Genomic DNA, 57,671 nt, shown 5'->3' on the forward strand with positions numbered 1-57,671 from the left:
TTCAATTTCTTTTTCCCTGCCCACAACCGGATCTAGTTTGTTCTCTTCGGCCAGTTGTGTAAGATCACGGCCAAAGTTATCAAGGACCGGGGTTTTTGATTTTTTACTTCCTTTCTGAGCAGAAGAAGCGCCAAAAGAAGCTTCTTTGCCTTCAGAAGGTTCATCAGAATCACTGGGAAAGGACTCCGAAGTAGGGGAGTCTATATAGTCGTCATCACTTGTAATCATTGATTTAAATTGCTCTTTTACCCCGTCATAATCAACCTTGAGCTTGTGCAGAAGCTTGGTTGTGGGATCATTCTCATTTCTAAGGATGCACAGTAACAGATGCGCCGTATTAATTGAGGAGCTTTGAAATAACTTCGCCTCAAGAAAAGTAGTTTTCAAGGCACGTTCGGCCTGCCTTGTAAGATGCAGGTTTTTCTTGTCTTTCTGACTGCTTCCCGGATTGGGGTTTGCCGGACTCAGGATTTCCACCTTCCGACGCAGATGATCGAGGTCCACGTCAAGGGCATCGAGGATGCTGATCGCCTTCCCGTTTCCATCCCGGAGTAATCCCAACATAAGATGCTCAGTACCAATAAAATCATGTCCGAGCCTCAGGGCCTCCTCCTTACTGTACGCGATTACGTCTTTTACTCTTGGTGAAAAATTATCGTCCATATGGTTTCTTATATTCTCCTTAAAATTACTAAAACTTACTATAAGAACGTCAAATACCGTACCTATATTAGATTAACTAGGCCTAAATGACGAAAAAATGCCCGATTTACAAAATAATTAACATGAGTTTTATCAACTAAAGTGCGGTTTTGTCATGTTAATAAATTGTTCAATAAAGTCAATGTTTCGTGCCCTTGAACCTATCATTTTGTGTATATTGCCCCGATGTTTTAACCACAGAAAAACAATAGGATTTTTATATGGCGGAAGGAGAAAAACTGATCCCGATTAATATTGAAGATGAGATGAAATCTGCCTACATTGATTACTCAATGTCGGTCATTGTGTCACGGGCCTTACCCGATGTCAGGGATGGATTAAAACCAGTGCACAGAAGAGTACTTTACGGGATGCACGAACTGGGTGTAAGATCAAACAGTTCACACAAAAAATCAGCGAGAATTGTCGGGGAAGTTCTGGGTAAATATCACCCTCATGGTGATACTTCGGTCTACGATTCTATGGTGAGGATGGCCCAGGAATGGAGTCTGCGCTATATGCTCGTAGACGGGCAGGGTAATTTTGGTTCTATTGACGGGGATAGTCCGGCAGCTATGCGTTATACGGAAGCTCGCATGCGTAAGATCGCTGATGAGATGCTTACCGACATTGATAAGGAAACGGTAGACCATCAATTAAACTTTGACGATTCATTACAGGAACCCACAGTTCTCCCTGCAAGAATACCCAACTTACTGATCAACGGAGCATCAGGAATTGCAGTTGGAATGGCGACCAATATGCCACCGCATAACCTCTCTGAGGTTGTAGATGGTACGGTAGCCTATATTGAAAACAACGACATTGAGATCGATGAACTGATGACGCACATCAAAGCACCCGATTTTCCAACCGGGGGGATAATTTATGGCTATGATGGTGTTAAAGAGGCATTCCACACGGGTAGAGGACGAATTGTCATGCGTGCGAAAACTCAATTTGAGGAAGTACAGGGAAGGGAATGTATCATAGTTTCTGAAATCCCTTATCAGGTGAATAAGGCCGATATGATCAAGAAAACGGCTGACCTTGTTAATGATAAGAAAATTGAAGGTATCAGCAATATCAGGGACGAAAGTGACCGAAACGGGATGCGCATTGTATATATCCTCAAGCGGGATGCGATACCCAATATTGTCCTGAACACACTCTTTAAATACACCGCACTACAATCTTCCTTCAGTGTAAACAATATTGCACTGGTAAAAGGACGTCCTCAATTACTGAATGTAAAGGAGATCATTACTTATTTTGTGGAACACCGCCATGAAGTAGTGGTAAGGCGAACCAAATTTGACCTGAAAAAGGCTGAAGACAGGGCACATATCCTGGAAGGACTCATCATAGCTTCTGACAATATCGATGAGGTAATAAAGATCATCAGAGCTTCTTCTAATGCAGATGAGGCGAGGGAGAATTTAATGGAGCGCTTTAAACTGACAGAAATTCAGGCGAAGGCCATTGTCGAAATGAGATTGCGTCAGCTTACCGGGCTGGAGCAGGATAAACTCAGGACGGAATACGACGAAGTTCTTAAAACCATTGAAGATCTCAAAGACATTCTCGCTAACAAGGATCGGAGAATGCAGATCATCAAAGATGAGCTACTTGAGGTAAAAGAAAAGTTTGGGGATGAAAGGCGTTCGGAGATCAATTTTGCCGGTGGTGACCTGAGCATTGAAGATATGATCCCGGATGAGCAGGTAGTGATCACTATTTCGCATGCAGGATATATTAAAAGAACACCGCTTTCTGAATATAAAACCCAAAATAGGGGTGGTGTTGGCCAAAAGGCTTCATCTACCCGAAACGAGGATTTCCTTGAACATCTATTCGTAGGGACTAACCATCAATATATGCTGTTCTTTACGCAGAACGGTAAATGTTTCTGGATGCGTGTCTATGAGATTCCTGAAGGTAGTCGTACCTCAAAAGGCAGGGCTATTCAGAATCTGATTAATATTGAATCACACGATAAGGTTAAAGCCTTTATATGTACCCAGGACCTGAAGGATGAGGACTATGTGAACAGTCACTACGTCATCATGGCGACCAAGAAAGGGGTTGTGAAGAAAACTTCTCTTGAACAATACTCAAGACCACGACAAAATGGTATTATCGCCATTAATATACGGGAAGGAGACGAATTGCTGGAGGCAAAACTCACCACAGGTACCAGTCAGATTTTCCTCGGTCTAAAATCAGGGAAAGCCATTCGCTTTGAAGAAAGTAAGACCCGTCCTATGGGAAGGAGTGCTTCAGGAGTCCGCGGGATCACACTCGCAAGTGATGATGATGAAGTCATCGGAATGGTCTCAGTACACAATTTCGACGAAGAAATCCTGGTGGTTTCTGAGAATGGTTACGGAAAACGATCGAGCATTGATGATTATCGCATAACGAATCGCGGTGGAAAGGGAGTAAAGACAATTTCCATTACAGATAAAACCGGAGGACTGGTTGCGATAAAGAACGTATGTGATTCGGATGATCTGATGATCATTAACAAATCGGGGATTGCAATACGAATGAGTGTCGACGACCTAAGGACCATGGGACGGGCAACACAGGGGGTTCGACTTATCAATCTTAAGGACAATGATTCTATTGCTGCGGTTGCCAAAGTGATGAAGGACGAAGACAATCTGGAGGAAGTAGAACTCAGAGATATCGAAGTAAAAACTGAAGATGGCACGGCTCTTGATAATCAAGAACCGGAATCGGAAGAATAATTAATAAACACAAACACAAAAGTTTAGAACAATGAAAACGAAGTTATTTATTTTAATGGCCATGTTGATCAGTATGGCAGCTTTTTCTCAAAAGAATGAGCTTAAAGCAGCAGAAAAAGCATTAAAAGGCGGTGATCCTACCGCAGCCAAAGCTAGCCTTGACGCAATTTCAGGGTCGATCAGCGGGGCAGATGAACGTCTTCAGGCCCAATACTATTTTGTGCGCGGACAAGTTTTCGCCGACCTGGCCAAGAAAGGAGATGCCACTGCATTTGATGGTGCAGTTAAAGCTTTTCAGGAAGTGCTCAAAGTAGAAGAAGCAAGTGGTAAGAAAAAATATAGCTCAGATAGTGAGCAATTGCTTGCCGGATTAACATCCGACCTTATCAATGCTGCTGTTGAGGACAACAACAACAAGAAGTTTAAGGAAGGTGCCGATAAACTTTATATGGCCTACAACTTAAGTCCGAAAGATACTATTTATCTCTACTATGCGGCAAGTAGCGCAGTGAATGGACAGCACTTTGAGGAAGCGCTGGGATATTACGAAGAGTTAAAAGCTTTGGGTTATGACGGAAGTACAATGTCTTACAAGGCCACTAACGTGGAAACCGGAGAAGTAGAAGAGATGAATGACAAGGTTCAGATGGATTTAATGGTGAAATCTGGGACCTACAAGGATCCAAAGATGGAGAGAACACCTTCAAAAAGTTCAGAGATCATCAAGAATATTGCCTTGATCTACACACAATTGGGACAGGACGAAAAAGCACTTAAAGCTTATAAGGATGCGAGGGCAGAGAATCCAAACGATGTCAATCTTGTTTTAAATGAAGCTAACCTTTATTATAAGATGGGCGATAAGGACACCTTTAAAAGCCTTATGTCAGAAGCTTCTAATATGGCGCCTGACAACCCTGATCTGCAGTACAATATTGGGGTTATTAATATGGAACAGGGAAATTTGGAGGAAGCACGTACTGCATACAAAAGGGCTATTGAAATCAATCCCGGGTATGTCAATGCACAATTAAACCTCTCCACTACCTATGTTAATGAAGGAAACAGTCTTATTGACGAAATGAACGAACTGGGGAATTCCCGTGCCGATATTGCCAGGTATGAAGAATTGAAAAAGCAAAAGGATGACTTGTTTAAAGAAGGTGCGTTGGTACTTGAAGACGCGCTGAAACAAAATCCTGATAATCAGGGTCTCTTATCCCAGCTTAAGAATATTTATGGAGCCTTGGGTGATAACGAGAATTTTATGAGAATCAAAAAACTATTAGGCGAGTAATTTTCCCTATAGCCAAAAGATAAAGCCCGGCCTTTTTAAAGGACCGGGTTTTTTTATATGATCTTTTTTATAACCCTGAGTCTGTGAGTATAAGACCCCAATTCTACATTGTAAATTCCGGTCTGGTCTAGCCTGTCAATCCGAACTTTACCATGAGCGTGGATCAGATGGTTGTTATTCATTATAATCCCTACATGGGTAATCACTCCCTCCTGGTCATCAAAAAACGCCAGGTCTCCCGGACTACTTTCTTCTACAAAACTCAATACTTCACCAATATTCGCCTGCTCTTTAGCATTCCTGGGTAGTTTGTAGCCATTGATCTTGTAAACCATTTGAGCTAAGCCCGAACAATCTATCCCAAAAGGAGTCTTTCCTCCCCATTGACAGGGTGCATTTAAGTATTGCAGTGCGGTTTCAAGCAAGTGCGATTTCTCCAGTCGGCCCCTAACTAATTCTCCTTCGTATGTATGACCAAACACCTCGGTATTTTGCACCACAGATCCAAGCAATATTGGGATCAACTCATTTTGATTGACGCTTACAAAGGAAATCAGGTCTGAGGCATGTGCGGGCTCTTTAATCCCTTTGAATTCCTTATACGTTTCCTTTGGAATAGGATGGAGCTGATTTTTAGGAATCCACCCTTCAGTATCGTCAAATGTAACCCTAATCTTATTCCAGTCTTTTCGGTGATCAGTGATTTTGTACAGGTCCCCGTAGAGTAGCTGACTCACCTGCTCCGCTGCCTGATTTGCAGAGGCCATGACAGGAATACTACTCAGGGCACAAAGCCCGTAATGGGGGGTGTTTTTTTGCAAGTAAGATTATTTACGTTCCAGGATTAGAGCTGAAGCCCCACCACCACCATTGCATATAGCGGCTGCTCCGTATTTTCCATTATTCTGCTGTAGGATACTGAGGAGGGTAATGACGATACGAGCGCCTGAGCAACCCAGCGGATGGCCCAGTGACACCGCACCTCCATTTACATTAACATTTGAATCATTAAGACCGAGTAACTTCATATTGGCGAGACCCACCACAGAAAAAGCTTCATTGAATTCAAAATAGTCGATTTCCTCTAATTTCAATTTAGCCCTTTCCAGTGCTTTGGGTAAAGCTTTTGCCGGAGCGGTTGTAAACCATTTAGGTTCCTGGGCTGCATCTGCATAGGATTTGATGCTCGCCAGGGGTTTTAAGTTTAAGGCTGCCGCTTTTTCGGCGCTCATCAGGACCATAGCTGCTGCTCCGTCATTAATAGTGGAAGCATTGGCGGCAGTCACGGTACCATCCTTGCTGAAGGCTGGTCTGAGTGAAGGAATTTTTTCCAGTTTTACATTTGTGTACTCTTCGTCCTCAGCTACTATCAGAGGCTCACCTCTTCTTTGAGGTACTTCAACAGGAACAACTTCGGAATCAAATTTACCGTTGGCCCAGGCCTTGGCTGACCTTTGATAGGATTGTATGGCAAACGCATCCTGTTCTTCCCTGCTGAACTTATGCTCTACGGCACAAAGATCAGCACAAACACCCATCGCATTCTGATCGTATGCATCGACAAGTCCGTCTTTCTGCATGCCATCTTCAAGGGTTGCCGGTCCGAATTTCTGACCGGTTCTCATGTGTACATAGTGAGGGATCAAGCTCATATTTTCCATACCTCCTGCAACTACAATAGAGGTGTCACCAAGGGCAATGGATTGTGCAGCCTGCATAATGGCTTTCATTCCGGATGCACAAACTTTGTTAACCGTTGTACATGGCACTGTATCCGGGATACCTGCGTGGATGGCCGCCTGGCGGGCAGGAGCCTGCCCGTTCCCGGCTGTAACGACATTTCCCATTAAAACTTCTTCAACTAAATCAGGAGAGAGCCCTATTTTATCAAGGGCCCCTTTTATGGCAACAGCTCCCAGTTTTGTAGCCGGTACCCCGGAAAGGGAGCCTAAAAAACTGCCGATGGGAGTCCTTGCTACAGAAACGATAACAACTTCTTTCATAATCTTTTTTCTTGTAATGCGAAATTAAGAAATTATGGAGCAATGCGTAACCATTAGCAGAGAAAAGAGGAGGGTTGCCATTATATTTTCTATTTTTGATCGAGGCGTAATATCCAATGGAAGATTCACTAGATAAATTATATAAGAACCAGTCCCTGATCTACAAATATGTTCTCTATTTTGTGACCATTGGATGTATTGTATTCTTTTTCCCCAGGGGGGGTAAATTTAAATATGAATTCCAGAAAGGAAAGCCCTGGCAATACGAAAATCTATATGCCCCTTTCGATTTCTCAATCAAGAAAACTACAGACGAAATTGCTAGTGAACAACAAGCACTGCAAGAACAGCAAGTACCATATTACACCTATGATGCGTCAGCTGTAACAGAGGTCAATCAAATATATGATGATTCATTTTCACAAGTGTTTCCTTCAGAACGCTATTCCAATACACAGCTTAGACGTTTAAAGGGAATAGGGCAGGATATATTAAATGAGCTTTATAAGAATGGGATTGTAGACAATACTGCGGCCGGCAATTCTTCGGAATATCTCTACCTAGTTAAAAATAACGAAGCCAGTCGGATTAGTAAGGATGAACTATATACGGTCAATCAGGTAGATTCTGTAGTACAGGAGAGTTTACGCAACCGAAGGGCCGGAGAATACTATTCCCTTTTTCAGGACCTGTTTTTTAACCTGATTAAGCCTAATGTGAGTTATGACGCTGAGCTGTCTAAAAAAGAACTTGAAGACGAAATGTCCCGGATCTCAACTACCCGGGGAAATGTAGACGAGGGCATCCTCATTATTGCCAGGGGAGAGGTTGTGGAGGCAGAAAACTATACTATTCTAAACTCCCTGAAGGCCGAGTTCGAATCGGAGGTATGGACGGCTAATAATCAGTATTTTATCCTCTTTGGATATACTATCCTGGTGGCGCTGGTACTAATTATGCTCTTCCTTTTCCTTAAAAAATACAGGCCTACCATCTATCGCAATAACATCAAGGTAACTTTTATTTTCTTCAATATTCTCCTGATGGTCTTCCTGACGACCCTCGTAGTGAAATATGACGGAGCCTATGTCTATGTTGTGCCCCTGTGCATACTCCCTTTGATACTGAAGACATTCTTTGATGCCCGACTAGGGTTGTTTGTCCATGTCCTTACGGTTTTGATCCTAGGGTTTGTAGTGCCTAATAGTTTTGAATATATCTTCCTACAGATCATTGCCGGTATTGTAACCATTCTCACTGTTTCTGAATTGTACAAAAGGGCCAATTTATTTATTTCTGTTGGCCAGATTACCCTTATATACATTGTTGGGTATTTTGCCTTTCATATCATACACGAGGGCAATCTGGACAATATTAACTGGTTCACTTTCGGCTTCTTCCTTTTAAATGGGATGATAACCTTATTTGCACAACCACTTATTTATATTTATGAAAAGATTTTCGGGATGGTTTCTGATGTGTCCTTGCTTGAACTATCGGATACTAATTCCCGTTTGTTGAAAGAACTATCCAATAAAGCACCGGGCACTTTTCACCATTCCCTGCAGGTAGCCAATCTCGCTGAAGCTGCGGCTAATGCCATAGGTGCTAATGCCATGCTCGTGAGGGTAGGAGCCCTTTATCATGATATTGGGAAAATGAACAATCCCACCTATTTTACCGAAAATCAAGTAACCAACGTAAATCCGCATGATGATATAGATCCAAGGGATAGCGCAAGGATCATAATTAACCACGTCATCGAAGGAATAGAATTAGCCCAGAAAAATAATTTACCCGATCGTGTGATAGATTTTATACGAACGCATCATGGAACAACCAGGGTCTATTACTTCTATAAAAAGGAAATGGAGCGTAATCCTGAGGTTGAAGAAGATGATTTTAAATATCCCGGGCCCATACCGTTTTCCAGGGAAACTGCCATTCTGATGATGGCAGATTCGGTGGAAGCAGCATCTAAAAGCCTGGTAAATCCTTCCTATCCAATTATTGAGGAATTTGTGGAGAAGATCGTCAACGGACAAATGAAGGGTAATCAATTCCTCAACGCCAATATTACCTTTAAAGAGATCGAGATGGTAAAGAAGGTGCTCAAGAAAAAGCTTACCAATATCTACCACCTGAGAGTAGAGTACCCGGAGTAGTAAAAATTATTGCCAGCTATTAAAAGTTAAGGTTGTAATAAATTTCTTTTCATTGTTGTGAATACATCATATTTTCAACATATAACAGTTGTTCTTTTAACAAATAATAGTAAGACTATTAAATAGAAATTATGTTTAGAAAAGGGAATCATCTGCTTTGTCTTTTCCTTGTAATTATGGCCGTAACGCGATTTACGGTTTCGGCCCAGGCCTCTGGTCCAAACGGAGATGAAAATTCTGAAAAGAACTATTATGTTGGTGCAATCGAGGATCAAGTAAGTGTAAGAGACTCTCTCTTTTTCTGGCAGGAAAAAATACGTTTACATACAGACAAGTCGAACTTTCTACCCGGAGAGGTTTTATTTTTCAGAGCGGATATTTTTACCGGCCCGGAACAATTGAGGGTGAGTGCCAGTGAAGTGCTGAAGGTGGAATTCCTGAACGAAAAAGGAGAATTGCTTTTAAGTCAGTTCCACAGAATAGAAAATGGAAACAGTGTCGGTTCTTTGGAAATTCCCAAAAAATTAAACGAGGGTGTTTATTATCTCAGGGCATATACTCGGTGGATGCTGAACTACGGACCTGAATTGATTGCAACAAAGCAAATAGAAATTGAAGAGAGACGATCTAAAACCAAATCCTTGGCCGAGGGCCTTTTTCTTCGCCCCGAGAGTGGCTCTTTAATAGATCAGCTACCAACGCAGGTGATGGCATATCACAAAGATATCAGCTTACACAAGGCACCTATCGTGAATAGTAAGGGGGAAATTATCACCAGAAATATAGAATTTCAAAAGGGGATAGGCAGATTTCTTTTTACACCTGTAAAAGGCGAAACGTACTATATCATTGTGGAAGAAGATTTATTAATCCCATTACCACAAGTTCAGGAGACGGGTTATACAATTCAGCTTAATAACCTTAATTCCGATAAAGCACTTATCAATATAGAAGCATCGGCCCAACTAATGGATCGACCTGTATTCTTGAAGGGAGTAAGAAACGGGATAAGTTTTTTTAAGTCTGAGGTTGTGTTTCAAGGCGGTCCCAGTGAAAAAATAGAAATCCCGAAAACCGAACTACCCGAGGGTATCCTCGAGCTCAGATTGGAGGATGACTCTGGTCGGGTTTGGGCACGACGACCCTGGAAGATCAATAAGAATGAATTGTATATTGAAGTAGAGAGACAACGGGATGCTTCAGGAGATGAGGTCTTTAAATTTCAGGTCTATGATGAAATGGGAAAGCCGGTTGAAACCGAACTCTCCGTTAGTCTGCTGGAAGAAATAAATTCAGACCTAATCCCGGGATCTGTCCGAAGGGGTACAGAGGGTGAAGCTGAACTGAGGAATCAAAGGTTTATTGAGGATTTACTTCTCCTTACAGGACAATATACCGGGGAAGAGATAAATGTTGTTCCATCCCGGGTTCCCGATGAAATATTGTATGGATTCCAGAAAGGGCTCGAATTTTATGGGCAGGCCTATGATCTCAATAACACCTTGCTGGAGAACACAGAAATACAGATGCTTATTACCGCTGGGGAGGAAGTTTTTGCCATCGAAACCAAAACCAACTCCGATGGGATGTTTAAAATAACTGGTATGCAGATTGAAGGGGAGGCCCATATTATATTCAGGACGGCCGGGGAGGAAACAGATGAAAAGCTGGTTAAAGTAGTGCCCTATGAGTATGAAATACCACCCCTGAAATTACCGGGAGAGGTATTGACTTATTCTGAAAAGGAGGTAGGATCAGATGCTGAAAGGCCTCAAAGATCTGTGAGGGAATTTGATTCAGAAATTAAATCTGAAAAGCCAATCGAATTGGAAGAAGTTACCCTGGTGGCCACCAGAGAATTGCATAAGACCAGTGTTTCTCGTTATGATCTAAGGGCCACTCGGGTGATTGAACAGGACATAGAAAGGCCCAAAACCCTGCCCCAGTTATTTTTGAATATTCCAGGGGTTCAGGTTGTTGGTTTAGGAACCTTGAGTCCTTCAATCTTTATCCCCAGAGCAGCGCGGTTGGGTCCTTTGTTATGGGTGATAGACGGATTTCCACTAAATCAGACAACTCGTTTTGTAGATGTCATTAATTTAGTCAGTTATATAGATGTGGAACGCATTGAACTCCTACTTGGTGCGGAAGCTTCAGTGTATGGAAGCCGGGCGGCCGGTGGGGTCATACAAATTTTTACTCGTTCGGGCTCAGATATTGAATATCTGGCTCGAAAGGATGCTGAAGTGCTTTACCAGGGTTTTCATGAGTCGGTAAGCTTTGAGGAGTACAGTAGTAATAGAAAGCGAAAAAGATCAGCTGAGGGGATTGCGAAGACTTTGTATTGGGAACCACAACTTGCAACCGATAGCACGGGAAAAGCTGAAATCAGGCTATCAGGGACTGCAATTGATTCACCTATGAGGGTTGTTGTTAAAGCCGTTACGGAAAATGGACTCAAGGGTGACACCATTATATTTTTTTAAGCAAAAACCATTTCAAAAAGTTGCGTTCCAAGGAATGAAGAATTACATTTGCAGCCGCTATTCGGGTAAGCTGAATAACGATGCCTTGAAATATTGAAATACAGGAGAGGTGCCGGAGTGGTAACGGAGCAGATTGCTAATCTGTCGACGCGCAAGTGTCGCCTGGGTTCGAGTCCCAGTCTCTCCGCCTTCGCCGGCCGAATTCGCTTCCAGCGAAGAAGGCTGGCCTAAGTTTAATGGCCGGCTTCGGCGGATAACATCCGCCAGGCTAAGGTCATAGCTATAGAGATATTTTTTATGTAAGGGCGAAAGATCAAGAAACGAGGTGCAAAACGATTTATTGATGACCATCTCGGGGTGTAGCGTAGCCCGGTTATCGCGCCTGCTTTGGGAGCAGGAGGTCGCAGGTTCGAATCCTGCCACCCCGACCAAGAAAATCCAATCACGAAAGTGGTTGGATTTTTCATTTGCGAAAGCCGCAAGCTCGCTTGCAGGCTGAAGCAATTGGAAAAGACATCCGGGCCAAATGGTCCGGATTGGATTTTCTTGAGCAACACCCCCACCTCAGGATCACGGCGGAGCCGTAATCCTGCTTTTTATGGAGATAATAACCATAATGAGCGAAGCGAATGGTTCACTTTACTGTCAACAACCGCATTCAGGATCACGGCATAGCCGTAATCCTGAATATCGAAACTCCAAAACCCAAAATCCAATTTTTTAACTGAAAATGCATGAAACAAATAATGACAAAGCATAGCCATATGGCTTTTGTTGACTCATACCTCCTTCTAACAACGATCGAAAATGATCATCGATCCCTTCATGCATCATAATTGCTTTTTAATGGTAAGTTTAGCATGTGTCTAAAAATTATTATTTTACAGAAAATTCTTTCATCATGCGTATGATCAATAATTATTTGTCATGCAGTCTGGTATTTCTTCTCACGATATACCAGGTTTCTGCACAGGAGCAAGAAATTGAAGTGAAGATGGAACAGGGAGATTCAACCCTTATCTTCATGGGGTTCAATAGAGCCAAGGTAACCCATGAGGTCATCCTGAGATTGACAGCCGATAATCTTATCGGGTATCAGGGACCTGTTACCAAATTGATTCCGCCGGATACCTATGTTCCCATGATAACACTTCAATATGATCCTACTGAACCCTATTCCGTCAGTTCGCAATACTCATACATAGCCAAGCCCACTCCGGATGAAGCTAAACTACAGGAATTCGAGATCAAACGTGAACTCCTGGAGTCGTTCGATGCCGAAAATATTCCTGTGATCGTATTTTATGGGGAAGGTTGTGCCCGTTCTGAATATACACGCAAGTTTTTGTCAAGAAAAAAAATACCATTTAAGTATCTCGAAACCTCAAAGAACGATTATTACAACAAAGCCATGTTTGCTTTGATCCGAATGAAGGATCCCAATATTACTCGAATTCAATATCCCGTAATCATGACCTTGGACAGGCTGGATTATGATATCGGTAACCTGAGCTGGTATCTCAAAGAACTGGCTTCAGAATTCAAATAAGGTCCACACACCTAAAGACAAATTTGAGTTCAAATGATCTCCTTTTTTTGTTTTAAAGAGCTACTCTAGATATCCTCTATCCCAAAAATGGCTGATCGTAATAACGTTTTCCCGTAGCTTTGTAAAGGGCATTGGCCACGGAAGCAAACACAGGCGGATAGGTAGGCTCCCCGAGTCCGGTGGGGTCTATTTCATTTTCCACAAAGTGCACCTCGATATTTTTGGGTGCTTCGCTCATCCTAATCATACGATAGCGGTCAAAATTGCTTTTTTGAGGTACTCCGGCTTCAAAGGTCAGTTCTCCGTAAAGGGCATTACCTATGCCGTCAATAGTACCACCTTCGCATAAATTTGTAGCTGCATCAGGATTGATAACGATTCCGCAATCTATAGCGCAATAAACGTTGTCAATAATGGGTTTGTTTCCTTCCCATCTCATATCTACCACCTGGGCAGCATAAGAATTATGACAGTAGTAGGCAGCAACCCCGCGTTTGAGGTCTGCATCTCCATTACCCCAACCCGATTTTTCCTTGACAAGATTCAGAACTCCGGCATATCGATCTGCCTCGTAATCGTTATTTTCCCCTACTGGATCTTTTTTAGCCCGATCAAGTAACTCCATCCTAAAATCGATAGGATCCTTACCTGCTGCTTCCGCAACTTCATCAAGGAAAGACTGTTCTGCACAGGCCGCGAAATTAGAACGGGGCGCCCTGTAGGAGCCTATAGTGATATTGGTATTGATCGTCCAGCTCTCAGCAAGATAATTGTCTACAGCACCCGCAGGGAATCTGTTGGCGTACAGCGGACTCTCAGGAATTCCCCCGGCATTGACATGGAAGGCGATGAGATTGTTATCAGCGTCAAGTCCGGCCCTGTACGTAGTCTGATATGTGGGTCGGTATATACCTCCTGTCATATCATCTTCCCGGGAGTATATAAGTTTAACCGGGGCCTTTATTTTTTGAGAAATAAGAGCTGCCTCTATGGCCCAGTGGGCGTAGGATCTACGGCCATAACCCCCTCCAAGTCGGGTCATTTGGATATCAATTTTTTCAACGGGTAATCCCAAACGGGCTGCGAGGGTATGCTCTGTCAATTCTGCTTTTTGCAAAGGTCCGGAGAGTTCAGCACTGTCTTCCTTTACATGGGCGAAGAAATTCATAGGTTCCATGCAATTATGCGCCATAAAAGGTCCGGTATAGGTCCTTTCGATCACTTTTACTGCCTTGCGGAATGCTGCTTCAGGATTTCCATCCTTGCGCACCACACTAGCCTTCTTTGAAGCCATCTCCTTCATTTGGGCTTTGTGATCAGCAGTATTCTCCAGGCCAGCAGGAATGGTGAGGGTGTATTGCGACCGGCCATAGGGCACTCTTTCTTCCGTGTAGGTCTCAAAGCGTTCCCAACTCGTATTTACAGCATTTTTAGCGTTCATGACCTCCCAGGTAGTATCACCCACAATTGCGACTACTTCAAGGAAGGTGCAGGTGTCAAAATGCTGTCGTACAAAGTCGTCTTCCAGCACTTTTATAGTAAAAATATCTTTGATCCCGGGCATATTCCTGGCTGCCGTATCGTCTACTGATTTTAATTTCATTCCAAAGGCCGGCGGATGAATGATCATCGCGGTTAGCATCCCGTCTTCATATGTATCAAAACCAAAAAGCGGTTTTCCGGTGATGATCTTTGAAGCGTCCACATTCTTACGGGAAGTACCTATGATCTTAAAATCTTTCAGTTCCTTGAGCTGAACTTCTTCCGGGACAGTAAGTTGGGCTGCCGCTGAAGCCACATCCCCATATCCCATAGATCGGTTACTACTGCTATGATACAACATGCCGGCATCAGTGGTGACCTCATCTACAGGCACTTCCCATTGCGTTGCAGCTGCTTCTTTAAGCATCTGACGAGCCGAGGCCCCTGCCATTCGCAGACCGGGCCAGCCATGCCTAATGGCCTGACTTCCGCCAATAAACTGACGAGTATATAATTCGGTGTTCAGTGGTGCCTGTTCCACGATCACATCTTTCCAGTCCACGTCCAGTTCGTCAGCGACGATCATGGGCATGGAGGTTTTTACATTCTGCCCGCCTTCCGGGTTGGGAGACATTATGGTAACTATGCCATTATCTCCAATTTTGAGATAGCCGTTAATCTCAAACCATTCATCCGGCATTTCAGGTCCGGCCATTTTTTTGGTCCCGCCGGGCTTACACCCATTCAAAAAACTGAATCCCAGTATAAGTCCACCCCCCGCCAGGCTTGTATTCCTGATAAAGGCGCGTCTTCCGATATGTGTTTTTGTAAGCATAATGAAATTATATTATAAACGATTAACCCACCAAAGGTGGTCGATCAGTGGCAAATGGCTGTTGGTAGTGCCTTCTGCCGGTTGCTTTGTACAATGCATTGGCCAAAGCCCCGAATACTGGAGGGAATGGCGGTTCACCAAGTCCAGTCGGATCTATGTCATTTTTCACAAAATGGACTTCAATTTCCTTAGGGGCTTCACTGTGGCGGATGATTTTATAGCGATCAAAGTTATTCTGTTCTGGTCGTCCGTCCTGGAAAGTCAATTCCCCGTACATAGCGTTACCAACAGCGTCAACGATAGCACCTTCGGCCATGTTCGTTGCCGCATCAGGATTAATGACAATTCCACAATCTACCGCACATACAACCTTATTCACTCTCGGCGTATTGCCGTCCATCACTACGTCCACCACGTGGGCGGCATAGCTGTTATGACAAAAGTAGGCTGATACTCCTCTGTGTACTCCTGATGGAACTTCATTCCAATTTGATTTTTCACGAACCAATTTAAGTACATCTGCTAATCGGTCTGGTTCATATTCATTGTTCTCCCCAACAGGATTGTTTTTTGCACGTTCCAGTAATTCCAGTCGAAAATCGATAGGATCTTTCCCAGCAGCTTCCGCCACTTCATCCAGAAATGCCTGTTCAACGCCTGCCATAAAATTTGATCGGGGGGCCCTGAATGCCCCTATGGTTATATTGGAGTTGATTTCCCATTGTTCAGCCAGGTAATTATCAACCGTACCTGCGGGAAAGCGGTTTGCGAATAGAGGAGATTCGGGTACTCCACCCGCTTTTACGTGAAATGCTATCAAATTATTGTTTTCATCAAGCGCTGCGCGATAAGTGGCATGGTATGATGGACGATATATTCCGAAGGTCATATCATCTTCACGACTATAGACCAATTTTATGGGAGCATTGGCCTGTTGAGAGATCAACGCGGCCTCAACGGCATAATGACCATAAGCGCGTCTTCCAAATCCCCCGCCCATCCGCGTGAGTTCAATATCCACTTTTTCGATGGGAATATTTAGACGGGCGGCCACGGTACCTTCCGTTAAAGCCGGTGCCTGTAGAGGTCCTGCTAATTTTGCTCCGTCTTCGGTTACATGGGCATAAAAATTCATAGGTTCCATGCAATTGTGTGCCAAAAAGGGACAGGTGTAAGATCTTTCTATAACCTTAGCTGCACCTTTAAAGGCAGCCTCGGGATTACCATCCTTTCTGGCCGTAGTAGCGGATTTAGCTGCCATTACGTTCATTTGAGCATAATGGTCGTCCGTATTTTCAAGTCCACCCGGCACCTCAACATTCATCTGAGTACCGAATCGATCCATTTTAAATGAAGTATCGGAAAAGGGTTCCCATTCTGCTTTCAATTGTTTTTTTGCGTTCATGACTTCCCAGGTGGTATTCCCAACTATGGCTACCAGATCGGTAAATGCATTGGTGTCAAAATACCCCCTGGTCATATCCTTTTGAAGCGTTTTGATTTTAAAGACATCTATTATCCCTGGCATTTTGCGTACCTGACTATCATCATAGGATTTCAGCTGCAATCCGAATGCCGGAGGGTGCTCTACCATAGCTATTAAAGCCCCTTCAGATTCGTAATCGACCCCGAATAAAGGTTTACCTGTGATGATTTTCTGATTTTCAACACTTTTTTTGGAGGTACCTATGATGGTAAAATCTTTAATATCTTTGAGTTGTACTTCTTCCGGGATTTCCAGCCCTGCTGCGATAGAAGCCATTTCACCATAGCCTGCGGAATTTTTGGAAGCTTCATGGGTCAACATCCCCTCTGAAACTTCGATTTCCTCGACAGCAACTTGCCATGTCTGTGCAGCGGCTTCCTTCAGCATTTGTTTAGCAGTAGCACCAGCGAGTCTGAGTCCTTCCCAACGGCGCCGGATTCCCTGACTTCCCCCTGTAAATTGCCAACCGTATTCATCGGCATCAAAATTAGCCTGCTCCACCAGTACATCTTTCCAGTCAACATCCAGTTCATCGGCAACAATCATGGGCATAGATGTAATAACTCCCTGACCAAATTCGGGGTTGGGGGCCATTATGGTGACCAGACCATTATCACCAATTTTAAGGTAGGCATTGATTTCAAACCATTCTTTCGGCATTTCTTTTACCGCCATTTTCTTTGTATCCCCGGGGCCGCAAGAATTGAGTATACTAAATCCAAGAACAAGTCCTCCACTGGCAAGGCTGGTGTTTTTGATAAATGCTCGTCTTCCTATCTGTGTTTTTAGAATTGTCATGGGATAAATTTTGTAATGATTATGAGTTAGCGGCTAGTTTTATAGCTTTCTTAATGCGGACATATGTTCCACAGCGACAGATATTTCCATTCATGGCCATTTCGATCTCAGAGTCGGAAGGATCAGGATTGTTTTCGAGGAAAGCAGCAGCAGTCATGATTTGTCCTGCCTGACAATAACCGCATTGAGGCACATCTACTTCCATCCAGGCTTTTTGAACAGGATGATCGCCGTTTTCCGAAAGGCCTTCTATAGTAGTCACCTCCTGATTGCCTACTGTTGATACTGTGAGCATACAAGAGCGAACCGCAATTCCCGATAAATGCACTGTGCAGGAACCGCATTGAGCTATTCCACAGCCGTATTTGGTCCCAACCAGCTTGAGATGATCCCGAAGTACCCATAGCAAGGGTGTATTGGGATCTACATCTACCGTTTGTGTTTTTCCGTTAATCTTTAAATTGAATGTTGCCATGATGGAATTTTTATGTTCTTTAATGTACTAATTTATCAGATGTAAAGGAAGTTGATATTCAACTTTAATCTGGATTATGATGTTAAATTTTAATCTTCGTTCTATTGAGAAGTTTCTATTCCAATCTTCCTCAACCAAGACCTTACTTTCATGTTTGCCTCTGTTTTTCTTTCACCTTTAATGGCCAGGTAAATCCCATCCCGTTCTACGCCTCCTTTGATCTCAAAACCTTTGAGGATGTTGCTTGTTGGACAGAGTTCTTTTACCGTTTTAAAACCACTTCCCACCCCATAACCTGCATTTGTATTAAAAGGAATTATCGTTTTTCCTTTTAAATCATATTGGTGCAAAAAGGTTTTTACAGGAGGCGGAAGTTGCATCCCCCATGTTGGGAAGCCCAGAAAAATGGTATCGTATTTATCCATATCTATTTGGGTCTTCAGAGGAGGTAAAAATCCGGTTTTGTTTTCTTCTGCAACCTGTTGCACGATGGCCTGGTAATTCTGTGGGTAGGGCTCCACTAATTCCAGAGCAACCAAATCTCCTCCAACCTCATTTTGGATGATTTCGGCAACAGTCTTAGTGTTGTTAGTTCGCGATAAATAAACAACTAAAATGTCATCCCCTGACTCCTGCACCCACTGTCTGGCATGCATTGCCAGACTCACAAATGAGAGTAACAGGAGAAAGACAGTTTTATGCATAATTTTACTATTCTATTTACACGGTTAGATACCCCGCGATTGAACTTGACTCCTTAACTTAAATGCCTTCTCAATGACATCCAATCTCGCTCTTCTTGGATCTGGTTTTCCAACTGCTTCACCATCTAATTCAATATCTAAAATGGCGCCATCCTCTTCGTTGTAAATAGGCCAGTTAGGTAATCCATCTCCATTCGGGTTTCCGGTCTTGGCGAAATTTATCCAGTACCCATTCATTAGTTCCGCCACTTTTCTGTCTTCTTGAGTTATCTCAGGATTTCCCCAACGTGCGTCAAGATTATTAAAAACATAACTAACTTCGGAACCATGGCCGGCACCGTATTTCATTCTTTCCCTCATAGGCTCCGGTACAAATCCAAAATGGTATATAAACACAGGTTCACCTTGTTCCGCTAAAGCTCTGGCGGCAAAACGACCTGGTTCTCCCCAAACCCAATCGGTATTGAACTTAGTAATCACCTCTTCAAATTCTTTGCTACCATCAGGGTCATAAGCAGTTTTCGCTTCCTCTTTAAACTCGCCAAAAAGCGAAAACAGTTCTTCTTTGGTTTTACTGTTGTTGACAAAACTCCCGCCGATTTCGGCACTGTTAGATCCAATGATCAATGGTATTTGCATTTGTCTACCAGCTTTGTAAGCACTTTCGGCAGTTTCAGTTACCAATTCGCCGTCCAAGATTGGTCCGGAATAGATACGTGGACCATCCTGCCCATCAGTTTCCTGTCCGCTATCAACAATTTTTTCCACCGTTAAGGCGCGTAACCTGGCCAGAGCTTCGGAATCTGTACCTTCTATGCCGTGCTTTTTGGCAAAGTTGATACCGATGGTCTCCGCGGAAACAGGATAAAAAGGAGATGCATTTTCTTCCTTTATAGGCCTTCCGGTAAGTACACCATCACGACCTCCACCAGATTCGCTAATGGCCTTATGGAAGAGTCCTTTTGCCTCTGGAATGGTCATTAAAGAATGTACCGAAACCCCACCTGCAGAAAAGCCGAAGATGGTCACATTATCAGGATTACCACCAAAGGCAGCAATGTTCTTTTGCACCCATTGTAGCGCTGCAATCTGGTCCATATAGGCATAGCTGCCTTTATGTTCTTCAGGATGTTCGGCACTTAAAGCAGGGAATGCAAAATGGCCCAAACGCCCCAAACGGTAATTGATGGTAATCAAAATGACACCTTTCTTGGCAAACTCATCACCGGCAATTCCAGCTCCGGAACCACTACCACCAACAAAGCCTCCGCCATGAATCCAAACCATAACGGGTAGGTTCGCACCCGTTTTTACATCAGCAGGTTTCCACACATTCAGGTATAGACAATCTTCGGATGAACCTTCACTAATGGTTCCCGGGGCCCCACCCCAACCAGACTGTGCGCAGTTAGCGCCATATTCCGTAGCATCCAATTCACCTTCCCAGGCTGATAATGGTTGAGGAGCCCTCCAACGAAACTCACCAATTGGAGGAGCCGCAAAGGGAATTCCTTTAAAACTATCTACTTTATTGTCAGTAATTCCACGAATTACACCCAATTCAGTTGTGACCCTTACGGGATTATAGACCTTTTCTTGTGCTATTAATATTGAACTGAATACTAACGCTAATCCTATTATAATTTTTTTCATCTTACATCTTTCTTAGTGCTCTATTTTATGGGTATCCCGAACACTACTAAAAGTAAGATCCAGCAATTTCCATTCTCCTCCCTCTTTCTGATAGAATTCAGTGACTGTAAATTCATTAGAAACATCGTTACCACGAACATGGGCCATAAGCGTAATTCGGTTCCAAAGCACCACTGTATTTTCATCAAATATTTCTACTACCACATCGTGTACATCGGCATTTTTATACCAAATGCTTCCGGTCTCGATAATTTCAAGTTCCCTATCTTTTTTCCAGGAGCCGCTCATATGAACAAACCTTGATTTGTCATGAAATAAACTGGCCAACTTGTCCACATCTTTATCGGCCATCCATTGCCATTTGGCTTTTGAGATTTCTTTGATTTCCTTTTCTATTGTGGATTCCTGTGCAAAAGACAGTGCTCCAATTGCTGTAAATACAAATCCAATAATAAGTGACCTCATAATGTTTTTATTTTAAGTTAGTAATTAAATTTTTTAAAAATCGCCGGCATGGTTTCGGGGTCAATCGCCTCAACATCGATTAATCGCAGGGATTTGACCATATGCAGTGTAGATTCTTTGTAAAGTTTGAAATGGGGAGTTTGGAGATGAGATTCATATGCTTTTTTATTCGCATAGATCTCAAGTAACCTGATTTGCGTTGGATTTTCTTTTTGAAACATGGGATAGATACAAATGACCCCGGGTTCTAATCTTACAGACGCTTCTGATTCCTCCCTGAGTATATCCAGGTACTCATCCAAATACACAGAATCGATATCAATTTCTGCGATCCTGATCATTGCATCTTGTGGGTCCGTATCAACATTTTTAGTCTTCGATTCGCCAATACAGGAAATAATCGGGAGGCAAAGAAACATAAGGATCAAGGATGATTTCAGAACTTTCATTGATATTGTTTATTTAATCTAAGTTTTTCTCCTTTAACCAGATTGACAAGTGGTTTGCGATCTCCAGGTTGTTCAAGTCAGAAAACGGAAAATGAGTATTTCCCTCAATGCCGATTTCAGGGAGATGAACCACTGTAACATCGCCTCCGTAATTGTTAACCACATCACGCCATTTACGCGCCATTTCAAGGCGAACGCGCCAGCCGTCCGTCCCGGGATTGGGGTCGTACTCTTCAGGAATAAAGTCCCCGTAATAAATGATTATGGGAATTTTAGTCAGGTTTAAAAAATCTGCTTTGGTAACACCAATAGCCTGCAAATCACCTGCTGAGCTTTCCAAGGGCCCCGGCACTTCTCCTTCAGGAAACGGGAAGCCGGAACCAGGTTCGTAGGACGCAATAGCCTTCACTTTGTCATTTTTTATGGCGGTTGCCCAGCCAAAGCCACCTGAATGGGAATGGGTGATCAGGATGCCTTCCCCAATCTTGTCAAAAAGCCGGGATACAGCATCTGTAATCACTTCGGTGTCAAATCCCCCGATATTGGGTGTTATCTGCCTGAAATACTGATTGAGTGTTTCCTTATCTTGGGCAAATTGAACTCCGGGGAAATAGTCCGGCCAGATCCCTATACGAAATGTATTGAACCAAAACTGCTCATCGGGGGTTGGAGTGATCGTGGCTTCAACAGTACTTCGCCCGGCTCTTCCCCGTCTTGGCTGGTCTATGATATAGGTACTGAAATCTCGTCTTAAAAAGATGTTTTGGTATCCTTCCCACCCGTCTGGGGTAGTTTCCCAGGTCTTGGCGGATTGTCCGAAACCATGCCACATCACAAGGGGATATTTTCTTGGATCAACCGGAATTTGGTAAAATACATAGGCGTGGTCACCGTGATAAGTCTGGCCTTCAGGCGTGCGTTTAATGGCATCAAAAGTCCCTGGATTTTCGATAACACTACCGCCAACTGCAAAACTTCCCTGATCCTGAATTATCATTGGTTTGTTCTGGGAAGATAGGATTACAGGTATTATAAGCAGAGCGATAAGCAAACTCCATTTCAATAAGCTTACGTCTTTAGGATTGCTTTTCATTTTCATGACAACTAGAAAATATTGGATTTGATTCATTTGGAAGAACTTATATGTTTAACCAGTACGTTAATTTAAGGTTTATAGACCGGAATCTCGGTGCAAATGTCTCTGTAAAATAATTATCGTTATAGACAAGAAACAGATCAGAAAGGGGTGCGAATCGCCATTGTAACCTGGAGTTGATCCCAAGGTTTTCCTGGCGGTTGCTGTACTGTACCAGGGTATTCCAGAACAGGCTCTTACTGAAGGTGATATCCGATCTGAAGGTAGCAAAAAAGATATTTGCATCCGCATAGGGATCGGGAAGTCGTATCCCGTTATAGTCTAGTCTCAGACTGAATTGGGCCTTAGGTTGCACTCTGAATCCAAATTGTGCTCCAAGGGCTGTAATATTGCCATTAAAAAACTGGCCTATTGTAGCATTAGCACCATAGGTAAAGACACTAGTGTTATTGGAAGTATATTCTATACTGGCCTGGTTAAAGGTGTATCCCTGATCACCCGGCAGAGGTATCGCTCCTGAGGTTCGGGAAGGATCGAATGGCGCGGTAAGAAAAATATAGTTGTTGGTAAAGGAAAATTCTGCCGTAGCCTGATCCCGAAAGGCAAACTCCCAACTCCCCGTATAACGATGGTCTGTCTTTTTATAATCAAGCGAGGGCCGCCAGTAGACTATAGTTAGCAAACGGGGTGCATGCGTATTGATGATTCCATTTTCGGGATAAAAGATATGCTGTATACCATTGCCCCACTTCAATACATCGGTTCGTGGAACAAAGCCAAGGTCTGCTGTAAAATCCTGGTCAATATAAACCAGGTCCTCAGTAATTCGCCATTTACGGGGATTATAAGTAACCGTGGCCTGGGAAGAAAAATTTCCTGTGTTGTCTCCTGGCTGAAAAGACTTGTGGAGGTAGAATTTTCCATTCCAGTTGTTGTCTTCTGAAGCCAAATTATAATCCGCCCCTATGACTCGATTGAAATTGTCTTCAGGGGTAATATATCCCTCATCGCCCATCACCTGTCTGTTGACCCAAAACACGCCAATGTTAGATCTGGCACCAACTTTCCGCTGAAGGGCCAGCATCATATTATTATTGGAAGCAATTTCATTGGCTTCGTCCTTGGCAGTCTGTATGTTAAGCACTCCCAAACGCCAGTCTTTATTAAGTTTCCCACTGAGACGGACACCGCCAATAATATCATTTTGAATGAGGTTCCCTTCGGCATTCCGTGCAAGACCAATCCTCCGAGAAAAGAAAGGTTTGGCTTCATTAAAGGTATTTCCGAAATTTTCAAAAAGATCGCTGTTATCTATAAAGAACTGACGCTTTTCAGGTAATCTCACCTCAAAACGGGTCAGGTTTGTAAAAATATCATCCACTTCCACATTGGAAAAGTCTGGATTCAGTGTAAGGTCGAGATTCATACCGTTGCCAATTGAAATTTTAGCATCTCCCCCGGTTTTAAATTGTGTGTCAGACTCATCTAAACCATAATTTTTGTCCGCAAGGATATTGATATATGGAATCAAGGCAATGGGCATTCGCGATTCACCCAGAGGTTTTTCAAAAATGAGTTCCCCCATATCAGCCAGACTGGATAGCAGTTGTTGTTGCGGAACTTTTACCCAGCTATCTTGCTGGTTCGACTGGTTATTCCAACGGCAAGGACGGAAACGCCATGTTGAGGTCCCTTCCGGAAATTTTAAGGAGGTAAACGGGATGGCCACTTCTATAACAAAATGATCATCATATCGACTCGCCTCAGCCTGCCATTTAATATCCCAGGTATTGTTAAAAGCGGCCCCACCTTCTGACACCAAGCCTTCACGCAGTACGCCATAGGGGGTAACCCCAAAGAAATAGGCCGTAGTGCCGTCGCTGAAGGTATCGAATAGGAGAGAGATATTATCATTGGTAAGGGCGCCAAAATCTCTTTTTAAGGTGGAGACTACATAATCTCCCGGAGCTTTTTCAGCGTAAATACCCACATACAGATGAGTCTCAGAATATAATACTCTTACTTCGGTTGTGTATTGTGCCTCAACCTGGTCTGAAGGAAAGAATTGCTGAAAATTACCGGCAACTTCGGCAGTCTGCCATATTGTTTCATCCATCAATCCATCCAATACAATGTTGTCTGTGATCAATTTAGCAGTAATTTGCTTACTAGTACTTTGCCCAAAGGACAAACCACATACTGTAATCAGCAATCCTGAAAAGATCATCCTGAATCTGGAATATTTCCACCGATAGATTATCCTGTTCTCTGTCATGCAACAAAATTAAAGCCTGTCTATGATCTATTAATTACCCGGATTACGGATTTATCTACCATTATTACAGAATTCGCTAAGGATGTTTGATTAGCTGGTTATCAATGTCTTATCTTTAACAAAATATTAATAACGGCATAATGAAGGTGTATGAAATTAAAGCAGTAGGAGACTACCTGAAATTGCGTAACCAGGAGGTATTACACCCATTAGTTGGGGTGGTTAATTTTCAGGATGTAGATGAAGACGGAAAGACCATTAAAGACTTCAATGCTTTACGATTTAACTGCTATGCCATTTTTTTAAAGGACGCTACCGGGTGCAAGTTGAAATACGGCGGAAAGCCCTATGATTATGATGAGGGTACTCTGGTTTTTGTTGGACCCGATCAATTGGTTGAGCTTTCATATGATGATCCAAATTATCGTCCGAAAGGCTATGCCTTGTTGTTCCATCCCGATTTATTTTTGGGCACCGAACTGGGTCGTAAAATTCATCATTATAACTATTTCTCGTATTCACTTTTTGAAGCACTACATCTTTCGGCCAAAGAACGAAAGGTGATCGTAAGCTTGTTGGATAAAATTCAGTTTGAACTGGACCAGACTATCGACAAGCACACCAAAAAACTCATTACTGCTAACATCGAACTTCTGTTGGACTACTGTGTGCGATTTTACGATCGACAATTCCTTACCCGGGAAAAAGAGAACAATAGTTTCCTTGAGAATTTCGATGTGCTCTTAAAGGAATACTTTACTTCTGACAGACCTCAAAAATACGGAACACCCTCAGTGGCGTATTTTGCAGATCAATTACATTTATCTTCTAACTATTTCGGAGACCTCATTAAAAAGGAGACAGGCCATTCTGCCCAGGAATACATACAGAATAAATTAATCGAAGAAGCAAAAGAGAGGGTATTCGACCCCACTAAGACAGTCAGTGAAATTGCCCATGAACTGGGGTTTAAATATCCGCAGCATTTCACCCGTCTCTTTAAACAGCGCGTAGGGCACTCCCCAAGTGAATTCAGATCTTTGAACTGACCAATTTTGCCGGATAACTAACTCAATTTCTCCTTAAAAAACTCAATCGTTCTTCCCCAGGCAAGTTCTGCAGCCTCTTCATCGTAACGGGGAGTACTCGTATTGTGAAAGCCGTGGTTGACATCCGGGTAGGTGTAGGCCACATACTCTTTTCCGTGTTTCTTTAAGGCTTCTTCATAGGCCGGCCATCCCGCATTGACGCGTTCGTCTAGTCCGGCAAATTGAAGCATTAAAGGTGCATTGATCTTGTCGATATCTTCCTTGGGTTGTCCGCCGTAAAAAGGCACGGAAGCTGCAAGATCAGGAACTTTTACCGCCATCATATTAGAGATCCAACCCCCAAAGCAGAAACCAACCACACCGATTTTCCCATTACAGTCTTTATGCTCCTTTAAATAGTTAAATGCGGCAATAAAGTCCTCCAGCATCTCATTCCGGTCACGTTTACGCTGCATGGTCCTTCCTTCGTCATCATTTCCCGGATATCCGCCCAGGGGCGAGAGTGCATCCGGCGCCAGGGTAATAAAACCGGCAAGTGCTGCCCTTCGCGCGGTATCTTCCACATAGGGATTAAGACCCCGGTTCTCATGAACCACCACGATTCCGCCCAGTTTAGATTTAGCGTCTTTGGGCTTTGAAAGCAGGCCTTTGATCTTACCGCCTCCCTTCGGAGAGTCGTAGGTAATAAATCCTGAATCCAGGCCGGGATCATCTTGTTTCACCAACAGGGTGTCCTTGTAATTCGGCATAAGGAAACTCATCAGTGAAGCAACGGTTATCCCCCCAACGGCATAGACTGATAGCTTCTCTATAAATTCCCTGCGTTGTAACTTGTTGTGGGCATAAGCATCGTATAATTCAAATACTTCCTGTTTAATTTCACCTTTCTTTAATTTTTTCATGATTACTTTAATTTAGAGTAAAATCCAAAAGCTCTTTTGTTACCAAAAAGATACCAAAAAAATAAGTTAGGACATGTAGTAAATACATTTATTCCTGGGGTGATAAATCAGTCAATACAGATGTCTTAATCAATTAATTATTATCTTGAAGTGTTACTAGCCAACCACAAGAATGAATTTAAAAGAATTTATAAAGGAATGCCATCAGAAAGAGGTATTTAAAAATCTTTCCATTTACGTCGTTTCAAGCTGGGTATTGATACAGGTCTTTTCGGAAATGTGGGAACCTTTTGGCCTGCCGAAGATCTCCATGACCTACCTCTTACTGGTACTTATTGTAGGTTTTCCATTCTATACCTACCTCATCTGGCGGTATCGCCTAAAACCATCCGAGACCAAACTGAGTCAGCGTGAAGGGATGAAATTCGTTAAAAATAAATCAGGAGATGAAGGGGTAGAATCACAATTTAAGAAACGAAAGGTACATCTCCCGGGGATCCATTTCTACAGTCCCTTTCAAAAAATGTATTTCACCTTTCTCTTTGCCATCCTGCTTGTTTCGGTATTTGCTGTAGCCCTCATTGTTAGAGCCAATTTTATCAATGAACCTGAACCGGGCGTCTTCGCTTTTGCAAAAGATGATAGCAATGACAAGATCGCAGTGCTCTCCTTTGAAAATAACACTACTGATGAAGAACTTGATGTGGTGGGGAAAATGGCGGTCGACTGGATTATTCACGGAATCACTCAAAATGACATAGGGCAGGTAATATCCCCAAAAGTGGTAGAGCAGTATGCAACGGTACTAAAGGCTTCCCTGGTACCGGATGAAGACAATGGAATACTAACCGAATACCTGAAGCCCGGTAAGATCATTTCCGGGAATTACTATCTGAACAACGGAAAACTTCTTATCCAATGCACCATTTTGGATGGGAATATGAATGAAACCCTGGAGACCATTGAACCGGTTTCCTGCGACTCAGACAGTCCGCTGGTCTGCATCGAAATGCTCAAACAAAGGCTGCTCAGTGCGCTGTTAGAGGAAGATGAATTATATACTGTATATGAAGAAACACCCCCTAATTACGAAGCCTACAAGTTGATGCAGGGAATGAATAAATTTGAGAGCCATACACCCGAATATTTAAATCTCCTCAATGAGGCCATTGCCCTCGACAGCACGTATTTTGAGCCAAAACTGCATAGGATGGCCTATTATTATAACCTTGAAGATTTTGCAATGGCCGACTCTATGGTAAGGCAACTCGCATCTGCTGATCTGAAAAGCAGCAGGCAACAAAATCTTGTTAAACTATGGACTGCCCTGATCAATGGCGATAATAAGAAGGCATTTACTTACCTAAAAAAAGAGTACAATATCGAGACCGATGACCTGAATAACAACAGCAGTACCATGGTGGTGGCCCTGCAGTTTGTAAATCGACCCGATGCTGTTGACTCCATTTACAACAAACAGCCGATCATGGCCCATATAGACAGCTTAAGCTGCCAGACCTGTGAGTACCGTCATTTTAGTAAAGGGATGGCTGATATTGCCCTCGGCAAGCCTGAAAAGGCCATAGAGATGTTTAAGGATTATGGAAGAGTAAAAGAGTTTTATTGGATAAAAGACGTTTTAATGTACGCCAATATACGCCTGGGCGATTCTACGGAAGTCGACAACATTATGAACACCATAAAGCTCACTGGCGATCTGGATACCTGGAGGGAAAAGTGCCTGCTGGTTGGCAAACAATACCTAATCCGGGGCGACCGTTCAAGAGCCGATATGTATTTAAATATGCTGCTTGGATCACTAGAGGGGCAGCCGGCTGAATTGTCCCAGGAAGAAAAGGAATTGAAAGCATTCTCCTATTTCTATTTGGATAAATACACAGAGGCAGGTAAGATCTTTCAAAATTTACAGGAGATAGACCCTGAAGATGTCGACTATATATCTTTTCAAGCGATGTGCTTGTTTGAGGAAGGGCAGTTGGAAAAAGCGGAAAAGTTGATAGAGGATATCGACCGACTAAGGGCTGACTATCAGTACGGTAAAATTGACTATGCGAAAGCCAGATATTATGCTGTTAAAGGCGACACTGATCTTTTAATTCAAAACCTGATCCGGGCGGTAGCAGCTGGGAAACGATATAATCCCGGGACGTTTCATGATGATGTCCTGATGAAGCCTTATACAGAATTAGAGAGTTTTAAGAATGTTCTCAATTTCTGGCATTGAGTCAAAGTTTATTAGGCAATTTGGGGTAGCTTGCTGAGGATATCAATCCGCGGACATTTAATAAAAAAACCGAACACTTTTGTGTCCGGTTTTTATTTCTTGAAAATTTATTAGCAAAATGCCTTGAAAAATCTTCCCAAATTAATTCGGAAGATAATTCTTTTAGATTTACTTGGTCTTAGGAACATGACCTCCCTTAGAGGTTGCTTTCGTCTTTGGAACGTGGCCTTCCTTTGAAGTTACTTTTGTTTTTGGAACATGTCCTCCTTTGGACGATGCTTGTGGTTTTGTGGTCCCCATGGTTATAATTTTTAGAGTTAATTTATCACTATATTAGTGAAAAATTAGCTGGATTCCTAAGGTATATTGTTAAGACTTCTATATAAATCCCATACCGATTCTATTAAATGAATTTTAAAGCCTTTGTTAAAGAATGTCATGAAAAGGAGGTTTTTAAGAACCTTTCTATTTATATTGTTTCCAGTTGGGTCCTGATACAGGTGTTTTCAGTGATATATGAACCCTTTGGATTGCCTAAAATAAGCATGACCTATCTTTTACTTGTTTTGCTTATCGGATTTCCCTTTTATGTTTATCTGATATGGAGGTATCGATTAAAGCCTCTCGAGTCCAGATTCAGCCGAAGAAAGGGTTTAAAAGTAACATCCAAGTCGGCAGGCTCCGCAGAGGAAATCAAGGGCCTGAAAAAAAGGAAGGTACATTTGCCCGGGGTACATTTTTACAGCCCCTTTCAAAAATTGTACTTCACCTCCCTGTTTGTTATTGCCCTTGTATCTCTCTTCTCTGCCTCCCTGATCGTAAAAGCAAATTTTATCAATCAGGAAGACATGAGTGCCTTTACTTTTCCCGAGGAACCAGACAATGATCGGATCGCCGTTCTGCCTTTTGAAAATAACACCACTGATCCCAATCTGGACGTTGTTGGTAAAATGGCAGTCGACTGGATTATGCATGGGATTACCCAGAATAAAGTAGGGCAGGTGATCTCACCTCAGGTGGTGGAAGATTACACCAATGTACTCAAGGCCAACATGGTACCGACAGGAGAAAATGGTGTACTTAAGGAATACCTCAAACCCTCAAAAGTTGTCACAGGCACTTACTATCTTAAAGACGGCCGATTGTTACTACAGTGCTCAGTTCTGGATGGCAATATGAACAGGACATTGGTATCATTTGAAATAACGGAGTGTGATGCCGATAGCCCGCTTGATTGCATCGAAGCCATAAAACAAAGGGTACTAGGCTATCTCGATTCAAAAGGTATGGCTCAGTTGGCCATGGAAGAAACGCCACCTAATTACACCGCATATAAGTTATGGCTGGAAAGTGATGCCCTGCTCGAATTGCAATCTGATGAACAATTAAAATACATCAATGAGGCTATTGCTGCCGACAGCAGTTTTTTTAAACCTAAGATAGACAGAGTTGCCTACTACTACAACCGGGACCAGTTTGCTGTGGCTGATTCCCTGCTACAGGTGCTGGCAGCTGAAACCGGCACCAAGAAGGAACAACTCAATATGATACAACATTACGAGGCCTGTTTTAAAGGGGATAACCGAACGGCGTACAGAACCTATCAGGAAGAGTACAACGTGGCACCGGTGGAGATCGAACTCAACTTGAGTACCATGGTCCTTGCCCTCCAATTTGTTAACAGACCCCAGGATGTGGACAGCATTTATGCAGCGATTCCTAAAGACGACTTTGATCTTGATAATTGTATTTCCTGTGAGTACCGGTATTTTGTCAAAGGCATGGCCAACCTGGAACTGGAAAAGATAGACGAGACCATTGAATTATTAGAACCCTATGCCCGAACCGCAGGACAGGAGTGGATTAAGGAAGTACTGATGAAAGCCTATGTGATGGATAAGGATCACACAGCCGTTTATGAATTACTGCAACACATCCGTCTTTTAGGGAGGATAGACTACTGGCAGCTGATGATGTTAAAAACCGGACTTGAATACCTGAAAACCGGAGATGAAACCAATGCAAACCGCTATTTTGATGAAGTGCTGGCATATCAGGAGAAAAGGGGGGATTTATTAACCCCGTCAGAAAAAGAACTCAGGGCAGAAATTACATTTTATAAAAAGGACTTTCCTGAGGCAGAGAAAAGAATTGAAGAGGTTTTAACAGTGAGCGCAAATGAAATACCGATGCTTTCTTTTTTAGCGATGTCTTATTATAAGAATGGGAAGGATCAAAAAGCAGAACAAACTCTGGAAAGAATTGAAAATCTGCGAGCCGAATATCAATTTGGAGAAGTGGATTATGCCCTGGCCAGATATTATGCATTTACAGGGCAGGATGTATCTGCCCTGGATCATCTTACAAAAGCAGTGGCTGCCGGAAAACGATTTACAAGTACTACCTTCCAGAATGATGTCCTCTTTCAATCATTAAAATCATCAGAACGATTTCAAAAGATACTGACCTTCTGGTACTAATCAGAAATTAATACCAATACTATTCCACCAGAAAAAAACCAACTCAATGTTCAATTCAGAAAACAATTTTGCCCTCATCATCGGGGTGGGAGGAGATAAAATAGAATATACCGTAAACGACGCCGCGATGCTTCAGGAAAGCCTGATAGATGACAAACTTATTGGCTATCCCAAAGACAATGTGATCCTCAGGACGGAGAAGGAAGCCAGCAGAGAAGGAATCCTTAAAGCCTTTGACGAACTAAGGGAAAAAACCAATGAGGATTCTACTATTTTGCTCTACTACTCGGGACATGGAGGTAAATACAGCGATCAGCATAAATTCTTTCTGCAACCCTCAGACATGACCGCCGATAACGTGGAAGAAACTATGATCACGGCCGAAGAACTCCGGGAAAAGATCAATGCACTTCCATCAAATAAACTGGTGCTGTTTCTCGACTGCTGTCATGCGGAAGGGATGGTACAAAGTGGGATCAAAGGCCTGTACGGGATGGCCCAAAAACTTAATGACGAACAGGGAATCTGGATTATGGCTTCCTGTCAGGACAACCAAAAATCTTATGGTTACGGAGATCATAGTTTCTTTACCCAGGCACTGCTCGACGTACTGGCAGGCCAGCATGTAAGGCCGTTCACCGACCCTGAAGTGAGTATGATGGACGTGGTGGAATACATTTTTAACGAAGTACCTAAAATGGCCAGTAATTGTGAGGACGAGGAAGGTAATGCAATAGTACAGACTCCGTATTTTAAAACGCAGATGTCTGAAAATCTAATCCTGAGTCATTTTCCTCAGAATGCGCATGATCACGAAGCCATCATAGCTGAATTAGAGCCTAATCTGGAAGCCCTTGATGAGGAGAGTTTTATAAGGTTGATTAAATCCATGGAGGCCGTCGGCAGAGTGGAAGACGCAATAGAAGCTCTGAATAAAAACAAAAGGACTAAATCTGATCCCGACCTGATGGAGACCCTGGGCGATCTGTATCGCAACTACTACATAAAACACAGATTGCAGAAGGAAGGTCAGGAGGCCCTGGAAATCTATAAGAAGGCCTATGAACTGGCAGTTAAAACTGATGATGAAGAACAGGTTTTTACCAATTCGGTAAAAGTAGCCTTTATGATGGCTAAGCTCGATCTCAGTAAAAAAGATATGCGGGAATACGCCGCGGTTGCCTTAAGCGCTGCCGACCAATATCCCTACGATAGTGTACCGAAATTTGTAACCATGGCCGAGGCGAGCATTTTTCTGGGCGATCTGGATGCTTCTAAAAAGCATTACACAGTTGTGGATGAAAAGGCAGGGATCAGATACAAAATGAAGTGCTATGAAAGGGCTGTTCTTATTTACGACACACTCTATGACACCAAAAACGAGAAAGACCCTTATATCGAATTTTTAAAGGATACGCTGCTGAGTTAATGGCGCGCTATTTTTAAACATTTTATTTTACGATTTCACTAAAAAACAGTACTTTTCAGTACCAACAAAACCAAACCAATGTCTTCTGAGTCGGCTTTCATCATGTATTCTTCCAAAGATTCACAGCAGGCACATCAATTTGCCGAAAGGCTGATCGATGCCGGAGCACCTGTTTGGATCGATACGATTAATCTTCGTGATATTTCTGAGGATCTGGACGAAGAAGAAGTTATGGAGTCTGCACTTCTCGACTCCAAAGCTGTACTTATTCTCACCTCCCAGAATGCATTGAACGACCAGTTTGTTCGAAACGACAAGCGTTTTGCCCGGGAGAATGACAAAAAAATGATTCTGATTTTGCTCGAGCCATGCGATCTGAGCAAAAAAATGAGATGGAAAAATCTCAGGACGATAAATTTCCATCAGAACGAGGAAGCGGGGATTGACGAAATTCTCGACTTACTAAAGGTGACACGAAAATCTGACCCTGCACCCGCACCCATGGCTGCAGATGAAAGTGTTGAAACCCCGCAGAGCGAACAAAAGAAAGTAAAGTCGGTTACCTCCAAGAGTAGTGTCAAGATCCCTGAAGAAGAGTTGGCCTTGCTCAATGAACTGAAAGACGATATAGAATACTATAAGTTTAAGATGAAGGAACAGATTTCCAAATCAAAAATGTATGCTTATTTGGGAATCGGGGGAGCTGTGATCATTGCCGTCGCTGCCATTTTCTTTATTCCTGAACTCGTTACAAAAGTGAGTGAAGTACAGGATAAAATTCAATGGGCGGGAGGCCTGTTTGGAGGTACCTTACCCACTACCTTCAGTTTTTCATCATTAAACAGTACAAAGGACAAAAAAAAGCGCCTGGAAGGCGTGCAGCTGTTTGAAAAAAAGATAGCTAGATATGAACATGGTGTACTTCCGGTTACAAAAGCCGATCTACTGGCCTTAGAAGATGATTTTGGCATCTACATCAATGCGTAATAATCCCAAATCAGTATGAGTAAACTAAAAGACAGAATTGAGGAGATTAATAAAACGGTCCAGAAAAGCCGAAGAATTAATAACATCCTCTGGATCGTAGTGATCATTTTTGTGGGTACATCCATCTATTTTGCGATAGATGCCGAATTATCCAGGCAACAGGCCATAGAAGAAAAGAATAAAGCAGATTTGCTGGTAATAAAAAATGATTCCCTCTACCAGGAAGCACTTATCGCGAAGAATCAGCTGGCTATCAACGATTCCCTCAAAGAAATAGAGATTCAGCAGTTACTTGCGGCTTCCAATCTGGATCTTTGGGATCAAACCAAAAAAACAAATTCCCTTATTGCTTATTCTGATTATCTGGATAAAACTCCGGATAGCCTTGCACAGGTGAACGCGGCCCTTGAACTGTATTTTAATAAGGAGGGCTATGTACAACTAATAGAGACTAATGGTAATTCTCTTATTGAAGAAGTATCCCTGAGCCTTGAAGGCAAATACGCAAAATTTAAGACAGACCGCAGTGTGCGCAACGGTGCCATAGGTGTGGATAATGCCGGTTCTTCTAATCCGAAACGAATAGGTGTTGTTTTCAAGGGTCAGATCTTTAAAATTGAAAAGGAATTTCCTTCAAATTCCACCTCTTCCAAATCGGTTTGGGCCTTGATCAAATACAGGCAGTAATCTGATTTATCCTTATTAGTGCCCTAAGTAAATCAGCAATCCTTAATTGTAGTCCGGCAACATAGAATCTATTTTTATATTTGCACTCAATAGTAGTTTATGAGTCTGGATTCTCTGGTAAATCGTTTTCAACAAAAAGACATCAAAGCATACGAGCAGTTGTACGCTATGTATGCTGAAAACATAACAGGTGTGATTCATACCATCGTAAGGGATGAACAGCTGGCACAGGAGATTTGTCAGGATGTCTTTCTAAAAATCTGGGACAAGGCAGATAGTTACAATAGTTCCAAAGGCCGATTCTTCACCTGGATTCTCAATATCGCCAGAAATGCCGCCATCGATAAACTACGTTCAAAATCCTATAAAAAGAATAAACAAAACCTTTACACAGATAATTTCGTAGGTACTTTAGAAGATAGCATGGAAGATGACTCCAGGCCCGACACTTCAATTTTAAAGAAGTTGTTGAAAGGGTTAAAGGGAAAATGTGTTTCTGTCATCGAAATGCTTTATTTTAAAGGGTACACACAAAAAGAAGTTGCTCAGGAATTGTCAATTCCTCTGGGGACGGTAAAGACCAGGAACCGGGATTGTATTGGCAAACTCCGAAAAAATATGACATTGTTGCATGGACATTAATGACTACATAGCATCAGGGATACTTGAACTCTACGTTGCCGGGAAGCTCTCCGAAAAGGAGAACCTGGAGGTAGCTGCTATGGCACAAAAGCATGCTGAGGTCAGAACCGAAATTGAAGCAATAGAAAAGGCGATACTTGAACTCACCCGGGCCGTTGCACCAAAGACTGTGCTAGATTTCCAGGAGATCAGGGATAAAATCACAGTACCAGAGACTAAAGTGATTTCAATGGAAAAATCCGGTTCTACCTGGTTTAGCTATGTTGGATGGGCAGCTTCTGTATTGCTGGCAGTGGGTTTACTGTGGATGTACAATAGCAATCAGCAGTTGAGAACAGAAGTAGAAGAAGCGTCTCAGCAAAAATTGCAACTGGAAGAACAGATCGCCAACGCTAACAATTCGCTCGAACAGACAACAGACCTCCTCAATACCATCCGTGAAAAGGAAATATCAGTTATTTCCCTGGCAGGGCAGCAGGTCTCACCAGATTCCTATGCGAAAGTGTATTGGAATAAAAATGAAGAGAAAGTCTATATCGATGCTATGGGTCTGCCGGAGCCTCCTCCGGGGATGGTCTATCAGGTCTGGTCTTTGAAACTCGATCCTTTAACTCCTACCAGTGTGGGACTGCTTGAAGACTTTGTTTCTGATGAGAACCGGATTTTTGCCCTTACCAACGCTAATGAATCAGAAGCCTTTGGTATAACCCTGGAACCTGCAGGAGGCAGCGAGTCCCCAACCCTGGAGCAATTGTATACCCTCGGAGTAGTTTCTTCTTAATAGGAATTTCTGAGAAACAAAAAAGGGACCTGCAATCGCAAATCCCTTACCTTACTTCTGTAAATCCTATTAAATAAGTTTAAGCACTGTAGGTGTCATCACACTGAGGATCATTTCCTTCTGGGTCATATGTACCTCACAGATCTGATAAACCTCCTGGGTGGCGTCAATTCGCAATAAGCCTTTGTAGTTTTTTCTTGTTCGCATGATTTGGGATTTTAAATTGATTTATGTTAAATATAGGTTGACTTTTTATCGAAATATATGTCGCTTCGCTCCGAGGAATCCTTTTATAGATAGATGGCACAGAAGTATCGATTAAGAAAAACCCCTTCCAGTGAAGGGGCCTTAGGTTGGTTTAATTATGCCCGGTTGTAGTGGAAAGCGATTTGCCCAAGTTGCCCGATGATTTTAACCGAATCTTTCATTGACAGTTTAGAGCCATCGGCATGAATCCACCTTTTCAGGGGTTGTTCACAAATAAGCTTTTTGGCCTGGTCTTTCCCGTAGAATTTCTTCATTCGCATAAAGATCTCCACATCAAACAACCAACGTGTAATGAACTTTTTCTCAAAGATAGGAGCCACCATATCGCTCTTCATAATCTTTGCTCCGCACTGGGTATCCTTAAATGGCATCCCCAAAATAGTCTGAATGATGATATTGATGGTTTTACTGATAATCTTCCGGGCTGATTCCTTGGTGATATCAGCACCCATTCTGCTGATACGGGACCCGCTTACGATCTTAAATTCAGAGTTTTCAAGGGTCTTTACCAAATCATCAAAATCTCTGAAATCGGTAGACAAGTCGGCATCAAGATACCCTAAATAGTCGAATTGAGGGTCTTTAGACAAATGCAGTATTCCCTGGCGAACGGCTTCGGCCTTTCCGCCATTTTTCTCACAATTGTAAACGCTGATGGTATCTTCATTTCCTTTTCGGAGTTCATTTAAAACCTCCAGGGTGTTATCGGTACTCCCATCGTTTACAAAACAAAGGTGGTAACCAAGATTTTCGGTGGCGAACTTCTGGAACACTGCACTCGATAGTCGTTCTTCCTCATTGTAACAGGGGATTACAATACCTACACAATATTTCTGTAACATCTGGTTGTTCTGTTCTGATCTTTTCCCAACCGGAATAGCACATGTCCCGAGAATTCGCTCGATTCGCGCTGCCATTTCATTGAGGCTCACTGGCTTCTTCATATAATCATTGATACCCAGGTCAAATCCGTCAACAATTATGTTTTCATCTGTATTACCAGATAAAACAAGGATGGGGGTTTCGGCAGACTGAGTGATTCTGATGTACTTCACTACATCGAGTCCGCTCATCCCCGGCATGTTGATATCCACAATGACCATGTCAGGATTAAAATCGTCGTAGAGGGCGATTCCTTTTTCTCCTGTATCGGCTATGCGAACATCGTATCCTAATTCGGCAAGTTTTTTTTCTACAGACAGCAAGATGAGTTGCTGGTCGTCAATGGCTAAAATTTTCATAGGTTAAGTATTAAATTCTTATTTGGGTTAAGCGAATTCAGATTCTATTTTATCTGATTTCTGAAACAAAAGTAGCCAGACCTGCTGTCCAAAATGAGGCTGAAGAGGTGAATGACGATTTTCTGTAGGTGAATGGAGGCCTTGTACCTGTGATCGATAATGCCCCAATACCACAATATATCTACATTTATAATGTTATATTTTCCTACAGTAATTAGAAATGAAGCAAACAAATTTGTTATTGTTGCTTGCCCTGGTAATTGGGCTTGGGTTTCATGGTTCGGCCTTGTTCTTTACGCTGGAGTCAACTTATGATGCGCTTATTCATTTGTTCTTTGCAGATCATTACGCTACCCAATGGTGGGAACCCTGGGAATACCGTTGGTATACGGGGTTTACGGTAATGGGCTATCCCCCCCTGGCGCATCAGATGATGGCGCTTTTTTCGTTTCTTGGCGGACTTAAGTTTGGCCTGTATTCAGTAGCCCTGGCCGGGATCGTCTTGTTTATAACAGGGGCCTATCGCTTTGGGCTCTTGTTAACCGGAAATAGGCGTATAGCGGGATATACCGCTTTACTGGCCGTTGGCTCTTCCACCTTTATAGAAACCCTCCACGTATTTGGGCAGTTGCCGAGCATTATCGGACTTTCGGTCTTATTGCACGCCTTGCCGGAGATTTACGAATGGATACGGACCGGCCGGGGGATAAAACTGCTGATGGCCTTATCCCTGATCGCTGTCACCGTAACCTCGCACCATGTCACCCCTATCTTCGGGATGGTATTTTTTATTTTTCCCCTGATTGGGATGGCTATTATGGATGATGCGAGGGAAGGTGTGGAAAACGCAAAGCAAATCACATTTAAGGTATTTCTGGCCTCCTTTAGAAAGCTCTTCTGGAGAATCGTGTGTTTTGGAATGGGATCTCTCGCCCTGATCATCGTATGCATTCTGCCTTACTGGATCAATTCGAAACAAAATCCAATCACCCAGGTCCCTATACCACATGGTTCCAGGGATAACTTTCTTGAAGTGACCTCCTCCGGACTCGTATTTTTTCTCATCCCATGGGGAATACTACTATTTCTTCTGCCTTATATCTATTACAGGTTCTACAGCAAAAGATATCTCTTCTTCGGTATTTCGTTCAGTATCCTAACCCTGTTGGGCACAGGAGGAACTACGCCACTACCCAGAATGCTCCTTGGGGATACTGCCTTCAACATCCTGACCCTGGACCGATTTACCCTATGGGCTACTATAATGGCGCTACCTGTTTTTGCGGAATTTATGTACCGCCTGGTTGAAGGTGATCTAAAGGAGAGCCTTAAGAAACGATTTGGAGCCATCTATCACCGATTGATAGGAGGGTTTTTAGTAGGAGGAATTCTGATTATGGTCATTTTCACCATGAGTTTGGGCTATTTCAGACCATCCCAGCCCCAGAAGATCAAAATGCTGCCTATTGTCAATTTCCTGAACCAGGATATGCATGATCAATGGCGATACCTCACCCTGGGATTTGGGGATCAGATGGCCTGGCTGGCCGCACAAACCAACGCCATGACGGTAGATGGGAATTACCATTCGGCAAGACGACTTCCAGAGCTGACCACCAAGGCCATTGAAAGACTGGAAAATTCAAAATTCAGGGGAGTGGAAGGGATAGGATCCCTACAGCAATTTCTCACCGTCCCGGAGAAATACAACCTGAAGTACATTTTTTCCAACGATAAATTTTACGACCCTATCCTTTATTTCTGCGGATGGCAGCGACTGCAACAACTAGAAAACGGCATAATGGTATGGGAGCGGCTAAACGTTCCGCCATTACCAGCCATTATTCCAAAGGAGGATGTGCCTGTCTACCTCAAAATTATGTGGGGAACCATCCCTGTCCTAACAGTCTTACTCGCTTTCTTCCTGAATATCCGCCTGCTCTGGTTCAGAGCTACTAAGCAAAAACAACTCCCGGAGCCTGCTTATATGTTCTCCTGGAAAAAGCCTGAACATTTTCGCCCCGGCCTGATCAATCTAAATCAGGTATGGGCTTTGCTCGTTTTATTGATCCTGGCCTATGGAGGGTACAAGTTCTATCTGGAGAACAACGCACAGAGATCCCCGGAAAATGTAGTCAGGGCCTATTACGATGCCCTGGACTTTAAGGAGTTTGAAAGGGCACATTCCTACCTGCTACCCTCTTCAGGGGTATCCCTGGATCAGTATATGCTGGAGGTTTCCGTTACCGATGGTATTTTGAGTTCCTATGCCAAACTCGATTCGATAGGAGTGGAGCTGGTCTCTTCCTCAGATAGGATGGCCAAAGCAGCAGTACACACGGTCTGGATTACACCCTTGGAGACCATTAGAAAATCGGAATCGCGACAGCTTGTCAAAGAAGGAAGTAGCTGGTACCTCCTCCCGAATTCTCCCCAAAAGGATATTCCCCCGGATCAACTCCTGACCTCAAACACAACAAGTTTTTATAACCATGGCAGGCGGAAAATTACCACTCAGCAGACTTATAACGAGGATGTGCTGGAGCAGCCTGTTCTGGAGGTACTGTCGGCAAGTCTGGTAAAGAACGGGGATCAATATGCCATCATCGGGGAGATACAGAACCTGGATCGCGTCCCGGCCGATGTTACCTTACAGGCCACCTTGTACAACGAGGAGGACACGGCGCTTACAGCATACAACGCCAAGTATCACATCAAACACAAGCTGATGCCAAAGGAGGTGACCTCTTTCAGGATTAATTTCGAAAAGATCGCCTGGAGGGAGCAAGAGGAGGAAATGCCGTCAACCTTTGATCCTGCTCAATTCAGCCCTGTAAATCTAAAGGAGCTGCCCTTAAAATTTAACCTGCAGTGTGCTGCCAATGTGGCTATAACAGATTTATATAAGGAAGTGGCCCTGCAACAGCTGACAGTTGATAAAAATGAACTGAATGGAACACTTTTTAATGCCGGAGTGCAGGAGGTAACGGTCCCGCAGGTGTTGGTTTCCTATTATGATAAGGATCAAAACCTCTTATGGGTAGACCATAGCTTCGTACAGGAAGGGATACGCGTTCAAAGGAAGCAGGAATTCAGTCATCCACTACCGGATCTGTCCAAAACAGAGATCATTTCAAGGAATATGGATAATTGCTTTGTAAATGGCCTGCCAAATGCTGCTATATCCCATAAAATATTCCAGGAAGGACGGCAGGATTACAAAAAGGAATTCCTCCAAGCCGTGCCCGGGAATTCATTCGAATTTATAAAAATAGAACTTGACCATTTTATTGGTAATCCGAAATAGATGAGGTATGTGATCTACATATTGATTGCTTTGGTTTTGAGCTGTTCTGAAAAGGACATCCCGGACAAGGATATTTCTATTACTCCCCTGGAAATTCCTGAAACTGCTGTTGCAGGGCAGGAGGTTGTTTTCAGTTTCGATATAGAAGGGGAGGGGAAACCCAGATTACTCTTGAGCAATTCATTAGGACAAAGCTTGGTTGATGGCAACAGGGAAGGCGATAAGTTGACTTTTCTTCTCCCGGATTCGTATTCACAGAAGACCGGGCCTTGCCGATGGTTTCTCATTTTTGATGGATCAATCCTGGCGGCAGATGAAATAAAAATCACCCAGGCTCAACCCAATGCCCTGATAGAGACATATTTGGGTCCGGGGAACATCTATGTGGGAGGAACCGATCATAGCATGTTGGTTTCCGTTCCTACCGATATTTATGACAATCCGTTGGCTGATGATACAGAGATGATCATAAGTACACAGAGCACAGAGCTAAGGGAAGATTATCCTGTTAGAACAAATACGCTTATTGGCTGGCAACGCTTCTTTTCCGGGGAAAAGGCCTCCCGGATCTTTTTAGCTGTGTCCTCAGGTGAAACTACCTCCAAAGAACTGACGGTAGACACCCATCCCGCAGTTCCAGCTGATTTTGAGATCTCCTATAGCCAAAACCATAATTTCGCCGATGGCAATCAGGTCGTCACCTTTAGCACGTCCGTTATCCGCGACCGTTACGGTAATATAGTAAGCGATGGAACCCTGGTTTCTTATCTGATTACTACTAGAGCAGGGAGCATCCTGAAAACCCAGGGGAGTACTATCAATGGAATTGCCAAAGCCAGGCTGCTGCATCCGGAGAGGGCTGAGGAATGGAAGGTGCAAGGTAGAGTAGCCGGCGCGGCGGAAAGCAATGTCATCTCCTTAAATTTTCTTCCTGTTATCCGTTCTTTCCAATTGGAATGGGATGCTGAAACCAAAACCATCCGTGTAGGGCCGGTAACCGGTTTCCTGGAACAGATCCAACCCGACGGGATGAAGATACTTATATACCTGTTTGATGGCCAGGGTAACCAGTTGGGCGAATTCAGTGAGGTTCTCTCGGAAGGATATGGTGAAATCAGCCTCAATTCTGAACAATTCGACCCCGGATCATATGAGGTAAAGGTCGACCTTGGGGGTACGGTTCGTGAACTTAAAATTGAAATAAAGGATGAATAGCCGTAATAAGAATCTGTACAGGGCCTTGTTGCTCCTCGCTTTTGTGGGGATCAATGCTGCAATTCTATTCGGGATTGGTGCGGTTTGGGTCTATATGAATTCGGGTGCAGACAAAGCCTCCATCCTCCATCTCACAACCGGGGCAGGGGACAACTATCAGCCAAAGATCGTATGGGAAGAATTGGAAAATGAGGGCAGGCCTATGGAACAACAGACCTTGCTCGATATTCAAAAAGATTATCTGCGGTCATGGTATGTTAGAAATGTGGCCTTTGCGAGCAATGACCCCTATGGCCTGGACGACTATTTCACGGATAGTATGCGCGTAAAATTAAAGAGGGTTCTGGAATTGAACAGGACCAATGGGACAACTGTAAAACAAACTACTCTAACGCATCATCCCAGGCTCGAATTTTACAGTTCGGATGGCAAGCTGGTTGTGTTCACAGATCAGGATGTTGAAGCGTATAATGAGGTTTGGCAAGGTGAAGAAAAACTTCATACCGCCCGTCAGATCAATTCCTATCGCGTGCTGATGCTTCTGGAAGACGGCTTCTGGAGGATCAGGCATTTTGAAGAGATCGAAACACCTGAAGAAAGTGTTTCAACTCAAAATTTTGTTAGCCAGGCTAATTTTAAGGACCTGAAAGGATTGAACTATTACCCTGCAAAAACCCCCTGGGATTTGTTTGGAGTTGATTTTGATGGAGATACGATCAAATCCGACTTTCAGAAGATCAATCAAATGGGACTGAATACGGTGCGGATTTTTATTCCGTATCAGGATTTTGGAGAAGCTGATGTCAAGGAGGAAAAACTTGATAAACTAAAGACTGTGTTCGATCTGGCGGAAGAATCAGATCTCAAGCTTTTGGTGACCTTGTTCGATTTCTACGGAGATTACGATTTGATGGACTGGAACAGGACCCACAGGCATGCAGAAACCATAGTAAGTTCTGTTAGAGAGCACCCCGCACTATTGGGTTGGGATATCAAGAATGAACCCGATCTCGATTTTGAGTCCCGGGGAAAAGCTGAGGTGCTGGCCTGGCTGGAAGAGATGATCAGGCAAATAAAGAAGTTTGATCCGGATCACCCGGTAACGATTGGATGGTCTTCTGCTAGTGCTGCGGTTCACCTTACCGAAGAGCTTGATTTCATTTCCTATCACTTTTATGAATCACCCGAAATGTTTGCGCCGTCCCTTTCTGAAGTGCGCAGCCAGATTAATAATAAACCGGTTATGATCAGTGAATTCGGGATCTCTTCCTACAGCGGCATCTGGAATGTCTTTACGAGTTCCGAAGAAGATCAGGCTAATTATTATTCCAAAATGGTTTCACATTTCGAAAAGGAGAATGTTTCATTTCTCTCCTGGACCCTATACGATTTTGAAAACATTCCGGTGGAAGTTGTCGGGCGTTTACCCTGGCGGCGAGCACCTCAAAGGAATTATGGTCTTATCGGCAGAGATGGCAGGACGAAACGTGCTTACGAGTTTATGAAGATGATCTCTAAAAAATGAAATGGGCGCCATTACAAGAACAGCGCCCACTTCTACTTAACCTAACCAAAATTGTTTAGTCCGTTTTAACTACCGTCTCGTTTTCTTTCGTTGTGATCGGAGAGAAGGTTGGCAGATTCTTGTATTTGATTGCCTTAAAATAGTCAGTATACATTTGTGTAATGTCTGACATAGGCAGGGAACAGGCCGCTTTGTAATTGGTTTGTCCCAAGTTTATCCTGTAAGCTTCATCCACTAATATCCTTTCTATGGCGTCGGCTAATGAAGCTGTATTTCCAGGCTCAAAGAATTCACCGGAATAGCCTTCTTCTCTGACGAGGATCCCCAGGTCACCAAGGTCAGGAAGAGCTACTGCTTTTCCATAGCTTCCGGCCTGGTGCAGCACCCCAGAACTCCCGGTAGTAGAGGTATAAGGAAAAACAGCTACAGCGCTTTCTCCAAAAAAACGTGGCACATCCTCTTCGGCGACATAGCCAGTGAACTTCAATTGTGATACATGGGCGTATTTTTCTGCCATTTCATTTAAATAGCCGGGGGTATTAGGGCTATCCGTACCTGCGATCACGATCTCAATGTCTTCTGTACTCCGATTTCGGATCATTTCCACAGCTTCGATCAGGATCTCCACTCGTTTGTAGGTTCCGAATTTTCCAAATGCCATAACTTGTTTAGGTCCGGCAGGTAAACTGTAATCCGGTTCCGGAGGAGTTTCAAAGGATCCGTGGGGGATCAGGGCAATATTACGTGCCTTGTACTTCTTCTCCAGGATGCTGACGTATTTGCTGATGGTTACAGCCACAACATCTGAGGCCAGAACAAATCGCGTTAGCATGCCTCCAATAAAATTGTAGACTTTCTGGAGTATTTTGTTCTGAGTGATCCCGGCATTTTCCAGGTCAACCTGTTCCAGGATGTTGTGGATTAGGGAAATGGTTGGGATACCCTGTATCTTACAAAAGAAGGGAGCCAGCAAGCCTAAAGCTGCAGGGACTTTCTTGTCTCCGAACTTCAGGAACTGGAGATTGAATAGCACAGCGTCTGCCTTAGATTGTTTGACAGCTTTTAAAATACCGAACAAATTGAAATAATTGTTGAAATCCCAGGCTTCCTTCACGGTGATCTTACATCCTTCTCCTTCAAAAGAGAGATCTTTCTCTTCCGTGGTTCGGTCAGTGATCAAAACGATTTCGGTTACTTCGTCCTGAAGACGAAAATGTTTTACCAGGTGGTAGCCGTATTCCGTCAGTGTTACTTTACTCGGAGGATAGGCGGTTACAATAGCAAGTTTCATAGGTTAAGATTTAAATTGTTATTTACATGGCAAATATCCTTCAAAACTCCTGTTATTATTGAGCTTAAGGGGTAAAGACACCCTAACTGTAGACGAATGGAAAATCCCTGTCGGTAAGAGGTAAATGGCAGTACTAAAGAGTATAGGAGGAGATCTTGCTGTAAATAAGAAAGGACCAGCGGCAATATGCTCGACTGGTCCTCTTCTCTGATAATGGACTTTTTACAGGCCTCTTTTCTTCAGCAGGAAGAATAGCAATTGCGAACCCAAGAGCAAGAGCATAATTCCGATCTGAACCTGGACAACTTGTTCCAGGGAGGTGTGAAACAAACTGATCGCGGCGATCTGTGAAAGTCCAAGTATTCCTGAAATGACCACAGGGATATATCGATCCAGGGATAAGAAATAATAAGTAAAGATATTTCCGATGGCAAAAAGCGATGTTGCCAGGGCATACTGCCACAAGAGGTTAGCCATAGACAAATAGGCATCTCCGAACATCAGTTGGATGATCAGTTCCGGGAACAGGTAGCAGGCGGTGATAATGGATAAGGAAAGCAGGATGACATATCCTACGTACTTAAATAGTATTGGAGTGGTGGCCTCTCCGTTCTTCTCTTTCTGAACTACAACCGGTAATAGGAGCATCACAAACATCCATGCAACAAAATACACTACCCGCCCGATAAGAGCCAGGGAAGCGTATAATCCTGCTTCATTAGCCTCAAAATAATGCTTCACCATCAGCACATCACTGTTATTGATAATGATCTGGGTAATTTCATAGCCCAGGGTCAGGATCACAAATCGGTTAACACGTCTGGTGTATTTCTTGTCAAGAAGGGAAGGTCTGGCGATGGAGATTCCCTTGAAATTTGAAGGAATCAACCCAAAGAGAAAGGAAAATGCAATTCCTATGGCTACCGAAATTGCCGGATCCCAGGGGCAGAAGACCACGAATGCCAGGGTAATGAGCAATCGGCTCCACATCTCAGTCTGATAAGTGATAGAAAGTAGGTTGAAGTTTTGATGGCCCTGGTAGGTTCCGCGATTTACGCTCATAACAAAGTAGAGGGGTATTCCGAAACCAAGGGCAACAAACATATAGGGGGATTCTGTGCGAAACAACATCTGCAGGTCTTTGGCAAAATAAATAAAGACGGCTGCTACAAGCGTTCCTACTGCAAGTGCCTGTTTATAGGTCCGATTTCGGAAACTCTCCCAGTCTCTGCCGGAAAAAATGACCGCAAATTTCGTCGTGGCCAACTGGAATGTCATCCCGAGAAAGGACAATACCAGAAGCAGTGTTACAAGTAAAGCGGCGTCGGCGTAGGCCTCAGGCCCCAGCAGTCGGCCCAGTAAAAGATTATACAGGTAATTACCCCCGTTTACCAGGAGTACGCTTCCCATAAAGAGTTGTTCGGGACTTACTTTCTTCAGTAAAAGTTTAAATGCGGTCATTGCTGAGGATATAAGTTGTTCTTGTTTGCTGCATCACCTGCTTTACAGAATCATTGTGTTGCCCGATGATAGTAAGTACTTTATTGGAAGCTGCTGTATTACAGTATTCCTGTTCCAGGATCTTTGTACTTGTCGGATCTATACTGTCTATATGATCCAATGAAAGAATTAGGAATTCCTTCCTTCTTCTCGAAATTTCCAGATGCCTGCTGAGGCTATTCATATTCTGGGCGTTTAAATGTCCCCAGACCTCAATCATCTCATTATTCTCTTTGATTTTTAAAGCCATAACTAAATATTTTGGTTAAGTATTTTTTGTACTTCTGAGGTCAAATATCTATCCATCTGACGTTTTTTTTCGGCCGGTTTAGGTGGATGGTAGTTTGCTGTAGACGAATGGACAAAGTAGCCCTTCCGGTGCGGCAGACACCGCCGTACCTTTACATCACCAAAGAAACCGATAGATAAGGGAATTCCTTTTTTATCAAAATACTTAACCTATGAATGCTAAAAGATTAATGATCGTCGCCCTTTTTATTTTCCAGTCTGCTATGGGGCAGCAGTTGATGGATGAAGGCTTCAAACTCCTGGAATCCGGAGATTTTGAAAAAGCTGAAACCTTTTTCGATGCCTATCTGCAAAAAGAACCCTCTAACAAAACAGCCCTGATCTGCTATGGAAGGGCGGTCGGACTCAGTGGAGAACCCAAAAAGGCGATAGCACATTTCGAAGTTCTGAAGGCACAGTACCCCCAGGATTTTGAGATCGCTGTCAATTATAATGAGGCTTTTTTGTGGGATGGACAGTTCAAAGAGGCAAGACCTCTTTACGCATCCCTTTTGGAATTGTATCCGGATTCATTTGTAGTACGATTGGGTTATGCGAATACCCTCAGCAATCTTAAGGAGTATCCCGAAGCCCTTGTCTGGATCAATAAAACCATCGCCCTGAATTCAACGAACACCAGTGCAAGGGTTTCCAGGAAGTATATCAGGCTGGGATATGCCGATTCATTGATTAAAAAGAAAAACTATTCCAAAGCCCAGGAACTGCTAAAGGAGAACTTTTCAGACTTTCCTCAGGATAAAGAGACCCTTATAAGCCTTGCCAACCTCTACCTGATCCGGAAAGAAGTAGATAAGGCAAAGGAAGCTTATATCGCCATGGCGACAACGGAAGCAGATTCGATCAGGGCACTTAACGGAATGTCTCTTGCAGAACATATTGGAAAGAATGACCGATATGCCTTGTCGCTGGCTGCCCAGGCTTTGGAGAAGGCACAACTGATTGAGGATGAGGTCCTGAAAAGTCAGACCCGGGAACGATATGTACAGGCCCTGATCTGGAATTCGAGCTATGCCAAGGCAAAAACACAGATCGACAGCCTTGAGCAAGCCCTGCCCAACGAAGTTTGGGTGAAGGCCCTCAGAGCTACCCTCGGGATGTACACGGCAGATTTTGGGGTAAGCATTGAAGAGTACGACGATATTCTGGCAATTGACAGCACTTCCTTCGACGGAAATCTGGGTAAAGCTAATGCCCTGTTTGCCTCAGACAGGATCATCCCGGCATACAGAGCGGCTTTTAAGACCCTGTCTGTCTTCCCAGGCCAACCTGATGCACAAGGGCTGGTGGAAAAGATCAATGGACTGCATATCCCCACCACAGAGGCCAGAGCCTTTTATACCTTCGACAATGGGAACAATATTGCCTATGGGAATCAGGTGAGTGCGAATATCCCATTCTCGACCAAATTCAGGACCACCCTATCTTATATGTACAGGAATACAGAGAACACACTGACCTCAAACCAGGCCCTTTCGAATATTCTGCTGGGGGGGATAACGTATAAAATTATGCCTAATACCAAACTTAAAGCAGTGGCAGGATTCAACTTTGCCGGTTTTGACGACCGTAATTATGCACAACCCATTTTAGACCTACGGCTACAGATGAAACCGCTTAAGCTTCAGAATTTGGAGGTGGGCTATCAGCGGGAAGTACAGAATTTTAATGCCGACCTGATTGAGCGGGAGATCGTGATGAACCATTTTGGTTTGAATTACAATCTGGGGACAAATTTTAACCTCGGATGGTATACCCAGGCCATGCATACCCGTCAAACTGATGGGAATACCCGCGATCTTATTTTCAGTTCGCTCTACTACAACCTCTTTAAGATCCCGGCGGTGAAAGTTGGATTAAACTATCAGTACATCTCCTTTTCAGAACAGATTCCAACCATCTATTTCAGTCCGGAAAAATATCAGGCCGTTGAAATATTCGGGGATGTTCGTGGATCTTTTTCGGAAAAGACCTCATACTATTTTAATGGGGCAGCGGGGTCTCAGAAGGTGGAGGATGATCAGTCATCGGCTGTATTCAGAATGGAAGCTGGTTTCAAACACCAGTTTGCCAACAGGCTGGGGGTAGAGCTTTATGGAAAATACAGCAACATCGCTTCAGCTACTGCCACGGGCTTCGAATTCACAGAAATAGGATTCAAGGTGCAATGGAAGATTGCCAAAGCACCTCTTTTCTACAAAAAGCTATTGGCCAGGCTGTAGGTGCTTAAAGCAGGTTTAACCTGCGCATCAATTCAGGTCGGTTTGATCGACTGATTGGGATCACATTCTTTTCTATCAGGACACTGTTGTCCTCTATATCGATGATCTTGGTAAAATTGATGATATAAGACCTGTGGATTTGCAGGAAGAGCTCTCCGGGTAGTTTCTCCTTAATCTTCTTCAGCGTATTGTGTACCCTGTAGTCTTCTTTGGTGGTCTTTACCTCAATATAATCTCCTTTTGCCTCTATGAACAAAATGTCATCAAATTTGAGTTTGATTAGGCGCCTGTCTATATTGATATAGAGTTCATCCCCCATACTTCCGGAACCGGCATCAGCCTGTGTTACTGGCTGGGACGAGAGGGAATTTTTTACTTTCTGAATCGATTTAGCAAAGCGTTCGGGGGTGATAGGTTTTACGAGATAATCTACAATAGCCTCGTATTCGTAGGCCTCAATGGCAAAATTTGTATCGGAAGTTGTGAGGACCACCTTAGGTGGATTCTTGAGCGTTTGCACAAAATCAATACCCGTAAATCCAGGCATATGGATGTCGAGAAATACCAGGTCTATATTTTGCTGGTTGAGGAATTTTATAGCATCTATTGCATTGGAGAACTCCTCGATGACATCCAGTTCTGGGGTATTTGCACATAATTGGGAAACAATGGCCCTTGCGGTTGCCTCATCGTCTATGATTATACAGGTCATGGTCAAATGGTCTTTAGGTAGGTTTCAATGGTTTTTAAAATCGATTCGAATGCTGCAGAATTGTGGGTATTGCCCTCTTTTAATTCCTCTTCGTATTCCACGGCGATCCCGTAGCCCTGCTCAAGGCCAAGAATATTGAGTTTGTGTTTTAGTTTGTGAACGATCAGGGCTGTATCCTGAAAACGTTCTTCCTTCAAAGTATTGTAATACTCTTCTTTTTCCCCGGGAAATTCGTCCTTTAAGATAATGATAAATTTATCTTCAAAAGCTTTGTCATCTCCGGCCAATTGTTTGATATATGAAAGATTAGGTTGTTCCACGATCATTTTTTTAAGGTGAAATAAAAGGTTGTTCCTTCTCCTACTTTACTGTCGAGCCAGATCTCTCCCTGGTAAAGGTCCACTATCTTCTTTACTATAGAAAGGCCAATTCCTGTTGACCGTTCGCCTGAACCTATAGACTGAAAGATCTTAAAGATCTTATCGTGATATTCTTTGGGGATCCCAACTCCATTGTCACGAACGTAAAATTCCCAATTATCTTTCTTTTCAGTAACACCAATTGAGACAATTCCTTCCGATTTATCAATGTTGATCACAGCATTGCTGATCAGGTTCTGGAACAGCTGGTGCATTTTGGTGGCGTCGGCCTGAAGGGTAGGGAGGGGATCCATGATGATCACACTAACGTGATCGGGGATGAAAATAATCTCCCGGATGTCGCTGACCACCTGGTTGAGGTCTACAGGTTTTTTTTCAAGGGTCTCGCTTTTAATACTCGAATATTTTAAGATCCCGTCTATGAGTTTCTCCATTCCCTCTACTTTTTCCTGCATCATCTGCAGGTTGTAGATACCACTATCGTCTAGCAGGTCTTTATAATCATCATGCAGCCAGGTAGCTAAAGCGCTGATACTTCTAAGCGGAGATTTAAGATCATGAGATACAATATGGGCATATTCCTGCAGCCCCTTGTTGCTTTCCTCCAATTCGGCGAGGAGTTCTTCTTTTTGAAGTTCCAGGTTTTTCTGAGCGGTAATGTCGAGATGGATCCCTATAGATCCCACAACTTTACCCGTTTCATCGTACCTGGGCGCCCCACTTAATAACCAGTGATTGGTTTGTCCTGATTTGGTCACTACTTTTACTTCATAGGAATCAGATTTACCCTTCAGGCGTTCCTTCCCCTTTTCTTCAATTAGGTTTTTCTCATGAACTTTAAGGATCTCACTAGCTTTCTGCCCCAATAATTCTTTTTCTGAATACCCGCTCATTTTACAAAAACTCTGGTTCACCAATTGGATCACATCCTTATTGTCTACCTCTATAAGCCCGAGATTCATATTGGCAATAATGCTCCAGTATTTTTCTTTCTGATTTTCGAGGTTAGTTTTGTAGTTCTTTCGGATGGTGACATCGTTATACGTCCAGAGATGCCCCTTGTAAACCCCGTTGTTGTAAATTGGAATGTAATCCCGTTCGAGGATTCGGCCGTCTTTCATTTCCAGTTCATCAGACAATACCAGTTTTCTGGATTTCAGGATCTCATCGATGCGTTTGACAAAAGCTTTAGGGTCCTTGAAGTGATGCTTGCTCTCTTCAGCGGCATTGGAGCAATCAGCCCCTTTCAGTTGTTCCGGGGACACAGGGATCTCGAAGAGATCACAAAACATCTGGTTGGTTAACGAGATCTTTCTGTCCTCATTTTCAAGTAAGACACCGGTTTGGAGATTGGAAATAAGGGTCGCCAATCGGTTTTCGGAGGCCTTGATCTGTTCTTCCGCTTCTTTTTCCTTGGTGATATCCTCAACAATGGCCACTTCGTAGGCGATTTTCCCTTCGGGATCTCTCACCGCACTTACCGAAGTCTTTGTGGTAAGTGTATCACCCGATTTTTTAATAAATCGCTTGATCACCGAATAGTTTTCCAGTTTACCCTGAATCATCTGCTCGTGTAATTCCTGACTGACCTCTTCATCCTCAGGGTCAGAAATGGCATTTACGGTGAGTTCTTTTAACTCACTTTCACTGTATCCCAGCAAGTTCGCAAAGGCTTTATTGGCCCTTATGAATTTACTATTTACGGTCAGTACAATTCCAAGGGGGGAATTCTCAACGATGATATCCAGCTGTTTTTTCTGCTCAGACAACAGGGCTTCCACTTCACTTTCCTTAGTGATGTCCCTGATGATACCCTGTGCTGCAATGGGGTTTCTGTCCTTGTCGTAGATAAGGCTGCTGTTAACCTGCACGAAACGTATCGATTTGTCCTTTACTACGATCTTCGCCCTATAATTTTTCAGCGTACCTACTTCGTACAGTTTTTTGAATGATTCTTTGGTGTATTCCAGGTATTCCGGGTGGACCAATTGACTCAGATTGATAGGTTCTTTGGTATGGTCGTATCCCAAAAGTTGTTTTGCCGCGGCATTCATCCGAATGACTTGCCCATTGATGTCCATCACCAGGTAGGGATCCACTATGTTGATAAAGACACCTTCCAGTTCGGAGGTCTTTTCGCTCAACAGGTTTTCGAGTCGGGCATTGGTATCTTTGAGTTGCCTTGAAGTATCGTAGAGTTCCTGAGATTTCTCTTCCAGGATCATCTCGGCCTGCCGCCTTGCCTTTTTCTGGCGTTCCAGCGCCTTTTTCAGCAAAGTAACCTCTTTACCATCCATCCTGGACAATGTCAAATTTTACCTGAGTTCCGTCTTCTTTCAGCAATTCATAGGAAATCTGTGCTGAGGCATTAAAATGTGTGAATGTTTTCTCCATAAGTCCGTGTGCCAGGCTATAAAGTCCGCGTGAAGACGAATAGATCATGGAGAGACTGTTCTCGCTTTGCTCCACGACAGTAAAACTGGGAAGTTCCGCATCGGGATACAGTTTTTTCCCATGCACATGGATATGGTCCTCTATTGAGATGAGGAGGGCCAGGGGCGATTTGTAGTTTTTTATGATCTCGGGATGGGCTTTCCCTAAGCTGTCGAACAGGTATAGTCCGAAGGTATGCAGCAGATCGTTTGCCGGCATTTCTACCGTCTTGCTGAGGTTGGTCAGTAGTGAGACCATTTCGTTAAATTCGTATGTACCGACAGAGGTGTAGATTCCTTCCGATTGAAGGTTGGATTCTTCTATGATCTGGTCTGTAACTTCCAGCCCAAAGGTTTCCTCCACCATTTCGAGAAACTCTGTAAAAACAATTCCTTTCATAAATTTTATAACTGCCTACAATGTAAGAAAATTACCACCTGAGGAAAAAAATATGTTGTGAAAGCACCAGTTTCATTAGGCTTTGACCAGTTCATTGATCTCCCAATAGGCTATCACTTTTTGTATCTTATCCTCGTAATCCTCGTATTTAAGGGGCTTTATGATATATCCTGCAATCCCGGTGCGGTAACATTCAAGCAGGTCACTCCTGTTCTGAGATGTTGTCAAAATGATGGTGGGCAAATATTTTAAAGCGGGATCTTTTTTCAGGATCTGTAGAAATTCTATCCCGTTCATCCTGGGCATATTGAGGTCCAGGAAAATAATATCGGGAAGTTGATCGGGTCCATTGAGTATATCAAGGGCTTCTTCTCCGTTTTTAGCCTGGATTATAGTATGTTTCACAGGTAACTTGGAGGCCGTTCTGTTTAGCTTCATCGATTCAATGGCGTCGTCTTCTATAAAGAGTATGGTCATCACTTTGAGTTTAAAGGAATAGATAAAGTTCTGAGAATTTGTCTGTTTTAAAAGACAACTGTGGGTGAATGAAACTTAAGTGTAGACGAATGGTCTGTCTCTGTAGATGAGGCATGGTTATCTTTCCTGAAGTTATTTCTCCGCCTTCGAACTTTCTTGTCTTAACATCTCCAGGAATTTTTTATTCGCTTCGACACCTTTTTCCGTCAAATACGGATAAATAAGACTGAAGTGAGCTTCCATTCCTTTGAGGACCAGATCCTCCTCATAGCCTTTTATACGGGCGTACGAGATCCAGAAATGGGTGTTTCTCCAAAGGTGGGCTGCCAATTCCTCGTAAAGGCCCGGGAATTCCTGAGGTTCCGGTTTCATAAACCCCATTCCTATGGCCAGGTAATTCACTCCCTTGATCATTTTAAAGGCCTCTTCTATCTGCTCTTTGATGAGTTTACTAATCTCTGGGAACGTTTTTATGATATTGGGTGTATCGAGGAAGAAAAAACAAAACTGTTGCTGGAAGACAAAAAAGCTCTTGGTGATCATAAGGCCTTCCCCTTCCATGATAAAGGTTTTGTTCCCGTAAACATCCTCTACCAGCACTTCGGTCATATAGTCGAATATCGCTTTTACCAGGTCTTTTTTAGTGGCGTAATGGTAGTTGAAATTACTGAGGCTGATCCCGCTTTTCTTCGCAATATCCTGATTGCGAACGCTGTGGATCCCCGATTCATTAAAAAGTTCTACTGCGGCAAGGATGATCTTCTTTTTCGTTTTATTCAATGGCATAGTATCTCTGGTTAAGAGCTGAGTTAAGTTTATATACTATATATCGTTTTATTTGGATAATTAGTGTACGGTATACTAAGTTTATTTGAAGACTTTGATCAATGCCACAAAGGAAGAAGAAGAAAAGAGATCAAATAATGAGATTAATACCTTTTATACTAGACAATACATTAGTATATTTGCCCCGCAAAAAAGAGAGGTCGCGTAGCTTCCTTCTTCGGAATACTTCGAAGGACAGGCGGCTTCGCAAAGCAACATTAGGTCGCGTAGCTCAGCTGGATAGAGCATCTGCCTTCTAAGCAGACGGTCACAGGTTCGAATCCTGTCGCGATCACCAATGTTTATAGGGCTTCCGGTTTCCCGGAGGCCTATTTTTATGAAAGTGGTACAACATAGGTACAACAAATTGGATTTAAATTCACTACTTCCGATTTCTTGATGTTTAATAGGAATCATTAAAACACTTTCCATCCTAATAACATCTCCCATAAATACCGTTGTGCGATACGATCAAATGAAAATTACGTATTGCGCAATTCGAACCGATTTTTGGGAATTGCTGAAAATTCCTCAAAAACCAACGCTTAGAAACGTTAAAATTTCCTTGGCTTTCCTTTGGCCTGACCTACACTTCTAATTTGGGCCGAACCCTAAAAATATAAAACATGGAAAAAAATGAAAACGTGGTAGCGTTGCTATCCGATATCAAGGGACTGCTCGGCCACCGCAAAAAAGTCATGAACGTCGACGATCTTGCCGCCTATACGGGGCTGTCAAAGAGCAAAATCTACAAACTGACCCATTTGAAGCTCATCCCCATGGGCAACAATCCCCATATCCGCCAGAAATTCTTCGATAAGGATACCATCGATGCCTGGCTCTTGGGGGAACCCGACCTTTCGGACGAGACTTTGGAGCATCGGTTCAACGAGCAGCTAATGAAGAACATAAGGTAACCGGAAAACTATTGGCATGAAACCTAGGGAACGGAATTTTCAGGGCATCTGGATACCGAGATCGATCTACCTGAACACGCAGGTGAACTGGCATGCGAAGATCCTGTTTCTGGAGATACACAGCTTTACCGAGAACGGCAGGGAATGTTATATTTCCAATAAGTACATCGCCTCCTTTCTGCAAATTTCCGAACGACAGGTCACACGATACATTTCCCTGTTGAAGTCCTTGGGCTGGATAGCGGAAACCTCCTTTAACGGAAGAAGGCGCTACCTGAAAAGCCTGTTACGGTTCGAGCCCCGGACCGGCAACCCTGACCAGACAATGGTTTCGGGGCAGCCTGGACATAAATGTCCGCACAGCACCGACAAAAGTGACGGGTATACCAAACCAGTAATAAAAAAAGGGAATAAACAATTTACTTCTTTAAAAGAAGAAAAAGAAAACAGAAATCCAATATTGGAGTAGTGGATATGGAAAAGAGATGGTCAAAACAATTTATGGAAAAGTGGACGGGCCCGAAACCGTTATGTTCCCCAGAACTTTTTAAAAAGATTTTTTTCAGGGCGGCACAGGAATATTGTGCCCGTAACGATCTCGATTTCGAAGTTGATAGCGGCAACAAGAATTTCCTCGGGCATTTTTGCAGGTATTGGAACCGGGACCCCGCGTTCGAGCTTTTGAAGAACATCTCGCTGAGAAAGGGACTGTACGTTTTCGGTTCCTACGGCACCGGAAAGACCTCGAGCTTCAGGATCATACGGAACATGTCCGAACAGTACGGTCTAAGGGCACTGTGGTTTCCTATCATCAGCGCCCAGGAAGTAGTGGATAGATACAATACCGAAAAGAAGAAGGACGATGTCATCGAATACTATTCCAAGGGAACCTTCCTGTTCGACGACCTGGGGAGCGAAACGGTCGGGAACAATGTGTACCAATACGGAAAGGAGGACATATTCGTGCGGATCCTGCTCAATCGTTACAGGAATTTCGAAACCCGTAGGACGAAGACGCATATCACCACCAATCTTGACTTTTCCCAAATAGAGCACCGGTATGGAAGACAGATTTCGGACCGTTTAGTAAGGATGTTCAACCGGTTGAAATTGGACGGAGCAAGCCGGAGGAAATAGCGGGTAAAAAGAAAACTTAGAATTTTCAATAGCAAAGTCTGAAGAAAGGCATTCCAAGCGAGGGAGACCAAGAGTAGAAGAGCAAGAGTAGAAGAGCAAGAGGGCAACACGCTGTCGCGATGTTGCGATATATGCCCGAGTTGTAACGTTCTTGTAATCAAGAAACTACAATTTTTTCTAAATAAAAATTACTTCGTTTCTAAGCCAAACTTGCGTCAAATCGCCTTGAAACCCCTGTGAAAAGGCGAAAATTTTAGTCAAATTAGAAATTAAACAAAAAGACTTTGGACACATTTCGAACCATACGAGTAAAAATTGAAACGGCGACCAAGTTTCAGAAGTTTTCCAGAAAGTTTTTTAAAACCCATTCTGAGGCGCTTCAAACGATGCTGGATTTCTTTTTCTATAACGAGATCTCGCCCAAAGAGTCCTTTGGACCCACGGGCAGGACTTTGGAGAACCTGATTAAAAAAAGGTTCAACGGAATGGCGGCCATGATGAAGGAGATGGAAACACATGGGGTGCTTCCGACCAAGGCCATGATGGAACTTTTATTCGAACACTCGCCCCAAAAGAAACGGGGGCAAGCTCTCCCGCTTATGAAGGGTCGGCAAAACAATTCGGAAAAGGATATATTCTTTAAAAAGGTAGAAGAGGCCATTGTTATAGAAAAAGAAAATACCAGCCTAAAACGCGACCTACGGCAGAACAGGGCAGCGTTTATTGCCCTGTTAAACAAGGTGCAATTGGTAAAAGGGAGTTTCGGGAAGCCCAGGTTACAATTGAACATGGCCCCTGAAAATTTTGAAAAACTTAATAGTAGGTTGGAAGAAGAATTTGACTAAGATAATAATTGAATGATACCGAAAAACGAATCCAGCCCCTGTGGAAGTTGAAAAACCTTCGGATATTTCAACCTCCTCGGTACAGCTGATAAAAGCATGCGACATAGAAAAAACGCCGCATGCTTTTATCTTTGCCAACGCTCTTTCACGTACCCTTGACCAAAAATGAACGAATACAAAATCACTTATGTAGGATGCGCCCTCGTGGAATTTTTGCTTAACGCTTATCTACCGGAACACTACAAAAATTCCACAGGATCCACGCGCAAAGTTTAGGGGTAAGTTTTGGGACTAAATGTGCATAAAGGGCTGTCTTTAATTGTCTCAAAAATCCTTCCTTTTGAAGGACTAGTCCAAAATTCATTTGTCAGTAAGATATGTTGTCCTCCAATTGACTAGATTAACTAAATTCAATTTTCATTAAGTTTACAAATAGTAGAAGTGTACTTATGAAATCGTTTTATCTCGCATTATGTTTTTCGCTTGCCTTGTTTTTTCTTTCTTGCTCAGGCGAAAATGAAGAAGGTAAAATCCGCATTGGATTCTCACAGGCCATGTCCAATGATGACTGGAGACGTTCCATGAACAACTCGATGAGGCTGCAAGCCTCTTTGAATCCTAAAATCGATTTGACCATTAAAGATGCCAACTACGATGTAGGAACTCAAATTGAGCAGATAGAAAGCCTTATTGCCGACAGCCTGGATGTGTTGATCGTTTCCCCGATCCAATCAAAGCCAATTACTTCGGTGGTACAAAAGGCACTCAATGCCGGTATTCCCGTTTTGGTAGTCGAT

47 protein-coding genes and 3 tRNA genes (2 of these 50 running past the window's edge) are annotated in these 57,671 nt (G+C 43.2%); 25 read left to right on the forward strand and 25 right to left on the reverse strand.

Annotated elements, in window-relative coordinates; genetic code table 11:
* Nucleotides 1-663: the 5' portion of an ATP-dependent Clp protease ATP-binding subunit gene (locus tag AB8P51_RS04120; protein ID WP_369747489.1), read on the reverse strand. Its footprint begins 1,887 nt before the window's first position; the window shows 663 of its 2,550 coding nt (coding positions 1-663); its start codon is at nucleotides 661-663; its stop codon lies beyond the left edge, outside the window.
* A gap of 260 nt (nucleotides 664-923) precedes the next feature.
* On the opposite strand from AB8P51_RS04120, the gene gyrA reads away from it, so the two are divergent.
* On the forward strand, nucleotides 924-3,455 hold the full coding sequence (gene gyrA, locus AB8P51_RS04125) for a DNA gyrase subunit A (protein ID WP_369747490.1): 2,532 nt from the start codon (nucleotides 924-926) through the stop codon (nucleotides 3,453-3,455).
* Between the two features lie 31 nt (nucleotides 3,456-3,486).
* On the forward strand, nucleotides 3,487-4,752 hold the full coding sequence (locus AB8P51_RS04130; RefSeq protein WP_369747491.1) for a tetratricopeptide repeat protein: 1,266 nt from the start codon (nucleotides 3,487-3,489) through the stop codon (nucleotides 4,750-4,752).
* A 53-nt stretch (nucleotides 4,753-4,805) separates the two neighbouring features.
* On the opposite strand, the gene AB8P51_RS04135 is transcribed toward AB8P51_RS04130, so the two are convergent.
* Both AB8P51_RS04135 and AB8P51_RS04140 read right to left on the reverse strand, forming a co-directional pair.
* Nucleotides 4,806-5,573, reverse strand: a complete 768-nt coding sequence (locus AB8P51_RS04135; RefSeq protein ID WP_369747492.1) for an NlpC/P60 family protein — start codon at nucleotides 5,571-5,573, stop codon at nucleotides 4,806-4,808.
* 6 nt (nucleotides 5,574-5,579) lie between these two features.
* Nucleotides 5,580-6,755, reverse strand: a complete 1,176-nt coding sequence (locus AB8P51_RS04140) for an acetyl-CoA C-acyltransferase (RefSeq protein WP_369747493.1) — start codon at nucleotides 6,753-6,755, stop codon at nucleotides 5,580-5,582.
* A gap of 116 nt (nucleotides 6,756-6,871) precedes the next feature.
* On the opposite strand from AB8P51_RS04140, the gene AB8P51_RS04145 reads away from it, so the two are divergent.
* From AB8P51_RS04145 to AB8P51_RS04165, 5 genes are all read left to right on the forward strand, one after another.
* Entirely contained in the window at nucleotides 6,872-8,920 is a 2,049-nt protein-coding gene (locus tag AB8P51_RS04145) for an HD family phosphohydrolase (protein ID WP_369747494.1), read from the forward strand.
* A 131-nt stretch (nucleotides 8,921-9,051) separates the two neighbouring features.
* Nucleotides 9,052-11,406, forward strand: a complete 2,355-nt coding sequence (locus tag AB8P51_RS04150; protein ID WP_369747495.1) for a TonB-dependent receptor — start codon at nucleotides 9,052-9,054, stop codon at nucleotides 11,404-11,406.
* A 103-nt stretch (nucleotides 11,407-11,509) separates the two neighbouring features.
* Nucleotides 11,510-11,593 (forward strand) — tRNA-Ser (locus AB8P51_RS04155).
* A 166-nt stretch (nucleotides 11,594-11,759) separates the two neighbouring features.
* Nucleotides 11,760-11,837: transfer RNA gene (locus AB8P51_RS04160), tRNA-Pro, on the forward strand.
* A 470-nt stretch (nucleotides 11,838-12,307) separates the two neighbouring features.
* On the forward strand, nucleotides 12,308-12,955 hold the full coding sequence (locus AB8P51_RS04165; protein WP_369747496.1) for a hypothetical protein: 648 nt from the start codon (nucleotides 12,308-12,310) through the stop codon (nucleotides 12,953-12,955).
* A gap of 76 nt (nucleotides 12,956-13,031) precedes the next feature.
* On the opposite strand, the gene AB8P51_RS04170 is transcribed toward AB8P51_RS04165, so the two are convergent.
* The 9 genes from AB8P51_RS04170 to AB8P51_RS04210 all read right to left on the reverse strand — a co-directional run bounded on the left by AB8P51_RS04170 (nucleotide 13,032) and on the right by AB8P51_RS04210 (nucleotide 24,673).
* Nucleotides 13,032-15,275: a molybdopterin cofactor-binding domain-containing protein gene (locus AB8P51_RS04170; RefSeq protein ID WP_369747697.1), complete on the reverse strand. Its 2,244-nt coding sequence runs from the start codon at nucleotides 15,273-15,275 to the stop codon at nucleotides 13,032-13,034.
* Nucleotides 15,276-15,294: 19 nt separating this feature from the next.
* Complete coding sequence (locus tag AB8P51_RS04175) at nucleotides 15,295-17,556, reverse strand: molybdopterin cofactor-binding domain-containing protein (protein WP_369747497.1); 2,262 nt, start codon at nucleotides 17,554-17,556, stop codon at nucleotides 15,295-15,297.
* A gap of 19 nt (nucleotides 17,557-17,575) precedes the next feature.
* Complete coding sequence (locus AB8P51_RS04180; RefSeq protein ID WP_369747498.1) at nucleotides 17,576-18,031, reverse strand: (2Fe-2S)-binding protein; 456 nt, start codon at nucleotides 18,029-18,031, stop codon at nucleotides 17,576-17,578.
* 101 nt (nucleotides 18,032-18,132) lie between these two features.
* On the reverse strand, nucleotides 18,133-18,735 hold the full coding sequence (locus tag AB8P51_RS04185) for a flavodoxin family protein (RefSeq protein WP_369747499.1): 603 nt from the start codon (nucleotides 18,733-18,735) through the stop codon (nucleotides 18,133-18,135).
* A gap of 24 nt (nucleotides 18,736-18,759) precedes the next feature.
* Nucleotides 18,760-20,388, reverse strand: coding sequence for a carboxylesterase/lipase family protein (locus AB8P51_RS04190; RefSeq protein WP_369747500.1), 1,629 nt, complete (start codon nucleotides 20,386-20,388; stop codon nucleotides 18,760-18,762).
* Between the two features lie 12 nt (nucleotides 20,389-20,400).
* Nucleotides 20,401-20,853 (reverse strand): nuclear transport factor 2 family protein, encoded by a 453-nt coding sequence (locus AB8P51_RS04195; protein WP_369747501.1) that lies wholly within the window; start codon nucleotides 20,851-20,853, stop codon nucleotides 20,401-20,403.
* 17 nt (nucleotides 20,854-20,870) lie between these two features.
* Nucleotides 20,871-21,302, reverse strand: coding sequence for a putative quinol monooxygenase (locus AB8P51_RS04200; RefSeq protein WP_369747502.1), 432 nt, complete (start codon nucleotides 21,300-21,302; stop codon nucleotides 20,871-20,873).
* A 13-nt stretch (nucleotides 21,303-21,315) separates the two neighbouring features.
* Complete coding sequence (locus AB8P51_RS04205; protein WP_369747503.1) at nucleotides 21,316-22,395, reverse strand: alpha/beta fold hydrolase; 1,080 nt, start codon at nucleotides 22,393-22,395, stop codon at nucleotides 21,316-21,318.
* Between the two features lie 46 nt (nucleotides 22,396-22,441).
* The gene (locus AB8P51_RS04210; RefSeq protein WP_369747504.1) at nucleotides 22,442-24,673 is read right to left on the reverse strand and encodes a DUF5916 domain-containing protein; all 2,232 of its coding nucleotides are present in this window, start codon (nucleotides 24,671-24,673) and stop codon (nucleotides 22,442-22,444) included.
* A 140-nt stretch (nucleotides 24,674-24,813) separates the two neighbouring features.
* Here AB8P51_RS04210 and AB8P51_RS04215 point away from each other — a divergent pair, with 140 nt between their 5' ends.
* On the forward strand, nucleotides 24,814-25,722 hold the full coding sequence (locus AB8P51_RS04215; protein ID WP_369747505.1) for a helix-turn-helix domain-containing protein: 909 nt from the start codon (nucleotides 24,814-24,816) through the stop codon (nucleotides 25,720-25,722).
* Nucleotides 25,723-25,739: 17 nt separating this feature from the next.
* On the opposite strand, the gene AB8P51_RS04220 is transcribed toward AB8P51_RS04215, so the two are convergent.
* Complete coding sequence (locus AB8P51_RS04220; protein ID WP_369747506.1) at nucleotides 25,740-26,624, reverse strand: dienelactone hydrolase family protein; 885 nt, start codon at nucleotides 26,622-26,624, stop codon at nucleotides 25,740-25,742.
* Nucleotides 26,625-26,796: 172 nt separating this feature from the next.
* Here AB8P51_RS04220 and AB8P51_RS04225 point away from each other — a divergent pair, with 172 nt between their 5' ends.
* Nucleotides 26,797-28,869, forward strand: coding sequence for a tetratricopeptide repeat protein (locus tag AB8P51_RS04225; protein ID WP_369747507.1), 2,073 nt, complete (start codon nucleotides 26,797-26,799; stop codon nucleotides 28,867-28,869).
* A gap of 168 nt (nucleotides 28,870-29,037) precedes the next feature.
* Here AB8P51_RS04225 and AB8P51_RS04230 read toward each other — a convergent pair whose 3' ends face one another.
* The gene (locus AB8P51_RS04230; RefSeq protein WP_369747508.1) at nucleotides 29,038-29,169 is read right to left on the reverse strand and encodes a hypothetical protein; all 132 of its coding nucleotides are present in this window, start codon (nucleotides 29,167-29,169) and stop codon (nucleotides 29,038-29,040) included.
* Between the two features lie 107 nt (nucleotides 29,170-29,276).
* On the opposite strand from AB8P51_RS04230, the gene AB8P51_RS04235 reads away from it, so the two are divergent.
* The 6 genes from AB8P51_RS04235 to AB8P51_RS04260 all read left to right on the forward strand — a co-directional run bounded on the left by AB8P51_RS04235 (nucleotide 29,277) and on the right by AB8P51_RS04260 (nucleotide 35,875).
* On the forward strand, nucleotides 29,277-31,349 hold the full coding sequence (locus AB8P51_RS04235; protein ID WP_369747509.1) for a hypothetical protein: 2,073 nt from the start codon (nucleotides 29,277-29,279) through the stop codon (nucleotides 31,347-31,349).
* Between the two features lie 46 nt (nucleotides 31,350-31,395).
* Nucleotides 31,396-32,778 (forward strand): caspase family protein, encoded by a 1,383-nt coding sequence (locus AB8P51_RS04240; protein ID WP_369747510.1) that lies wholly within the window; start codon nucleotides 31,396-31,398, stop codon nucleotides 32,776-32,778.
* Nucleotides 32,779-32,856: 78 nt separating this feature from the next.
* The gene (locus tag AB8P51_RS04245) at nucleotides 32,857-33,765 is read left to right on the forward strand and encodes a toll/interleukin-1 receptor domain-containing protein (RefSeq protein WP_369747511.1); all 909 of its coding nucleotides are present in this window, start codon (nucleotides 32,857-32,859) and stop codon (nucleotides 33,763-33,765) included.
* 15 nt (nucleotides 33,766-33,780) lie between these two features.
* A complete protein-coding gene (locus AB8P51_RS04250) occupies nucleotides 33,781-34,452 on the forward strand; it encodes a hypothetical protein (RefSeq protein ID WP_369747512.1) in 672 nt (223 codons plus the stop codon).
* A gap of 99 nt (nucleotides 34,453-34,551) precedes the next feature.
* The gene (locus tag AB8P51_RS04255) at nucleotides 34,552-35,094 is read left to right on the forward strand and encodes an RNA polymerase sigma factor (RefSeq protein WP_369747513.1); all 543 of its coding nucleotides are present in this window, start codon (nucleotides 34,552-34,554) and stop codon (nucleotides 35,092-35,094) included.
* A complete protein-coding gene (locus AB8P51_RS04260; RefSeq protein WP_369747514.1) occupies nucleotides 35,084-35,875 on the forward strand; it encodes an anti-sigma factor domain-containing protein in 792 nt (263 codons plus the stop codon). Before AB8P51_RS04255 ends, AB8P51_RS04260 begins: the two co-directional genes overlap by 11 nt.
* Before the next feature lie 69 nt (nucleotides 35,876-35,944).
* On the opposite strand, the gene AB8P51_RS04265 is transcribed toward AB8P51_RS04260, so the two are convergent.
* A complete protein-coding gene (locus tag AB8P51_RS04265) occupies nucleotides 35,945-36,082 on the reverse strand; it encodes a hypothetical protein (RefSeq protein ID WP_369747515.1) in 138 nt (45 codons plus the stop codon).
* Between the two features lie 155 nt (nucleotides 36,083-36,237).
* Nucleotides 36,238-37,383, reverse strand: a complete 1,146-nt coding sequence (locus AB8P51_RS04270) for a response regulator (RefSeq protein ID WP_369747516.1) — start codon at nucleotides 37,381-37,383, stop codon at nucleotides 36,238-36,240.
* A 220-nt stretch (nucleotides 37,384-37,603) separates the two neighbouring features.
* Here AB8P51_RS04270 and AB8P51_RS04275 point away from each other — a divergent pair, with 220 nt between their 5' ends.
* From AB8P51_RS04275 to AB8P51_RS04285, 3 genes are read left to right on the forward strand one after another with little or no spacing between them, the layout of a single operon-like run.
* Complete coding sequence (locus tag AB8P51_RS04275) at nucleotides 37,604-40,690, forward strand: hypothetical protein (RefSeq protein WP_369747517.1); 3,087 nt, start codon at nucleotides 37,604-37,606, stop codon at nucleotides 40,688-40,690.
* Entirely contained in the window at nucleotides 40,691-41,905 is a 1,215-nt protein-coding gene (locus tag AB8P51_RS04280; RefSeq protein ID WP_369747518.1) for a hypothetical protein, read from the forward strand.
* The gene (locus AB8P51_RS04285) at nucleotides 41,898-43,430 is read left to right on the forward strand and encodes a cellulase family glycosylhydrolase (protein ID WP_369747519.1); all 1,533 of its coding nucleotides are present in this window, start codon (nucleotides 41,898-41,900) and stop codon (nucleotides 43,428-43,430) included. The genes AB8P51_RS04280 and AB8P51_RS04285 overlap by 8 nt, the downstream gene beginning before the upstream one ends.
* Nucleotides 43,431-43,485: 55 nt before the next feature.
* On the opposite strand, the gene AB8P51_RS04290 is transcribed toward AB8P51_RS04285, so the two are convergent.
* From AB8P51_RS04290 to AB8P51_RS04300, 3 genes are all read right to left on the reverse strand, one after another.
* Complete coding sequence (locus AB8P51_RS04290; protein ID WP_369747520.1) at nucleotides 43,486-44,721, reverse strand: glycosyltransferase; 1,236 nt, start codon at nucleotides 44,719-44,721, stop codon at nucleotides 43,486-43,488.
* 222 nt (nucleotides 44,722-44,943) lie between these two features.
* Nucleotides 44,944-46,182 (reverse strand): oligosaccharide flippase family protein, encoded by a 1,239-nt coding sequence (locus tag AB8P51_RS04295; protein WP_369747521.1) that lies wholly within the window; start codon nucleotides 46,180-46,182, stop codon nucleotides 44,944-44,946.
* The gene (locus AB8P51_RS04300; protein ID WP_369747522.1) at nucleotides 46,169-46,471 is read right to left on the reverse strand and encodes an STAS domain-containing protein; all 303 of its coding nucleotides are present in this window, start codon (nucleotides 46,469-46,471) and stop codon (nucleotides 46,169-46,171) included. Before AB8P51_RS04300 ends, AB8P51_RS04295 begins: the two co-directional genes overlap by 14 nt.
* 211 nt (nucleotides 46,472-46,682) lie before the next feature.
* On the opposite strand from AB8P51_RS04300, the gene AB8P51_RS04305 reads away from it, so the two are divergent.
* The gene (locus AB8P51_RS04305; RefSeq protein WP_369747523.1) at nucleotides 46,683-48,749 is read left to right on the forward strand and encodes a tetratricopeptide repeat protein; all 2,067 of its coding nucleotides are present in this window, start codon (nucleotides 46,683-46,685) and stop codon (nucleotides 48,747-48,749) included.
* Between the two features lie 4 nt (nucleotides 48,750-48,753).
* Here AB8P51_RS04305 and AB8P51_RS04310 read toward each other — a convergent pair whose 3' ends face one another.
* From AB8P51_RS04310 to AB8P51_RS04335, 6 genes are all read right to left on the reverse strand, one after another.
* Nucleotides 48,754-49,461 (reverse strand): LytR/AlgR family response regulator transcription factor, encoded by a 708-nt coding sequence (locus AB8P51_RS04310; protein ID WP_369747524.1) that lies wholly within the window; start codon nucleotides 49,459-49,461, stop codon nucleotides 48,754-48,756.
* A 2-nt stretch (nucleotides 49,462-49,463) separates the two neighbouring features.
* Entirely contained in the window at nucleotides 49,464-49,787 is a 324-nt protein-coding gene (locus AB8P51_RS04315; protein ID WP_369747525.1) for an Hpt domain-containing protein, read from the reverse strand.
* On the reverse strand, nucleotides 49,784-52,138 hold the full coding sequence (locus AB8P51_RS04320) for a PAS domain S-box protein (protein ID WP_369747526.1): 2,355 nt from the start codon (nucleotides 52,136-52,138) through the stop codon (nucleotides 49,784-49,786). The genes AB8P51_RS04315 and AB8P51_RS04320 overlap by 4 nt, the downstream gene beginning before the upstream one ends.
* Entirely contained in the window at nucleotides 52,128-52,673 is a 546-nt protein-coding gene (locus AB8P51_RS04325; RefSeq protein WP_369747527.1) for a heme NO-binding domain-containing protein, read from the reverse strand. The genes AB8P51_RS04320 and AB8P51_RS04325 overlap by 11 nt, the downstream gene beginning before the upstream one ends.
* Nucleotides 52,674-52,748: 75 nt before the next feature.
* Nucleotides 52,749-53,150, reverse strand: coding sequence for a response regulator (locus AB8P51_RS04330; protein WP_369747528.1), 402 nt, complete (start codon nucleotides 53,148-53,150; stop codon nucleotides 52,749-52,751).
* Nucleotides 53,151-53,282: 132 nt separating this feature from the next.
* Entirely contained in the window at nucleotides 53,283-53,936 is a 654-nt protein-coding gene (locus AB8P51_RS04335) for a TetR/AcrR family transcriptional regulator (protein WP_369747529.1), read from the reverse strand.
* A gap of 260 nt (nucleotides 53,937-54,196) precedes the next feature.
* Between AB8P51_RS04335 and AB8P51_RS04340 the strand changes: the two genes are divergently transcribed.
* The 6 genes from AB8P51_RS04340 to AB8P51_RS04365 all read left to right on the forward strand — a co-directional run.
* Nucleotides 54,197-54,273 (forward strand) — tRNA-Arg (locus AB8P51_RS04340).
* Between the two features lie 328 nt (nucleotides 54,274-54,601).
* Nucleotides 54,602-54,892 carry a helix-turn-helix transcriptional regulator gene (locus AB8P51_RS04345; protein WP_369747530.1) on the forward strand — a complete coding sequence of 97 codons (291 nt, stop codon included), beginning with the start codon at nucleotides 54,602-54,604 and terminating at the stop codon, nucleotides 54,890-54,892.
* A gap of 16 nt (nucleotides 54,893-54,908) precedes the next feature.
* Nucleotides 54,909-55,361, forward strand: a complete 453-nt coding sequence (locus AB8P51_RS04350) for a helix-turn-helix domain-containing protein (RefSeq protein WP_369747531.1) — start codon at nucleotides 54,909-54,911, stop codon at nucleotides 55,359-55,361.
* 32 nt (nucleotides 55,362-55,393) lie between these two features.
* Nucleotides 55,394-56,029, forward strand: a complete 636-nt coding sequence (locus tag AB8P51_RS04355) for a hypothetical protein (RefSeq protein ID WP_369747532.1) — start codon at nucleotides 55,394-55,396, stop codon at nucleotides 56,027-56,029.
* Nucleotides 56,030-56,313: 284 nt separating this feature from the next.
* Nucleotides 56,314-56,874, forward strand: a complete 561-nt coding sequence (locus AB8P51_RS04360) for a BfmA/BtgA family mobilization protein (RefSeq protein WP_369747533.1) — start codon at nucleotides 56,314-56,316, stop codon at nucleotides 56,872-56,874.
* Nucleotides 56,875-57,323: 449 nt separating this feature from the next.
* A protein-coding gene (locus AB8P51_RS04365) for a substrate-binding domain-containing protein (RefSeq protein WP_369747534.1) crosses the window boundary here: on the forward strand, nucleotides 57,324-57,671 show its 5' end (the start). Its footprint extends 2,394 nt past the window's final position; only the first 348 of its 2,742 coding nucleotides appear in the window; the start codon lies at nucleotides 57,324-57,326; its stop codon lies beyond the right edge, outside the window.

This window comes from Muriicola sp. SD30 (genome assembly GCF_041205185.1).
Taxonomy (GTDB): domain Bacteria; phylum Bacteroidota; class Bacteroidia; order Flavobacteriales; family Flavobacteriaceae; genus Muriicola.

Bases quoted from the DNA above. Each gene is read 5' to 3' on its own strand.
- AB8P51_RS04255 (WP_369747513.1), top strand. From the start codon at position 34,552: ATGAGTCTGGATTCTCTGGTAAATCGTTTTCAACAAAAAGACATCAAA.
- AB8P51_RS04300 (WP_369747522.1), bottom strand. From the start codon at position 46,471: ATGGCTTTAAAAATCAAAGAGAATAATGAGATGATTGAGGTCTGGGGA.
- AB8P51_RS04355 (WP_369747532.1), top strand. From the start codon at position 55,394: ATGGAAAAGTGGACGGGCCCGAAACCGTTATGTTCCCCAGAACTTTTT.
- gyrA (WP_369747490.1), top strand. From the start codon at position 924: ATGGCGGAAGGAGAAAAACTGATCCCGATTAATATTGAAGATGAGATG.
- AB8P51_RS04335 (WP_369747529.1), bottom strand. From the start codon at position 53,936: ATGCCATTGAATAAAACGAAAAAGAAGATCATCCTTGCCGCAGTAGAA.
- AB8P51_RS04325 (WP_369747527.1), bottom strand. From the start codon at position 52,673: ATGAAAGGAATTGTTTTTACAGAGTTTCTCGAAATGGTGGAGGAAACC.
- AB8P51_RS04210 (WP_369747504.1), bottom strand. From the start codon at position 24,673: ATGACAGAGAACAGGATAATCTATCGGTGGAAATATTCCAGATTCAGG.
- AB8P51_RS04270 (WP_369747516.1), bottom strand. From the start codon at position 37,383: ATGAAAATTTTAGCCATTGACGACCAGCAACTCATCTTGCTGTCTGTA.
- AB8P51_RS04275 (WP_369747517.1), top strand. From the start codon at position 37,604: ATGAAGCAAACAAATTTGTTATTGTTGCTTGCCCTGGTAATTGGGCTT.
- AB8P51_RS04180 (WP_369747498.1), bottom strand. From the start codon at position 18,031: ATGGCAACATTCAATTTAAAGATTAACGGAAAAACACAAACGGTAGAT.
- AB8P51_RS04330 (WP_369747528.1), bottom strand. From the start codon at position 53,150: ATGACCATACTCTTTATAGAAGACGACGCCATTGAATCGATGAAGCTA.
- AB8P51_RS04195 (WP_369747501.1), bottom strand. From the start codon at position 20,853: ATGAGGTCACTTATTATTGGATTTGTATTTACAGCAATTGGAGCACTG.
- AB8P51_RS04250 (WP_369747512.1), top strand. From the start codon at position 33,781: ATGAGTAAACTAAAAGACAGAATTGAGGAGATTAATAAAACGGTCCAG.
- AB8P51_RS04235 (WP_369747509.1), top strand. From the start codon at position 29,277: ATGAATTTTAAAGCCTTTGTTAAAGAATGTCATGAAAAGGAGGTTTTT.
- AB8P51_RS04315 (WP_369747525.1), bottom strand. From the start codon at position 49,787: ATGATCGTGGAACAACCTAATCTTTCATATATCAAACAATTGGCCGGA.
- AB8P51_RS04200 (WP_369747502.1), bottom strand. From the start codon at position 21,302: ATGAAAGTTCTGAAATCATCCTTGATCCTTATGTTTCTTTGCCTCCCG.
- AB8P51_RS04215 (WP_369747505.1), top strand. From the start codon at position 24,814: ATGAAGGTGTATGAAATTAAAGCAGTAGGAGACTACCTGAAATTGCGT.
- AB8P51_RS04290 (WP_369747520.1), bottom strand. From the start codon at position 44,721: ATGAAACTTGCTATTGTAACCGCCTATCCTCCGAGTAAAGTAACACTG.
- AB8P51_RS04310 (WP_369747524.1), bottom strand. From the start codon at position 49,461: ATGACCTGTATAATCATAGACGATGAGGCAACCGCAAGGGCCATTGTT.
- AB8P51_RS04220 (WP_369747506.1), bottom strand. From the start codon at position 26,624: ATGAAAAAATTAAAGAAAGGTGAAATTAAACAGGAAGTATTTGAATTA.
- AB8P51_RS04205 (WP_369747503.1), bottom strand. From the start codon at position 22,395: ATGAAAAGCAATCCTAAAGACGTAAGCTTATTGAAATGGAGTTTGCTT.
- AB8P51_RS04350 (WP_369747531.1), top strand. From the start codon at position 54,909: ATGAAACCTAGGGAACGGAATTTTCAGGGCATCTGGATACCGAGATCG.
- AB8P51_RS04225 (WP_369747507.1), top strand. From the start codon at position 26,797: ATGAATTTAAAAGAATTTATAAAGGAATGCCATCAGAAAGAGGTATTT.
- AB8P51_RS04285 (WP_369747519.1), top strand. From the start codon at position 41,898: ATGAATAGCCGTAATAAGAATCTGTACAGGGCCTTGTTGCTCCTCGCT.
- AB8P51_RS04130 (WP_369747491.1), top strand. From the start codon at position 3,487: ATGAAAACGAAGTTATTTATTTTAATGGCCATGTTGATCAGTATGGCA.
- AB8P51_RS04345 (WP_369747530.1), top strand. From the start codon at position 54,602: ATGGAAAAAAATGAAAACGTGGTAGCGTTGCTATCCGATATCAAGGGA.
- AB8P51_RS04245 (WP_369747511.1), top strand. From the start codon at position 32,857: ATGTCTTCTGAGTCGGCTTTCATCATGTATTCTTCCAAAGATTCACAG.
- AB8P51_RS04260 (WP_369747514.1), top strand. From the start codon at position 35,084: ATGGACATTAATGACTACATAGCATCAGGGATACTTGAACTCTACGTT.
- AB8P51_RS04185 (WP_369747499.1), bottom strand. From the start codon at position 18,735: ATGCATAAAACTGTCTTTCTCCTGTTACTCTCATTTGTGAGTCTGGCA.
- AB8P51_RS04140 (WP_369747493.1), bottom strand. From the start codon at position 6,755: ATGAAAGAAGTTGTTATCGTTTCTGTAGCAAGGACTCCCATCGGCAGT.
- AB8P51_RS04230 (WP_369747508.1), bottom strand. From the start codon at position 29,169: ATGGGGACCACAAAACCACAAGCATCGTCCAAAGGAGGACATGTTCCA.
- AB8P51_RS04265 (WP_369747515.1), bottom strand. From the start codon at position 36,082: ATGCGAACAAGAAAAAACTACAAAGGCTTATTGCGAATTGACGCCACC.
- AB8P51_RS04150 (WP_369747495.1), top strand. From the start codon at position 9,052: ATGTTTAGAAAAGGGAATCATCTGCTTTGTCTTTTCCTTGTAATTATG.
- AB8P51_RS04165 (WP_369747496.1), top strand. From the start codon at position 12,308: ATGCGTATGATCAATAATTATTTGTCATGCAGTCTGGTATTTCTTCTC.
- AB8P51_RS04280 (WP_369747518.1), top strand. From the start codon at position 40,691: ATGAGGTATGTGATCTACATATTGATTGCTTTGGTTTTGAGCTGTTCT.
- AB8P51_RS04320 (WP_369747526.1), bottom strand. From the start codon at position 52,138: ATGGATGGTAAAGAGGTTACTTTGCTGAAAAAGGCGCTGGAACGCCAG.
- AB8P51_RS04295 (WP_369747521.1), bottom strand. From the start codon at position 46,182: ATGACCGCATTTAAACTTTTACTGAAGAAAGTAAGTCCCGAACAACTC.
- AB8P51_RS04305 (WP_369747523.1), top strand. From the start codon at position 46,683: ATGAATGCTAAAAGATTAATGATCGTCGCCCTTTTTATTTTCCAGTCT.
- AB8P51_RS04190 (WP_369747500.1), bottom strand. From the start codon at position 20,388: ATGAAAAAAATTATAATAGGATTAGCGTTAGTATTCAGTTCAATATTA.
- AB8P51_RS04145 (WP_369747494.1), top strand. From the start codon at position 6,872: ATGGAAGATTCACTAGATAAATTATATAAGAACCAGTCCCTGATCTAC.
- AB8P51_RS04240 (WP_369747510.1), top strand. From the start codon at position 31,396: ATGTTCAATTCAGAAAACAATTTTGCCCTCATCATCGGGGTGGGAGGA.
- AB8P51_RS04175 (WP_369747497.1), bottom strand. From the start codon at position 17,556: ATGACAATTCTAAAAACACAGATAGGAAGACGAGCATTTATCAAAAAC.